The sequence below is a fragment of the Pedobacter polysacchareus genome (assembly GCF_019802255.1).
GTDB classification, from domain to species: Bacteria; Bacteroidota; Bacteroidia; order Sphingobacteriales; family Sphingobacteriaceae; genus Pedobacter; species Pedobacter polysacchareus.
Map to the genome: position 1 here is coordinate 519045 of NZ_JAHYSS010000005.1, position 57671 is coordinate 576715.

General features: G+C 40.4%; 50 protein-coding genes and 1 tRNA gene (1 of these 51 only partly in view). 32 read left to right on the forward strand and 19 right to left on the reverse strand.

Annotation, left to right across the window (positions count from 1 at the left end; translation table 11 throughout):
• The 11 genes from K7X70_RS16800 to K7X70_RS16850 form a co-directional block, all read left to right on the forward strand.
• On the forward strand, positions 1 to 3144 hold the 3' portion of the coding sequence (locus tag K7X70_RS16800; RefSeq protein WP_255607332.1) for a TonB-dependent receptor. 162 nt of this gene lie to the left of the window's left edge; the window shows 3144 of its 3306 coding nt (coding positions 163-3306); its start codon lies off the left edge, out of view; the stop codon is at positions 3142 to 3144.
• 21 nt (positions 3145 to 3165) lie between these two features.
• Positions 3166 to 4794, forward strand: a complete 1629-nt coding sequence (locus tag K7X70_RS16805) for a RagB/SusD family nutrient uptake outer membrane protein (RefSeq protein ID WP_222538138.1) — start codon at positions 3166 to 3168, stop codon at positions 4792 to 4794.
• Positions 4795 to 4812: 18 nt separating this feature from the next.
• Entirely contained in the window at positions 4813 to 5925 is a 1113-nt protein-coding gene (locus tag K7X70_RS16810; protein WP_222538139.1) for a SusE domain-containing protein, read from the forward strand.
• Between the two features lie 16 nt (positions 5926 to 5941).
• Positions 5942 to 7093 carry a glycoside hydrolase family 76 protein gene (locus K7X70_RS16815; RefSeq protein WP_222538140.1) on the forward strand — a complete coding sequence of 384 codons (1152 nt, stop codon included), beginning with the start codon at positions 5942 to 5944 and terminating at the stop codon, positions 7091 to 7093.
• Entirely contained in the window at positions 7086 to 8579 is a 1494-nt protein-coding gene (locus K7X70_RS16820; protein WP_222538141.1) for an alpha-L-fucosidase, read from the forward strand. Before K7X70_RS16815 ends, K7X70_RS16820 begins: the two co-directional genes overlap by 8 nt.
• Positions 8580 to 8737: 158 nt before the next feature.
• Complete coding sequence (locus tag K7X70_RS16825) at positions 8738 to 9640, forward strand: DUF5996 family protein (RefSeq protein WP_222538142.1); 903 nt, start codon at positions 8738 to 8740, stop codon at positions 9638 to 9640.
• Between the two features lie 240 nt (positions 9641 to 9880).
• Positions 9881 to 11419 carry an alpha/beta hydrolase-fold protein gene (locus tag K7X70_RS16830; RefSeq protein WP_222538143.1) on the forward strand — a complete coding sequence of 513 codons (1539 nt, stop codon included), beginning with the start codon at positions 9881 to 9883 and terminating at the stop codon, positions 11417 to 11419.
• Positions 11420 to 11540: 121 nt separating this feature from the next.
• On the forward strand, positions 11541 to 12176 hold the full coding sequence (locus tag K7X70_RS16835; RefSeq protein ID WP_222538144.1) for a DUF5710 domain-containing protein: 636 nt from the start codon (positions 11541 to 11543) through the stop codon (positions 12174 to 12176).
• A gap of 139 nt (positions 12177 to 12315) precedes the next feature.
• The gene (locus K7X70_RS16840) at positions 12316 to 12990 is read left to right on the forward strand and encodes a competence protein CoiA family protein (RefSeq protein ID WP_255607333.1); all 675 of its coding nucleotides are present in this window, start codon (positions 12316 to 12318) and stop codon (positions 12988 to 12990) included.
• A gap of 73 nt (positions 12991 to 13063) precedes the next feature.
• Positions 13064 to 13519, forward strand: coding sequence for a ferritin-like domain-containing protein (locus K7X70_RS16845; protein WP_222538145.1), 456 nt, complete (start codon positions 13064 to 13066; stop codon positions 13517 to 13519).
• Positions 13520 to 13570: 51 nt separating this feature from the next.
• The gene (locus tag K7X70_RS16850) at positions 13571 to 14266 is read left to right on the forward strand and encodes a type 1 glutamine amidotransferase domain-containing protein (protein ID WP_255607334.1); all 696 of its coding nucleotides are present in this window, start codon (positions 13571 to 13573) and stop codon (positions 14264 to 14266) included.
• Positions 14267 to 14354: 88 nt separating this feature from the next.
• Here K7X70_RS16850 and K7X70_RS16855 read toward each other — a convergent pair whose 3' ends face one another.
• Complete coding sequence (locus tag K7X70_RS16855; protein WP_222538146.1) at positions 14355 to 15656, reverse strand: paraquat-inducible protein A; 1302 nt, start codon at positions 15654 to 15656, stop codon at positions 14355 to 14357.
• Positions 15643 to 16962, reverse strand: coding sequence for a paraquat-inducible protein A (locus K7X70_RS16860; RefSeq protein ID WP_222538147.1), 1320 nt, complete (start codon positions 16960 to 16962; stop codon positions 15643 to 15645). Before K7X70_RS16860 ends, K7X70_RS16855 begins: the two co-directional genes overlap by 14 nt.
• A gap of 274 nt (positions 16963 to 17236) precedes the next feature.
• Here K7X70_RS16860 and K7X70_RS16865 point away from each other — a divergent pair, with 274 nt between their 5' ends.
• The 3 genes from K7X70_RS16865 (at position 17237) to K7X70_RS16875 (ending at position 19899) form a co-directional block, all read left to right on the forward strand.
• Positions 17237 to 18229: a 2-hydroxyacid dehydrogenase gene (locus K7X70_RS16865; RefSeq protein ID WP_222538148.1), complete on the forward strand. Its 993-nt coding sequence runs from the start codon at positions 17237 to 17239 to the stop codon at positions 18227 to 18229.
• Between the two features lie 150 nt (positions 18230 to 18379).
• Complete coding sequence (locus K7X70_RS16870) at positions 18380 to 19072, forward strand: helix-turn-helix transcriptional regulator (protein ID WP_222538149.1); 693 nt, start codon at positions 18380 to 18382, stop codon at positions 19070 to 19072.
• Between the two features lie 284 nt (positions 19073 to 19356).
• Positions 19357 to 19899 carry a YdeI/OmpD-associated family protein gene (locus tag K7X70_RS16875; protein ID WP_255607335.1) on the forward strand — a complete coding sequence of 181 codons (543 nt, stop codon included), beginning with the start codon at positions 19357 to 19359 and terminating at the stop codon, positions 19897 to 19899.
• Between the two features lie 46 nt (positions 19900 to 19945).
• On the opposite strand, the gene K7X70_RS16880 is transcribed toward K7X70_RS16875, so the two are convergent.
• The gene (locus tag K7X70_RS16880) at positions 19946 to 21229 is read right to left on the reverse strand and encodes a M20 metallopeptidase family protein (protein WP_222538151.1); all 1284 of its coding nucleotides are present in this window, start codon (positions 21227 to 21229) and stop codon (positions 19946 to 19948) included.
• Positions 21230 to 21779: 550 nt separating this feature from the next.
• On the opposite strand from K7X70_RS16880, the gene K7X70_RS16885 reads away from it, so the two are divergent.
• On the forward strand, positions 21780 to 21989 hold the full coding sequence (locus K7X70_RS16885) for a hypothetical protein (protein WP_222538152.1): 210 nt from the start codon (positions 21780 to 21782) through the stop codon (positions 21987 to 21989).
• A gap of 46 nt (positions 21990 to 22035) precedes the next feature.
• Here K7X70_RS16885 and K7X70_RS16890 read toward each other — a convergent pair whose 3' ends face one another.
• On the reverse strand, positions 22036 to 22566 hold the full coding sequence (locus K7X70_RS16890; RefSeq protein ID WP_222538153.1) for a helix-turn-helix domain-containing protein: 531 nt from the start codon (positions 22564 to 22566) through the stop codon (positions 22036 to 22038).
• A gap of 504 nt (positions 22567 to 23070) precedes the next feature.
• Here K7X70_RS16890 and K7X70_RS16895 point away from each other — a divergent pair.
• Positions 23071 to 23457: a hypothetical protein gene (locus tag K7X70_RS16895; protein WP_222538154.1), complete on the forward strand. Its 387-nt coding sequence runs from the start codon at positions 23071 to 23073 to the stop codon at positions 23455 to 23457.
• 34 nt (positions 23458 to 23491) lie between these two features.
• Here K7X70_RS16895 and K7X70_RS16900 read toward each other — a convergent pair whose 3' ends face one another.
• The 6 genes from K7X70_RS16900 to K7X70_RS16925 all read right to left on the reverse strand — a co-directional run bounded on the left by K7X70_RS16900 (position 23492) and on the right by K7X70_RS16925 (position 29072).
• Positions 23492 to 24478, reverse strand: a complete 987-nt coding sequence (locus tag K7X70_RS16900; RefSeq protein WP_222538155.1) for a DUF4407 domain-containing protein — start codon at positions 24476 to 24478, stop codon at positions 23492 to 23494.
• Positions 24479 to 25051 carry a hypothetical protein gene (locus tag K7X70_RS16905; protein ID WP_255607338.1) on the reverse strand — a complete coding sequence of 191 codons (573 nt, stop codon included), beginning with the start codon at positions 25049 to 25051 and terminating at the stop codon, positions 24479 to 24481. It lies immediately after the preceding gene.
• Between the two features lie 675 nt (positions 25052 to 25726).
• A complete protein-coding gene (locus tag K7X70_RS16910; RefSeq protein ID WP_222538156.1) occupies positions 25727 to 26569 on the reverse strand; it encodes an NAD-dependent epimerase/dehydratase family protein in 843 nt (280 codons plus the stop codon).
• Positions 26570 to 26860: 291 nt separating this feature from the next.
• A tRNA-Lys gene (locus K7X70_RS16915) sits at positions 26861 to 26933 on the reverse strand.
• Between the two features lie 527 nt (positions 26934 to 27460).
• The gene (bioB, locus tag K7X70_RS16920; protein WP_222538157.1) at positions 27461 to 28456 is read right to left on the reverse strand and encodes a biotin synthase BioB; all 996 of its coding nucleotides are present in this window, start codon (positions 28454 to 28456) and stop codon (positions 27461 to 27463) included.
• Positions 28449 to 29072, reverse strand: a complete 624-nt coding sequence (locus K7X70_RS16925; protein WP_222538158.1) for a hypothetical protein — start codon at positions 29070 to 29072, stop codon at positions 28449 to 28451. Before K7X70_RS16925 ends, bioB begins: the two co-directional genes overlap by 8 nt.
• Before the next feature lie 13 nt (positions 29073 to 29085).
• Between K7X70_RS16925 and K7X70_RS16930 the strand changes: the two genes are divergently transcribed.
• Complete coding sequence (locus tag K7X70_RS16930) at positions 29086 to 30624, forward strand: aminotransferase-like domain-containing protein (RefSeq protein WP_255607339.1); 1539 nt, start codon at positions 29086 to 29088, stop codon at positions 30622 to 30624.
• A 26-nt stretch (positions 30625 to 30650) separates the two neighbouring features.
• Here K7X70_RS16930 and K7X70_RS16935 read toward each other — a convergent pair whose 3' ends face one another.
• Complete coding sequence (locus K7X70_RS16935; RefSeq protein ID WP_222538159.1) at positions 30651 to 31361, reverse strand: DUF8737 domain-containing protein; 711 nt, start codon at positions 31359 to 31361, stop codon at positions 30651 to 30653.
• Between the two features lie 166 nt (positions 31362 to 31527).
• On the opposite strand from K7X70_RS16935, the gene K7X70_RS16940 reads away from it, so the two are divergent.
• Positions 31528 to 32247 carry a DNA alkylation repair protein gene (locus K7X70_RS16940; protein WP_222538160.1) on the forward strand — a complete coding sequence of 240 codons (720 nt, stop codon included), beginning with the start codon at positions 31528 to 31530 and terminating at the stop codon, positions 32245 to 32247.
• A 34-nt stretch (positions 32248 to 32281) separates the two neighbouring features.
• Here the strand turns inward: K7X70_RS16940 and K7X70_RS16945 are convergent, their stop codons facing one another.
• Positions 32282 to 34423 (reverse strand): outer membrane beta-barrel family protein, encoded by a 2142-nt coding sequence (locus K7X70_RS16945; RefSeq protein ID WP_222538161.1) that lies wholly within the window; start codon positions 34421 to 34423, stop codon positions 32282 to 32284.
• A gap of 126 nt (positions 34424 to 34549) precedes the next feature.
• Between K7X70_RS16945 and K7X70_RS16950 the strand changes: the two genes are divergently transcribed.
• Both K7X70_RS16950 and K7X70_RS16955 read left to right on the forward strand, forming a co-directional pair.
• Positions 34550 to 36220 (forward strand): histidine kinase, encoded by a 1671-nt coding sequence (locus tag K7X70_RS16950; RefSeq protein WP_222538162.1) that lies wholly within the window; start codon positions 34550 to 34552, stop codon positions 36218 to 36220.
• Between the two features lie 17 nt (positions 36221 to 36237).
• Complete coding sequence (locus K7X70_RS16955; RefSeq protein WP_222538163.1) at positions 36238 to 36939, forward strand: LytR/AlgR family response regulator transcription factor; 702 nt, start codon at positions 36238 to 36240, stop codon at positions 36937 to 36939.
• A 75-nt stretch (positions 36940 to 37014) separates the two neighbouring features.
• Here the strand turns inward: K7X70_RS16955 and K7X70_RS16960 are convergent, their stop codons facing one another.
• Both K7X70_RS16960 and K7X70_RS16965 read right to left on the reverse strand, forming a co-directional pair.
• A complete protein-coding gene (locus tag K7X70_RS16960) occupies positions 37015 to 38406 on the reverse strand; it encodes a DUF3943 domain-containing protein (RefSeq protein ID WP_222538164.1) in 1392 nt (463 codons plus the stop codon).
• Positions 38407 to 38560: 154 nt separating this feature from the next.
• The gene (locus K7X70_RS16965) at positions 38561 to 39313 is read right to left on the reverse strand and encodes a thioredoxin domain-containing protein (protein WP_222538165.1); all 753 of its coding nucleotides are present in this window, start codon (positions 39311 to 39313) and stop codon (positions 38561 to 38563) included.
• 235 nt (positions 39314 to 39548) lie between these two features.
• Here K7X70_RS16965 and K7X70_RS16970 point away from each other — a divergent pair, with 235 nt between their 5' ends.
• From K7X70_RS16970 to K7X70_RS16990, 5 genes are all read left to right on the forward strand, one after another.
• A complete protein-coding gene (locus K7X70_RS16970; protein WP_255607340.1) occupies positions 39549 to 40247 on the forward strand; it encodes a sterol desaturase family protein in 699 nt (232 codons plus the stop codon).
• A 1-nt stretch (position 40248) separates the two neighbouring features.
• On the forward strand, positions 40249 to 41331 hold the full coding sequence (locus K7X70_RS16975) for a universal stress protein (protein WP_222538166.1): 1083 nt from the start codon (positions 40249 to 40251) through the stop codon (positions 41329 to 41331).
• Between the two features lie 283 nt (positions 41332 to 41614).
• Positions 41615 to 42955: an NADP-specific glutamate dehydrogenase gene (gdhA, locus tag K7X70_RS16980; RefSeq protein ID WP_222538167.1), complete on the forward strand. Its 1341-nt coding sequence runs from the start codon at positions 41615 to 41617 to the stop codon at positions 42953 to 42955.
• A gap of 200 nt (positions 42956 to 43155) precedes the next feature.
• On the forward strand, positions 43156 to 44646 hold the full coding sequence (locus tag K7X70_RS16985; protein ID WP_222538168.1) for a sensor histidine kinase: 1491 nt from the start codon (positions 43156 to 43158) through the stop codon (positions 44644 to 44646).
• Positions 44643 to 45392: a LytR/AlgR family response regulator transcription factor gene (locus K7X70_RS16990; RefSeq protein WP_255607341.1), complete on the forward strand. Its 750-nt coding sequence runs from the start codon at positions 44643 to 44645 to the stop codon at positions 45390 to 45392. Before K7X70_RS16985 ends, K7X70_RS16990 begins: the two co-directional genes overlap by 4 nt.
• 345 nt (positions 45393 to 45737) lie before the next feature.
• Here K7X70_RS16990 and K7X70_RS16995 read toward each other — a convergent pair whose 3' ends face one another.
• On the reverse strand, positions 45738 to 46619 hold the full coding sequence (locus K7X70_RS16995; protein WP_222538169.1) for a universal stress protein: 882 nt from the start codon (positions 46617 to 46619) through the stop codon (positions 45738 to 45740).
• Between the two features lie 21 nt (positions 46620 to 46640).
• Positions 46641 to 48224 (reverse strand): BCCT family transporter, encoded by a 1584-nt coding sequence (locus K7X70_RS17000; RefSeq protein WP_222538170.1) that lies wholly within the window; start codon positions 48222 to 48224, stop codon positions 46641 to 46643.
• 161 nt (positions 48225 to 48385) lie between these two features.
• Here K7X70_RS17000 and K7X70_RS17005 point away from each other — a divergent pair, with 161 nt between their 5' ends.
• The 3 genes from K7X70_RS17005 to K7X70_RS17015 all read left to right on the forward strand — a co-directional run bounded on the left by K7X70_RS17005 (position 48386) and on the right by K7X70_RS17015 (position 51198).
• Complete coding sequence (locus tag K7X70_RS17005; RefSeq protein ID WP_222538171.1) at positions 48386 to 48880, forward strand: DinB family protein; 495 nt, start codon at positions 48386 to 48388, stop codon at positions 48878 to 48880.
• A gap of 177 nt (positions 48881 to 49057) precedes the next feature.
• Positions 49058 to 49780 carry a GNAT family N-acetyltransferase gene (locus K7X70_RS17010; protein WP_222538172.1) on the forward strand — a complete coding sequence of 241 codons (723 nt, stop codon included), beginning with the start codon at positions 49058 to 49060 and terminating at the stop codon, positions 49778 to 49780.
• A gap of 80 nt (positions 49781 to 49860) precedes the next feature.
• The gene (locus tag K7X70_RS17015; RefSeq protein WP_222538173.1) at positions 49861 to 51198 is read left to right on the forward strand and encodes an alpha-L-fucosidase; all 1338 of its coding nucleotides are present in this window, start codon (positions 49861 to 49863) and stop codon (positions 51196 to 51198) included.
• Between the two features lie 83 nt (positions 51199 to 51281).
• Here the strand turns inward: K7X70_RS17015 and K7X70_RS17020 are convergent, their stop codons facing one another.
• Both K7X70_RS17020 and K7X70_RS17025 read right to left on the reverse strand, forming a co-directional pair.
• Entirely contained in the window at positions 51282 to 51473 is a 192-nt protein-coding gene (locus K7X70_RS17020; RefSeq protein WP_062548246.1) for a cold-shock protein, read from the reverse strand.
• Positions 51474 to 51961: 488 nt separating this feature from the next.
• The gene (locus tag K7X70_RS17025) at positions 51962 to 52402 is read right to left on the reverse strand and encodes an SRPBCC family protein (RefSeq protein ID WP_222538174.1); all 441 of its coding nucleotides are present in this window, start codon (positions 52400 to 52402) and stop codon (positions 51962 to 51964) included.
• A gap of 307 nt (positions 52403 to 52709) precedes the next feature.
• On the opposite strand from K7X70_RS17025, the gene K7X70_RS17030 reads away from it, so the two are divergent.
• Positions 52710 to 53543 (forward strand): 3-keto-disaccharide hydrolase, encoded by an 834-nt coding sequence (locus K7X70_RS17030; protein WP_222538175.1) that lies wholly within the window; start codon positions 52710 to 52712, stop codon positions 53541 to 53543.
• Between the two features lie 90 nt (positions 53544 to 53633).
• On the opposite strand, the gene K7X70_RS17035 is transcribed toward K7X70_RS17030, so the two are convergent.
• Entirely contained in the window at positions 53634 to 54407 is a 774-nt protein-coding gene (locus tag K7X70_RS17035; RefSeq protein ID WP_222538176.1) for a glucose 1-dehydrogenase, read from the reverse strand.
• A 267-nt stretch (positions 54408 to 54674) separates the two neighbouring features.
• Here K7X70_RS17035 and K7X70_RS17040 point away from each other — a divergent pair, with 267 nt between their 5' ends.
• The 3 genes from K7X70_RS17040 to K7X70_RS17050 all read left to right on the forward strand — a co-directional run bounded on the left by K7X70_RS17040 (position 54675) and on the right by K7X70_RS17050 (position 57418).
• Complete coding sequence (locus K7X70_RS17040; protein WP_222538177.1) at positions 54675 to 55514, forward strand: hypothetical protein; 840 nt, start codon at positions 54675 to 54677, stop codon at positions 55512 to 55514.
• 194 nt (positions 55515 to 55708) lie between these two features.
• Complete coding sequence (locus K7X70_RS17045; RefSeq protein ID WP_222538178.1) at positions 55709 to 56308, forward strand: RNA polymerase sigma factor; 600 nt, start codon at positions 55709 to 55711, stop codon at positions 56306 to 56308.
• A gap of 72 nt (positions 56309 to 56380) precedes the next feature.
• Complete coding sequence (locus K7X70_RS17050; protein WP_222538179.1) at positions 56381 to 57418, forward strand: FecR family protein; 1038 nt, start codon at positions 56381 to 56383, stop codon at positions 57416 to 57418.
• The last annotated feature ends 253 nt before the right edge of the window (positions 57419 to 57671 follow it).

The window sequence follows — 57671 nt, forward strand, 5'->3', positions numbered from 1 at the left end:
CAGGTATCATTTAAGGACCTGCCCTTAGAACAGGCGTTGAAGGTTATATTTGACCATCAGCCCCTGACATTTCTGATCAATAAAAACAATGTAATTGTGAAAAGAAAACCCGAACAGCTGCTGCTGGTTCAGGAATTGATTACGGTTGAAGGAAAAGTTGTGGACGAAAATAAACAGCCATTACCTGGTGTGACCATAAAATTAAAGGGTACTAAAACTGGGGCAATGACCAGTCCTGATGGCAGTTATTCTCTGAAAATACCAAAAGATGGCACATTGGTCTTTAGCTATATGGGCTATGCTGTTCAGGAAGTAAAAGTGAATGGAAGAACCCGCATCGACCTCACTATGACTGCTGATCATCGGGATTTAGACCAGGTGGTGGTAGTGGGTTATGGAACTCAAAAACGTTCAAGTGTAACCGGAGCTATTGACCAGGTGAAAGCCAGTCAGATTGAAGACCGGCCAGTTGGTAACCTTACACAGGCCCTTCAGGGAACATCTCCAAGTCTTGTGATCCAGCAGCGAAGCATGAATCCCAACGACAATGCGATGAATATCAACCTGAGAGGGGTGAGTACAATGGGCAACAACTCGCCGCTTTTGGTCATTGATGGAATGGTGAGCGAAGATATCAGTAACCTGAATGACCTGAATCCAGATGATGTGGAGAGCATTTCCATCTTAAAAGATGCAGGAAGTTCGGCCATTTATGGATCGCGTTCCGCTAATGGAGTGATTCTGGTGACCACAAAACAAGGTAAATTAGGCATGAAACCACTCCTGAAATTTAGTACCATCATCGGATCTCAGAATCCTGAGGTATTGATTACCCCATTAAAAGGATATCAGAATGCCTTACTCCGGAATGACTCTTACATAAATGTAGGTCAGAATCCGGTCTATTCTTCAGCCGAAATTACAGCACTCGCCACAGGAGACAGCGAATATGGTTTAAATGCGATCTTAAAAAATGGGCTTCAGCAAAATCATAATTTAAGTCTGCAGGGTGGATCTACCAATACGGCGTACATGATCTCCCTGGGATATTATGATCAGGAAAGTAATTTTAAAGGTCCGGACTTTGGGCTAAAACGTTATAACCTTCGCTCTAACATTACTACAGAAATTGGAAGGCTAAAATTGACCACCATCATGTGGTACGATAGAACTGAGGGTAAAGCCTTTCAAGGTAGTACAGGCTTCCTGATTGCCGATGCTTCACGTATTCCGGTTTACAATACCTATAAACTAAAAGACGAAAACGGAAGGTATTATAACAATGACAAAATGAATGGAAATCCATTGGCTTCATTAGAGCATGGAGGTTATACAAATTCCTATAACGACCATTTTCAAGGGAGTTTAAATGGCGAACTCCAAATTATTGATGGCCTGAAAGCAAAAGGATTGATCGGGCTTGATCTTCGTCCGGAATCACGTTTAATCAGACGCTTTTACTGGCCAATTTATAACTATCTGGGAGGCGATACCCCGGTAAACGAGAATAGTTCAAAAGACTACAGCATTGAAGATTATAGCGCTAAGTCAACTTTGTTTAATACCCAGGCAATGCTGGATTATACGAAAACATTTGGAAAATTACACCACGTTTCGCTGCTGGCCGGTTATTCCAATGAATCTTACAGACAGGTGCGTCAGGAACTAAAAAGAACTTTTGTGGATCCGGTACTTGGCATCCCCATCGAGGGAACAAAGATTGATGAAGCAGGGAGTTACAATACACCTGGTGGCACCGTTGAAAGAAGCATTTACTCTTATTTTGGCCGCGCCAGCTATAATTTTGCAGACAAATATTATGCGGAAGGAAATTTCCGATATGATGGTTCTTCGAAGTTTTTAAAAGAAAACCGCTGGGGATTTTTTCCATCCCTGTCACTGGGATGGCGCATCACTGAAGAGCATTTCTTTGACTTCTGGAAAAATAAAGTAGGTGACTTGAAGATCCGGGGTTCTTATGGATCACTTGGGAATCAAAATGTAGATGATTATCAGACTTTTACTACCTATGATATTTATCAGAATCAATATGGATTTAATAACGTAGCAGTACCAGGAACAGGCTATACCTTCGGCAATCCAGATTTGAAATGGGAAACTACTACTTCATTTAACATCGGAGCAGATGCTTCGTTCTTAAAAGGAAGCCTGACCGCCAGTTTTGACTATTTTCATAAAACCACCAAAGATATCTTGCTGAAGCCTCAAACTCCACTCACCTTAGGTGGTGCTGTACCAAAGGCGAATTTGGGTGAAATGGCCAATCAAGGTTGGGAACTGACCATCAATTATAATTTAAACCATAACGGCTTCCATCATTCATTTGGATTTAATGTTGGAGATTCCTGGAATAAAGTGATCAAATTTGAAGGATTCGAGCAAATTGATAAATCAGATGAAATTGAACGCATCATTCGGGTAGGTTTACCATTGTATAGTTATTATGGCTATAAAACTGATGGTCTCTTCCAAAATCAGGAGGATGTTAAAAACTCTGCGCTTCCTATTGGCATCTTACCACAGCCTGGAGATATCAAATACAAGGATAGAAATGGAGATGGGATTATTGACGATAACGATCGTTATGTCCTGGGCCATGCTTTTCCACGTTTAACTTTCGGGTTTAATTATGGATTGCAGTGGGCTCGATTCGATTTAAATATGTTATGGCAAGGTGTCGGAAAACGCGATATGGCATTAAGAGGAGAAACCATTGAGCCATTTCACAGCAACTATTCCACTGTGATGTTTGAACATCAGCTGGATTATTGGACCCCTGCAAATCCTGATGCCAAATGGCCGAGACTGACACCACAAAACAATTCCTCTACCACGAATAATTATGGCAAAGGTTCTGATTTTCACATATTCGACGGCTCTTATCTGCGTTTGAAAAACATTCAGATCGGTTATACCCTCCCTAAAACTTTAACCTCTAGAATTGGCATGAGCAAGCTGCGCGTTTTTCTGAACGGACAGAACCTGCTTACTTTCAGTAAAAATGGATTTGTGGATCCGGAATCCAGCGAATTTGGCGGAAATATGAATGCGAACGGTGCAAACAGCGCAAGGAACTACCCCTTGCTGAAATATATAGGCGGTGGCTTTAATGTTGAATTTTAATGGACAATCTATAAAGGAATCATGACAAAGAAATTTATAATATATGGCCATCTTACAATGTTGGTGGTGGGCTTGTTTATTTCTGGCTGTGTTAAGCTAGATGTAAAGCCAACAAATAAGTTTACCGATGAAACGTATTGGACCTCGGAAGACAAAGCCAATTCGGCTTTAAATATGGCATACCGACAAATGTTTAGCAGTGATTATTTCATTTCTAATGAAGTATTGAGTGATAACGTTTATTACGGATATGGTTCATCCAATGAAAAATTAATCGCTACCGGACTTGCTGATGCCTCAAATGGGCGTTTTGAAAGCGAATGGGGCGCTGCTTATGGCGGCATTAAAACCTGTCATACTTTTTTAGCAAATGTGGATCGGGTAACCACGATGACGGATGCCATCAAACAAAAAAGAAAGGCAGAAATTCGTTTCATTCGCGCCTCTCTTTTTCTGGAATTAACCACCTGGTACGGCGATGTCCCTCATTTTACGGTCGACATTACCGCTGAGCAGGCTAAAACTATCAAACGGAAGCCTCAGGCGGAAATCATGGCCTGGATCCATCAGGAGCTGGAGGAAGTCGCTGCAATTTTACCAAGTAATACCGAATATGCCGCAGCAGATAATGGACGAATTACCAGAGGTGCTGCTGTGGCTTTGAATGCCCGTGCTTACTTGTATGAGAACAATTGGGCTAAAGTGGCAGAGTATAGCGAAAAGTTAATCAGTAGTACCGCAAATGGTGTTTATAGTTTGTTCCCAAATTATGAAGAGCAGTTCTGGGTAAAGAATGAATACAATTCCGAGCAAATTCTGAGCCTTCAATATGTTCCGGATCTCAGAACCTGGGGAAATCTGGTAGACTATGTCCCGATGTCGGCGAGTGCCAGACTCAATGCTGCGGCACCCACTCAAGGGCTAGTGGATAGCTACCTGATGAAAAATGGTAAAAAATGGACCAAAAATGATCCGGATTATGCAAACCGGGATCCGCGCATGGGAGCCACCATTGTTTACGATGGTTCCATCTGGAAAGACAGGTCTGGTAATAATTATAGTATTGTGATCCATCCTGATGGTACCGTACCTGCAGGTAAAATATCTGACCAGTACAAAGAAGGTTCCATCAGCAGTGCTACCGGTTATTATTACCGCAAGTTTGCTGATCCAAATGCGTCATCCTATGTGAGCGGAAGCTGGAATTCCAGTTTAAACCTTCCTCTGATTCGTTTTGCAGATGTGCTGCTCATGTATGCAGAAGCGACAAATGAACTGGGGAAAATGAACAGTACAGTTTGGAGCCAAACCATTAGGCCAATCAGACAAAGAGCTGGTTTTGACAATACTGCTGAAGCACTCGATATTCCCAGTACTGATCAAAATGTGCTGCGTGAGGTAATCAGAAACGAACGCCGCTGTGAATTGGCTCTGGAAGGTCTTCGGGCCTTTGACATTCGTCGCTGGAAAACAGCAGAAATAGTACTGGCTCAACCTGCGCGCGGTGCCAAGTTTGATAAATCCAGCGGTCAGTACGATTACATCAAGCTCCCTGCAGGAAACTTTAGCCGCAACCGTGATTATTTGTGGGCAGTGCCAAGAAAAGAGCTGCTGCTCAATCCAAACTTATTACAGAACCCAGGATATTAACCCTTAACAAGAAACAAAATGAAAATAAATATATTATCAACGGCCTGCTGTTTAATTGTACTGCTCTCCATTTTTGGTTGCAAAAAAGATAAAGAATTTAAGGATGTTCAAATCACCGAAGTGAGTACACTTTACTCACCGGATGATGGCAAGAAGATGTCATTGTCTAGTTCTGGGAGTTTATATTTTGAATGGGAGAAAGCAACCGCACTAGACAATGGTGTGGTTTATTATGACGTGATCTTTGATAAGGAAAATGGAGATTTCTCTAAACCCATTTATTCCATTCCTTCAGACAACCTCGGAATAGCTACAGGTTTAGCCGTCTCGCATAAAGTGATGAATACAATAGGGCGATTGGCTGGAATTGAGTCCTCGGAACAAGGAACAATTAAATGGACCGTGGTGTCTTCCAGAGGAATTTCGAAAGTAACCTCCAAGCAAATCCGAAAATTAACCTTCACCAGATTCGGTGGTATTGACGCGCCAGATGCTTTATATCTGACAGGAGAGGGTACGGAAGGCGGAACAGACCTAGCGCTGGCATTGGCTGTAAAAGCACTGCCTGGTGGCGATGAATTTGAAGTGTACACTAAATTGCTGGCAGGAAAAAAATACAAGTTTGTGGATTCCAGGACAAATGTGACCCGAACTTTCTCTGTCGATAAGACTGCACTTAAAGAAATCGCAGAAGGCGCAACCGTGGCGAAGGACGGAATCTACAAGATTACCCTCAACTTTGCAGTAGGAAATGTGTCGTTTCAGGAAATCAGTAACCTGGATTTCTATATGTGCACGCCGAAGAAAAGAACCAATTTAACCTATCAGGGCAAAGGCGTATGGAAGGCCGCGAATTTGGTGCCTGATTTCATTTCAGGAGGTTTTGGTGATGACAGGTACTTCTTCTTCATGACAATTAATGGGGTAGAAAGGAAAATAGGAAGTCGAAATGAAGACAATATACCGCCAACAGTGAAAACAGGTTCGTATTTCAATACCTATTTCTATCCCGATGATAACAATCAATGGAGGTATTCTTTCAAGTTCCCTAACCGATCAGTAACAAAATGTAATGTAGTACTTTCTCTAAGCGCTGATTTAGCTGATTATTCACATGAAATTGTCTATTAATAAAATGGAAAGAAATATGAAAAAGATTTTGTTGGCTCCTTTTATAGTACTGATATTAAGTGCTTGCGGGAAAATAAATGATGAATATATAGATCGGAATGCAAAAAAAGCAGTGAACTGGACTACTGCTGCAGATAGCAGCAGCCTCACCCTCGCTACCATTTACTGGAACGCCAGTAACCATCATTTTAACAATGATAACCTGGGCAATTTTCATCGCAATGATTACTGGCCGGAAGCACATGGACTGGATGTGTTTGTAGAGGCTTATAAAAGGACGAATAATACGCTGTATAAGCAGCGCATCTATGATTTCTATGAAGGCGTGAAAGCTAAAAACTATGGATCATTCTATAACAATTATTATGATGATATGGGCTGGCATGGAATGGCGCATATGCGTGCATTAGCGGCAACCGGCGACCTTCGTTATGAGCAATCTTCCAAAGACCTTTGGAAGTGGATTACCGATGGCTGGGATGATGCAGATGGGGGAGGTATTCCATGGAATCATGAAAGCAGAAACGGTAAGGGATTACCTTCAAACGGGCCGGCTGCAATTATTGCGGCACTGAGATGGCAGAAATATGGGGAAGCTGAAGTGGTGAATGGACACAATAACCTGGTTTGGCTGACCAAGATTTACACTTTCATAAAGGACAATTGTGTGGTGCAGCAATCAGGAAGGGTGTATGAAAAGTTTGATGATTTTAAAGGCGATTTTACTTACGATGCTGCAACCTATATCGGTGCCGCCGTAGAGTTTTATAAAATCACCGGAAACAAGGTTTACCTGAACGATGCGATTAAGAGTGCAGACTGGGCGACCAGCACACTTGTGAACTCCAATAATAAAGTGCTCAGTGATTGGGCAGAACAGGAAGACCATGATGTGAACCTGTTTAAGGGGATTTTTATCCGCTATTTTACAGAACTGATCCGCACAAAAGATCTACCTGAAATGACCCGTAAGCGGTACATCAATTTCCTCAAGAATAGTGGGCAGGTTTTATGGAATGAGGGAACAGCAAAAACTCCTGTGGTGTTATTTGGATATAAATGGTGGCAGGCCCCAATCGCAGGAAAGGCCGGTTTAAGAGCTCAGTTGAGCGGTTCCATGTTGATGGAGTCCTTGGCATTGCTTAAAAAGGAGGGATATCTTGACTAGAAAATTAAAACAAATGAACAACTCCTCACTTATAAAATTAAGCAGCTTGATGATTGCCTGCTCCTTATTCATGACTTCATCTACTGCAATCGGGCAGTCCGCAAAATATGAGGCCAACTGGGCCTCATTAGATAGCAGACCGCTTCCTGCCTGGTTTGAAGATGCCAAATTTGGCATCTTCATCCATTGGGGACCTTATTCTGTGCCTGCATGGGCCCCAAAAGGCATGTATTCAGAATGGTACCAATACTGGCTTAATAATAATGACAAGGCAGTAAATGAACACCACAATACGGTTTACGGCAAAGATTTTTCCTATTATAACTTTGGTGATCTGTTCAAAGCGGAAGGATATCATCCTGAAGATTGGGCAAAACTGATCGCAGCAGCAGGTGCGAAATATGTAGTGCTGACTTCCAAACACCATGATGGCTTTCCTTTATGGCCAAATAAAGAAGCTTCCAAAGCTTTTTCCAGGCCATGGAACAGTATAGAGACAGGACCAAAAAAAGACCTGGCAGGAGCCTTTGCGGCGGCGATAAGAAAAACCGATATGAAAATGGGTTTCTACTATTCTTTATTTGAATGGTACAATCCACTCTGGCTAAAAGATAAAAAACGCTTTGTTGATGAACATCTTTTTCCTCAGGTCAAAGATTTGGTAACGAAGTATAAACCTGATATTTTATGGGCCGATGGAGAGTGGGAAATGTCGGATAAGGATTGGAAATCGGAAGAATTACTCGCCTGGCTTTATAACGAATCTCCAGTTAAAGATCAGGTGATCGTAAACGACAGATGGGGCAAAGATACACGCAAAAAACATGGCGGTTATTATACCACTGAATATGCTGCGGACTTTGAAGCCGACAAGCCCTGGGAGGAATGCCGTGGCATGGGCTTTTCTTTTGGTTTCAATAAAAATGAGGACCTCCAGGACTACAATTCTGCACAGACTTTAATCCTGATGCTGGTTAATATTGTGAGCAGCGGAGGGAACCTGCTGTTGGATATCGGACCAGATGCAAATGGTAAAATTCCAGCAATTATGCAGGAACGGCTGCTCCAGATCGGTGCCTGGATGAAGCTGAATGGGGAAGCCATTTATGGGACAAGGAAATGGAAAAATACTTTCCAGTGGTCTGCAGGAAAAACAGATTGGAAACCCAAAAAAGAAGGGACGGAAAGTGGTACCTATATCCTTAAACAAACGGTAGATCCAGATCCTGGTTATGCCGTTAAGGAAGCTTTTTTTACAAGTAAAGGGAATGACCTTTATGCCATCCTTCCAAAACTGCCTGTAGGTAGATTTTTATTAAAAGGCCTGAATGCGAAGGGCAATACAAAGGTTCAATTGCTTGGGTCTGATAAAGTGATGAAATGGCGTAATGTATCTGCCGGACTGGAGTTAACCATACCTGCATTTTATACCACTGAACTTGCCGAACAACCCGCTTATACCATTCGTATCAGCAATGTCAATTAAAAATAATCTTTGACCTGTATACGAAATAAAAAAGAGGATGTACCATTTTTTAATGGTACATCCTTAAACCTTTTTATGTTCGAAATTGTTATGGATTCATGGCTTCTGCCAGCTCAGGAGATGAGTTTGAATTTCTGTTTCACTAACTCTTTCGTATTATGGAACATCAATGGCCAATGCTTTCTTATGAAAAGGGAAAATCTACCTATGAAACACTGCAACTATGGTCGCAGATTGTGGGTAAGATAAAACTTGCAGTCCTGCCTTGGGTAAACCATTCCTGGCACATTACTTTACACATTACTGTTACCGGCTTAACCACCCAATCCATGAGGTTTGATGATCGGGATTTTCAGATAGATTTTGATTTTATAGCACACCTGTTAAAAATCACGACCAGCAAAGGAGAATACAGGCAATTTGACCTGCATGGGATCTCTGTCGCTGACTTTTACAATAAAATATTTGCCTTATTAAATGAGCTGAAAATCAACGTAGTGATTAATTCTATGCCTGTAGAACTTGCTCATCCCATTCCTTTTGAATTAGATACAATACATGCCAGCTATAAGGACGAAGAGGTGACTGCTTTTCATCAGGCTTTACTAAATATACAAAGTGTTTTTATGAAGTTTAGAGCTGAATTTAAAGGAAAATGCAGCCCAATTCATTTCTTTTGGGGGAGTTTTGATTTAGCACTATCGCTTTTTTCTGGTGCCGAAGCGCCAAAACACCCCGGAGGAGTACCTGGTATGCCCAATTGGGTAGCAGAGGATGCCTATTGCAAAGAGGTAAGTAGCTTTGGCTTTTGGACTGGTGGAGAAGACTTGAAGGAAGCCGTATTTTATTGTTATTTATACCCCGAACCAGAAGGATATAAAAGCGGAAAAATTAAACCCAGTGAAGCCTATTACCACCATAAATTAGGTGAATTTATTTTGCCTTATTCAGCTGTACAGCAGGCTGTAAATCCTGGTGATAAATTGCTCGAATTTTTAAGGAGTGCTTACAGTATTGGTGCTGATTTAGCCAAATGGGATAGAAGTAAACTGGAGTATTAATACTCGGTGAAAACTTCATCACCGGATGGTCAGTACTGTAAAAGTTACCCCGTCGTTTTCCATAACATGTGCCATCATCAGGCCTATTTCCCCGCTGCCTCAACCCCAGGGTTTTACAACTCATCTGGTAAGCATAGCAAAATTACCAAGCCGGATATTGAAGAGCCAAATTATTAATGCTAAAGGCGTAACAATCGATAAGATAGCTCATCAAATCGTCACCTTTAAATCAATTATTTCATGATGAAACATAAGCTTTTTATTCCATTATTCCTTGTCGCAGCATTTATCTCTCAGGGCAAATCCGCACAGGCTCAGGACACCGTAAGGAGAACAGTAGAAATAGGTAAACTGGACTCTTTGAATTCCACCATATTAAAAGAAAAAAGACGGATAGAGGTGTTTGTTCCTAAAAACGATCAGCCAGGGAGCAATACTAAGTATGATGTACTTTATGTGCTGGATGGTGGCAATTGGAATACGGGCTTAATCAGCAAGATTCAGGGATTTCTGGAAGGGGAGAAATATATGCCGCCGACTATTATAGTCAGCATATTAGGTATTGATCGGAACAAGGACCTGACGCCAACCCACATCGATGGCTGGAAGACATCAGGTGGGGCCACGCAATTCCTTGGCTTTATTAAAGATGAACTGATTCCTTACATCAATCAAAAATATCCTGCTAATGGTGACAATGCAATATGGGGACATTCATTAGGTGGGCTGTTTGTGGTCAATGCCCTGCTGGTAGAACCAAAAACTTTCAAGTCTTATATTGCCGTCGACCCGAGTTTATGGTGGGATAATAATTATATACAAAAAATCGCCTCTCTTAAATTAGCAGCGTTGCAGGATCCTGCTGTTACCTTGTTTATGAGCGGAAGGGAAGGAAAGGAAGGGGAGACGATGAAGATTGATGCGATGGATTCCTTGCTTAAAAAGTGGGCTCCTGCTGGTTTAACCTGGAAAAGTATTCGATATCCTGAGGAAACACACAGCTCCGTAAGGTTTAAAAGTACCTATGATGGCTTAAAGTTTTCTTATGGATGGCAAGACAATGAGATCAATTTTCATCCGATGAATGGCATCGTGCTGAAAAACAAACCAGTTGCCGTTTGGTATTTTGGAGATACCACAAGAGTTAGATACACTACAGATGGAACCAACCCTACATTGGGGTCTGCAAAAATACAGTCTGACATCATTATCAACGATGGTGCTAAAATTACCGTTAAGCAGTTTACCAATCGGGCACGTTATGATCAGGTTAAAACGGGTAATTTTACAAAAGGAAAAATATTAACCCCTATATCAAAACCAAAGAACTTACAGCCAGGTGGCTTTCATTATGATTATTATGAAGGGGATTTTAATAAAGCTGAGGACCTTAAAAATAAAAGCCCGCAAAAATCAGGGCTAACAAATGCTGATTTTGAAGTGGAGAAATTACCACGTAAAAATAACTTTGCCCTAATAATTGAGGGAGTAATGGAAACAAAAGAAGAAGGTTATTATGGATTTGTTCTTGAAGCCGACAAAGGTTCAAAATTATACCTTAACGATCAGCTGTTGATCCAATGGGAAGACCATACCAAACGGAACTCCCCATACTCTTATATATTGCCATTAACCAAAGGGTTTTATAAGCTTCGATTAGAATATCTACATCAGAATAAAGATGCTAAATTAAAGCTAAACTATCTTCCTCCAAGTCTTATGTCTACTAAAAAAGCCCTTCCAATTCCTTTCGATCTACAATTTGGAACCCTTAAATAGGCAAGCCAGCTAATTTACTGGTCATCTAAGTGTTGGGCTGGTTTGAACCTGATTTATTAAGTTGTTTTGCTAGAACTCTTTGCTAAATTTTAATTAATTTAGTGAGCAAGCCAAATTAATTATGCCTTACATTCTTAATGTTCCTTACGAGGATAAAGACGAAGCCAAAGAGCTCGGTGCTTTTTGGGCTGCAGCAATAAAAAAATGGGTAATTCCAGATCATATTAAAGACCTCAACCGCTTTCAGAAATGGATTTCGGCAGAGCCTTATAGCTGTATCGTTAGGAAGCCCTATTTGCTGGCTTTGTCTACCAGGGAATGCTGGAAATGCGCTAAAGAAATTCCAGTAGTTGCACCGGGAGCAGTAAATTACTACTACCTGAACTATGCGGACGAAAATAATCCTGATGACAATGATTTAATCTGGGTAAAAGGGGATGCACCTACTTTGTTTTCAGATGTGGAGCATCTGGATCAATCCGTGCTGGTGTATTTAAATGAACATTACCCTTTTTATAAATATACATACTCCAAGTTTATTAGTTCTTCTTACTGGGCTAACAACTGTAAATATTGTGGGGTATTGCAGGGCGATAATTTCCTGCATGAGGAACCAGGAGGTTCTTTTTGTCCAACAATATACGATCCTGTGGACCTGAAGATTATTTCATTTGATCTGGAGTATGATCACATTATCCGTGGTTCTTATGGTGGTTCACAGACGGAGGATATGGATTTTTCAGCTTTTCTAAAGTAACAGGGGGAAATTTTAAAGATAAATGCTAGTGGATGATCCATCCGGATCGTTAATCCATATCAAATTAAAGAGATAAAGCTGGATTTGTTTACTAAAATTTTTAGTTTAAATTTGTGATTCTGAAGTCTAAGCTATTTCTATGAGTTTTAATCCATTACAATGTTCTGAAAAAAGCATGCTCCATCCTGTAGATGTTCAAAATGAGCTTCAGCCAATCAGGTGTTATGGAGAAACGCCCTGGCACAAGAACTGGAAAAAGGCTTTTCCATCTTCCTTTCAGGAAGTCTGCTTTTGGGATGAAACGACCAGGCAGCACCATCGGGCTGATGTATACACCGCTTGTGGTACTGCAATAGAATTTCAAAATTCACCCATCGACTTAGAAGAGCTGGAAAGCAGAGAATCTTTTTACCCTAAATTAGTATGGGTTTTGAATGGAAAAAAATTCAAAGGCTTCCGTATTTTGAAGCACTTGCCAGATGTCGATGATCCCAACCTTGCTGCTTTTGAATTTTGCCACAGTGACCATCTTTCAATGATCAGGAAATCTGAGATTTTTAATGGGATAGTAAAACCTAAAATATTAAATTTCCACCATCCTGAACTGAAAAAGATCCCACTCACCAGTCACTATTACTCTTTTTGCTGGAAGCACCCGCATCGGGTATGGTACCAGGCAAAATGTTCAATTATAGTCGACCTGGGCGGACATTTTCTATATCAGCTTAAACAACGAACACAATTGTCCGGAAATTATCCCTATCTCCACATGATTCCAAGAAAAGATTTTATCTCCAAATTCTGGCAGGCCTAAGCGCTTTAAATCGCTGGTTACTCAAACTTTACCTGGTACGGCTTGTTGTTGAAAGACAAAAAGCGATATACCTATGGAAACAAATAAAGAGATCATTAGCGACCTGAAAGGATTGGTCAACATTGTAAACGACGGAAAAGAAGGTTATGAATCTGCAAGTGAGGCTACCGACAGCAAAGAGTTAAAAGCCGTATTTTTAAAATATGCTGCACAGCGGGCTGCTTATGCTGTTGAGCTCAAGAATCACATCTCCCAACATGGAGGAAGTTCTGATAATGAAGAAGGTGGGATTTTAGGAGCTTTGCACCGTACCTGGATTGATATCAAACAAGCACTCAGCAGCAGAGAAGATGCCGCTATTCTTGAAGCAATTGAGACTGGAGAGAACGCTGCACTTGAAAAGTATGATGAAGTGCTGGAAGATGATGCTGCTCATGCAGACCATATAGTGCTATTGCAAAGACAGAGAACCGGGATCCTGGAAGCTTTAAAAGAGATCGAGACCTACCACCAGCGTTTACTAAGATAAGGTCATTTAATCTTATGCGGCACTAATTTTTCAACGTCCTAACTTATTTTTATGAAACGAATACTGATGATCTTGACTTCCCATCAACAGATGGAAAATACCGATAGTAAAACAGGCGTATGGCTTGGAGAATTTACTGATCCTTATTATGAGTTTATTGACCAGGGGTACCAGATTACGCTAGCCAGTCCTTTAGGTGGGAAACCTCCTGTAGATGGCATGAGTGAGTTAACAGAAAACATTACAGCTGCTAACCGTAGGTTTTTGGATGATCAATCGGCACAGGAGGCATTTGAGCATACCCATAAGCTGATAGGATTGGCTGCGGCTGATTTTGATGCAGTGTTTTTTCCAGGCGGTCATGGTCCGTTATGGGATCTCGCCACTAATGAACTTAGCGGAAAGCTCATTCTGGAGTTTTTTCAAGCAAACAAGCCTGTGGCTGCGGTATGTCATGGTCCGGCAGCTTTGATTAAAGCAGCCGAGTTGGTGCCAGGCTTGTTATCAGGTAAGAGACTTACTGGTTTTACCAACGCCGAAGAAACATTGGTAGGCCGGTTAGACCATATTCCCTATAAGCTGCAGGATAAATTGATTGCCCTTGGTGCTGAATTTAAATCTGCATTGGTTCCGTTCTTTTCCCATGTGGAAACTGATGGCCTCCTGATTACTGGGCAGAATCCTTTATCAGCAGGGCCGACAGCAAAGGCTTTAATTGAGTTTTTGCAACAGGATATCAAGAACTAATCAACAGCGTTAATACTTTATAAAAAGCCAGGCTTAGCATTGCAATCTAAGCCTGGCTTTTTTGTAAGTAAATATTTTGATCCGGGGATTATTTTTCAATCGGTTTAATGCGCTTTAAAATCAATGATAGCACGGATACATATACCACATAGGCGACAAATATATAATAGCCTGGCTGCAAAGAGGTGTTGTTTTGCGTGACCGTAGAAAGTAATTCTTCCTGTATATTTAAACTCGAGAGCTGACTTTGCAAGATGCCGTTTAAGCCAATATAGGTCATCGCAATGCCCACCACCATGACATCGGCCATATCCCATTTGCCTAAATCTAATGCTAAGAACCTAACCAGTTTATGGTCAGCGTATTTTTCCCTTCCCCAGATCAGGATGCCTTTACCCACCATCCGCAATACCGGTAGAATGATCACGAAGAGCATGATGAGGATGCCAACCAGCACGGAATCAGGTTTAGGCTGCTGAACTAAGGACTCAATTACTCCAGTGATACTTTTGCTTTGGAAAAATAATACTTGATTATTAAAAGCTAGTTTTTCATTAAGTAGCGTAAAATTCAGAGATTGAATGCGTGCATCAACTTCTATGATGGAAGCTGTGATACCGACCAATAAGAGCACAAATGCAAACAACAGCGAGAGAATATAAAGTGTAGTATGCAGGCGTACCTGCTTTTTGAGGAATAACCATAGACTGAGCGCTAACAATAAACAGCCAATCATTGCGTAGGTGTACTGGTACAGCAACGTTTGAATCGTACTCAGTTTTGAATTGATGGTTTTCTCAAAGGCTGGGGTATTATTGACATGGTACTTTTTATAAATATGCCTCTTCACGGTAACGCTGGCAGGCTCCGTATTGTCGAAAGTTTCCTTTTCCAACTGGTCTACTTTACTGCTGATGATGCTTTTTATCCTTTTCTTACTCGCAGGTTTATTGATTCTCTCTACTATCGTAGCAGCGAATGTAGGTACTTCAGCCTTGATTTCTTCCGGGTCAACGATCGCATTGAAGGCCAGTTTTTTGAGTTTGCCACCAATGCTCTTCTGCGGTTTGTTGACCTCAGCCACCGCCTGATCTACCAGACCGTTTAATTGTTTGGCCACCTTTTTCTGAAGCTCTTTTTTCTGCAGGGAGGTCATGTTAAACTCGTTGACTTTTTCATCCACCACAGCGGCCATTTTCTCTCGCCACTGGTCTACAGATAAGATACCAAAGGTGATGTTGTTGGCCACACTGTAATCCGTTTTTATTTCCTGCTGCTGACTAGAAAGTGCAGATACGCGGTAACCAAACCAAGCTTCTGCGCAAAGCAGCAGAGTCAAGCCAGCAATAAGCAATGATTTGGATAGGACTGTTTTTCTAGTGACTTTCATGCGGAGAAATGAATTTTAGTATGGTCGATAAAACAAGACCGTATAACACAAAACTGATAAATATGATAAATCCAGGCTGGAGCGCAGTATTGTTCGTGGTAATGACATTTAAGTCGTCACTCTTAATATTCAGGCTTTTTAATTGGCTGTCTAACAAGCCATTTAAACCGATGTAAACCATCAAAATTGCGATCACGATCACATCTGCCATGCTCCATTTACCTGATTGAAAAGCGAAATACCTGATGATTTTGTTCTTGGCGATTTTCTTTTTACTGAGGAGGTGAATGCCGGTTGCACTCAGTTTCATGATAGGGAAGAGGATACTGAAAATTAAGATTAAAACCCCAACCAATATCGCATCAGTAGCTGGCTGTGACATCAATACGCGCACCACATCTAAAATACTCTTGCTCTGAAAAAACAAGACCTGATTTTCAAAGATGACATGTTCCCCAAGTACCACAAAGTCTACTGCTTTGATTCGTGCATCTACCTCAATCATAGAAGCGGTTAATCCTATAAATAATAGAATAAATGCGAATAGCAATGACATGATGAAAAGGGTGGCATATAGATCAGCCCGTTTTCTTAAAATCCACCATAAGGATAAAACAATGGCAATGCAGCCCAGCATCGCAAAGGAGTAATTGTAAGTGGCAGTCCTGATCTGCGAAAGTGTGGTAATTAGTTTATTATTTAATTCTTCATTAGAAGAGGCCTTGTATTTTTTATAGATTTTTTCAGTGGCAGCCTTTGTCGCAGCTACGGTACTGTCCAGAAATTCCGCTCTTTCCAACGCGTCAAACTTGGACATCGCGACTTTGCTGAGCTGTTTTTTATTTTTAGGGTTATAAACTTTGGCAATGATTTCTTTTGACAAAGAAGGCGCCTTTTTCCTGAAGTTATCTGTGTTTACAAAACTCTTCACTAAAAACTTCTTAATCTTTCCATCAATGGTTTTTTTCGGCTTATTAATCAGCGCTTCAGCCTTATCAATAAGTGCAATGATGATTTGCTCGACTTCCTTCTGCAGGTCTTTCTTTTGTTTTGGACTGAGGGTAAAATCACGGATCTGGTGACTAACAATCCCTGCTACCTTATCCCGCCATTGCTCTACAGAAAACAATCCTGAGCTAATGTTATTGATATTGGAGTAGTCTTCCTTAATTTGTTCCTGCTGCGCTGAAAGCTGGTGTAATTGGTAACCAAAATATCCTTCAGCACCTAATAGAATTGCAAGGCCGAAAATCAGCAAAAGCTTAGAAAAGGAGGGCTTCTTTTTGAGAATAGGAGGTTCATGCATCGGCTTCGAAATGGGCTTGTTTTAATACTAATTTAGAGATGATATCTCTTCGCGCTGGCTTGGTTTTGAAATCTACCATGCAGCAGCTATTTTATTTCTTCTGATGAACAAAGCCAGATTAGCATTTGTTTTAAATCCATTTAAATGAATTGAAATAATAATAAGGAATTGAGCAAATATAAAAGGGTTAATAAATAGTGAAATATATAAATATGCCTATCTTCCCAGATGGCATTATAAATGCTGAAAATATTATCTATAACACATTATATTTATGAAAATTGCAGTTTTTAGCACGAACCAATATGACGAAGATTTTTTAAGCCAGTACAATACCGGCCATCAAATCACTTTTTTTAAAGTATCCCTTTCTGAAGAATCTGCAGTCTTAGCGGCTGGATTTGAAGCCATTTGTATTTTCGTTAATGATGTTTTAAACAAACAGGTCCTTGATAAATTACAGCAATCCGGTTTAAAATTAGTGGTATTGCGCTGTGCAGGATTCAACAATGTTGATGTTCAGTATGCAGAACAATTGCAGATTCCGGTTTTGCGTGTTCCGGCTTATTCTCCGGAAGCAGTTGCTGAGCATGCCATGGCCCTGATTTTAACACTCAACCGCAAAACTCATAAAGCCTACAATCGGGTTAGAGAAGGCAATTTCTCCCTGGAAAAGCTAATGGGTATCAACTTGAACCAACGTAAAGTAGCCGTTATTGGAACAGGTAATATCGGACAAGCCTTTTGTCGGATATTGAAAGGCTTTGGCTGTGAGATTAAAGCTCATGATCCTTTCCCATCCCAGGAGATGCAGGAGTTGGGAGTAAAATATGGTACTCTGGATGAAACATTGAAAGATGTGGATATCATCACATTGCATTGTCCGCTGACGGCTGATACGCAATATTTAATCAATGAGCAGCGTCTCAAATTGATTAAACCTGGAGCAATGCTGATCAATACCAGTAGAGGTGGATTGATTGATACCAAAGCCGTTATTTTAGCCTTAAAGTCGGGGGCTATAGGTGCGCTGGGTCTGGATGTTTATGAACAGGAATCGGATTTCTTTTTTCATGATTTTTCTGAATCGATCATTCAAGATGAACAACTGAGTCAATTGATTTCTTTTCCCAATGTATTGATCACAGGGCATCAGGGATTTTTGACACAGGAAGCCCTGACAGAAATTGCCAAAGTTACTTTTGGTAATATTGATGCTTTTCAAACCGGATCTCCACTGGTAAATCGTATTGAAATGCTTCGGTAAATAAGCAGGAGAATAAAGCTGATGTCAGGAGTTATATTTTAACCTTGCTGCTGAAATTGTAAAGGAAGGATGTGGATCCTATAATTGCAGCTCTTAATTAAAGGTGCCAAACTACTGAAAAACTGATGGTCGATTTGAATAAACGAAATAATGATTGATAACGATACGAAAAGACTCTCCCGTCTAACCGCAATTTTGACTCAATTACAAACACGGCGTACGCTGACGGCAACTGAACTGGCCAAAAAGTTTTCAGTCAGTACCAGAACCATATATAGAGATATAAGAGCGCTGGAGCAGGCTGGGGTTCCTGTTTTAACGGAAGAAGGCAAAGGCTATAGATTGATGGAAGGCTATCGGGTTCCGCCAGTCATGTTTACCGAAAAGCAGGCCAATGCTTTAATTCTTGCCGAACAATTGGTGCTTAAAAACAAAGACACCTCCTTTGTAAATGATTATATCGAGGCGGTAGAGAAAGTCAAAGCAGTATTGGGCTATAATGTTAAAGATAAAGCGATGTTACTTGCAGAGCGAACGCGTTTTGAACTAAATGTACAAAGCGCGAAAAGCAGTAATAACCTGTCCGATCTTCAACTCGCCCTAACAAACTTTCTGGTCATTAAAATTGAATATATAAATGAAGCTGGAAGCATCTCTGATCGATGTATAGAACCCTTTGCTTTAGTCAGCACTACAGAAAATTGGTTGTTGATCGCATGGTGTCGCTTGCGAGCTGAATTTAGGTACTTTCGAATAGACCGAATCCGAAAGCTGGACATCCTTGATGAGAAATTCGATCCACATCCGATGACTCTGCAGCAGTATTTCGATAAATATTATTAATTAGTTTGAACCCCTGACACAGGATTGTCATCCGCCCCGCTGATTTTTGTGGTGTTAATACTTAAATATTACCTAAACAAAAACGAATTAAAATGCAAAAGCGAACAATCGATGCATGGAAATGAGCGGAAGGCACCAACTCAGTACAAGCCGTAGAAATTAAACAATGTGAAGGCACTCTTTATTGCTCTGGTCAGGTAGCTATAGATGCAAATGGAATACCCAGCAGTGGTGATATGAGAGAACAATTTAGTTGTAATGAAATATTATATTTTATGCAAAATATGGAGATAGCGCGTATTTGTCCGAAGAGCCGAACTGCCTGGAGAGAATGGTTAGCCGAAAACTCAACCGATAAACAAGCCGTATGGCTTGTTTATTACAAAAAGAAATCTGAATCAACTACACTCACCTGGACTGATGCTGTGGAAGAAGCCCTCTGTTTTGGCTGGATAGATGGTGTCAGGAAAACGATCGACGTGGATAGCTTCATGCAATATTTCTGCAAAAGGAAGGCTAAAAGTACCTGGTCAAAGATCAATAAGTTAAAAGTCCAATCCCTGATTGAACAGGGGATGTTTACTGCTGCAGGTCATAAAAGTATTGAAATAGCCAAAAGTAATGGATCCTGGTCGATCCTGGATGATGTGGAAGAATTAATCATTCCTCTGGATTTGGAAAGAGGATTTGAATCTAAACCAGGGTCAAAGGAGTTCTTTTTGAGTCTTTCTAAATCTAAAAAGAAGGAACTTTTGCAATCGTTGGTATTGGCAGGGAAAGCAGAGACGAGGCAAGCCAGAATTATTAAAATTGTTGAACTGGCCTAATCCAGAGAATCCTCATGTACTTATTTGATCCAGTATCATTAGTTATTTATTTCCCATTCAATCTTTCCATAATGAGAGAGGAAAAGCTTTTCACGCCAATCTTTATGCTTTCTTCATCAACCATAAAATTAGCTGCGTGATTCATTGCAACCGATCCTTTTTCTAAATTTGATCCACCTAGAAAAAAATATACACCCGGTACTTTTTGTTGAAAATAAGCAAAATCATCATTGAAGAACGGGACCTGTCCATAACTGCGGACAATTGAATGTTCGCCATATATTCCTTGTAAGATCTTCATTGATTTTTTTGTTAGGTTTTCATCGTTGTATATTGTCGGGTTGCCCTGAATAAACGAAACTGAAACTAATTGCGCTGTGTGATTTTCTTTTTTGACGACTTGCTCAATCGCAGGTATTATTTTTTCAAGCTGCGCTTGATTCGTTTCGTATAAATAAGTGTCTAAAAATAGTTGCTCATTTTTTGAATAAACCCTGAAGTTTTTATCCATAATGAGGTAGTCACTAAAGATCGTATTTGGCTGCATTAATCCATCTCTAGGATCACTCATATTTTGCACTTCCCAAGGCTTACTATTGTTTGTTGCGCGCGACAAAGATTCATATATTTTGCCAGCAAGTGCTTTGGCTTCTTCATTCGTTACGCTATTCTTAAGTTTAATTCTGAGGAGCTTTTGATAGGCAAACATTTCATGGGGTTTAACCATGATTTGTCCTACCGGTAAGGCAGTGACGTGCATTGCGTAAATTTCAGAAGGCGCAAATTTAGACAGTAATCCATTGCTGATCATATTTTTTGCCCCAACAAAGGTCTCTTCTTCAGGCTGAAATATGAGATATGCCGTTCCGGTTAGTGATTTTTTATGTTTTGCAAGGATTTCGGCTATTCCCAGTCCAATAGCTAAATGCACATCATGGCCGCAACCATGCTGCACACCTGGTACTTTAGATTTGAAACTTAACTGTTCAGGAAAGTCACTTGGCAAGGCATCCATATCAGCCCGCCATGCAATTTTTTTTGTCCCTTTTCTGCCTCCTTGTATGATCCCTACAATACTGTGCGCATAAATAGTAGTATCAACCTCAATTCCTAAATTCAGTAAATAGTCTTTTATGACTTGCTGACTACGTTTTTCTTTGCCTGCTAGTTCAGGGTTGGTATGAAAATCCCTTCTGATCTTTACCAATTTATCATAAATTTTGTCGGTTTCGATGCCAATCAATTTGTGATCTATGGCATTGAGCTTATTGTTCTGTCCGAAGCTCAATAGAGCGAGCATGGTGCAAATGATGGATAGGGTAATTTTCATGTGTTATTTTATACTATGTAGGACGACACCGAATATTTTAATGTTACACTAAGCCCTAAAGAAAAATAAATATTCTTCTCCTCTTATCCCAACGATTAAAGTTCGAAACATCACTTACTGGTATCCTGAATATTATAATTTCAATCGAAAAAGAGCAGATAGCTTAATTCGGCAAATCATAAATCTTGAAAAGATATGGGAGCTGAAACCCATAGATATCACCTATTACTTTGCCAATACATTTGAAGAGATACAAAACTTAAGAGGTTTTTATTTTAGCATTGGCCTTGGAAACCTGGATAAGCCCTCAGGGATTTCTAACGACGTAGATCGGATTATTTACTGCGCAGGAATTGGAGAAAACTATTTTCATGAGGAAGTCCATATTTATCTGAATAAATACTTCCCTAAATCACCACTTCTTGAAGGTTTAGCAGTGTTCTACGTACGATCGTTGGGGCAAGATCTCGTATGGCACTTAAAAAGATTAAACACTTATCTGATTGAACATCCCGAAATAGATCTTAATAGATTAGAAGATTTTTGGAGAATGGATAATTACACGGATCCCAGCGCTGCAATAGGAGGGATGTTATGTGATAGGGCTTTTAAAAAAGGTGGCCTTAATGGTCTGAAAAAACTCATGTCCCATCACACTATGGACGAAGTTTTTAAAGAGGAGTTCGATCTGAACGGAGATGAATTAAATATCTGGCTCAGGAAAACTATTGCAGAGCAATCTACAAGTACAAATTTTTAGGGCTAAATCAAAAAAAGCGTAAAAGTTTGATGTTATAATATAGAACCTATTTTAAGTATGATTTCTGATACTCTGCGGGCGTCATACCTGTTATTTTTTTGAATTCAGTAAAGAAGGTCGATTTTGAGCTAAAGCCACTATCGTATCCTAAACTCTCGATCGTATAGTTTTTTTCTGTTTCCAATAACTTCTTTGCTTTTTCAACTCTATATGCGCTAATGAGATTGGAGAAAGATTTACCTAGTATTTCATTTAGATACTGAGACAATAGATGCTTTGATACTTTCAGCTCTTTTGCGGCTTCTTCTAATGTGAAATTTGGATGGAGAAATAGTTCTTTTTCAACGATGATGGATAGTTTTTGACCAATGAGTTCCAGCGTTTTTTCGTCAATCTCTTTCTTTTTGTATTTCTCTTTTTCTTGAAAGAAATTGATTCCATTGCTAGTCCTGAAAATTAAAAGTAACACATTTACATACAAGATAAATGTAAATGACAGCGCTCCAGCGATGTAAGAGGTGTAAGCAGAGGTCATGTAGGCCAGCCAAATCAGAGTAACACCCAGATATATGCTCAATACCCATATATCTATTTTACGCAAGTTTTCTTTGCCCTTGATTTTTTGAATAACGGACTGGATACTTTTGAAGGATAGAATAATGTAAATCAGCCGTTAAATAATAAGTCCATGGCTTAAATGGATTAATGTTCTTGATCCACCTTTCCTGCATTTCAATTGGGGCAATCTATTGGTAGGTTTTTATCTTTGAAAATCTGTACTGTTGTCGTAATCCAGTGATCTAAATATTTTAGAATGCATTATGTTTCTAAATGGTTTTTGAGCCAGGAAGATAATTTTATTAAAATTATTGATGACATTGATCATGTACACCTGGGAAATTACGATGACTGCAACTACAGCTTTTAGATTTGCAGCTTTTGGCTTAACTACATTGAATTTATTTGGTGGAACAAAGTGAAGAAACAGCAATTAGAAGAGATCAACGTACTGATATCAGGTTTAGAGGATATTAAAGGTGGCCTAGAGAAGGCATAGATGAATTACTAAATTAAGCTTTATATGAATACAAAATTGATCATGACATTGACAGCTATTCTTTTAGCTATTATAGGAATAGTCCTGAGTTTTGCGCCAGATTTGGTGATGAAATCATTAGATCTAAATAACTCAGCAATTATAACGCTGATCTTGCAATTATTAGGTGGTGCATATTGTGCTTTTGCACTTCTAAACTGGATGGCCAAAGGCGCATTAATTGGCGGTATTTATAACAAGCCAATTGCAATGGGAAATTTCACACACTTCGTTATAGTAGGACTGGCATTAACGAAAGCGGTATTGCATAACCAGCAGTTGCCTATAGTTTTCTCTATTATGGCAGGATGTTTTGTCATATTAGCCTGTGTTTTTTGGGTGATTATCTCACGCCATCCAATTAAGAAGTAGCATCCTTTTGGTAGTATTGATGATCCCTTTATACCTATAACAATTCTATTTTTCTAAGGTGCAAATCCATTTGTTTCTGAATGGTTTTATCATAATCAGAGTCGGTATCATTCGACTTACTGATTACGATCAACAGTTCCAGAATAAGCAGGAATAACAACCAAATGATGTAGACTGCACATGCAATGGAAGACTGTTTAAGGATGTTAAACATGACAGTTAATTCTTCAAGGAAGCCTATTTTTTCATTTACCTCTTTTTCTAATACTGCCTTAAGACTAAGTAGGGTAGTTTCCTTATTTGTTTTTTCGGTATTTAATTCTGCGATTTGTCTGTCGATTGGCGGAAGTTGCTGTATTTTTGGATTTGGAATGGCTCTTATTGTTTTAGAAACAGAGTTTTTAAGCGTTGTATTTACAATTGATGTTTTTGAGCTGTCTGTTGTTGTATTGGTGACTGGAATCTGATTTGATACGGTCTCTACCGTTTGTGTAGTAGGATTTTTGCTGATATCATCCATAATACTTTTTCTTTCGCTTTCTCTCGTTGCCAGCACGATGTTTAATTGATTAATCTGTTCCGTTATTTCCTTCGTTCTGCCAGGCATCAGTGAATTAACCTGTTTCTGATTTTCTGCGATTTTGTTTTTGTCGATGTCGTCCTTAAAGATAATCTGGTCAATAATCAGTGAACCCACTATGGACATTAATATGGCGAGTCCGAAACGGGTCCATTTGAGGGAATTATTTGTTTTTCCTGCAAGTAGTATTTGCCTTTCAATCTGAACAATGATGATCACAGAAATCGCTGCGCCTAAAAGACTCCCCAAAACACCGAGCTTGATATACCTGTCGCAAAAACAATAACCTACAAATGCCCATACCGTTGTTACAATCAGCAATGCTGAGGTATACTTTTTAACTTTTCGGGTGGAAACCTCGCTACAGTTGCTGAGGATGTAAAAGTTGTAGCCAGTTAAGAAGCAACAAAATTTAAGCCACCAATTTTGAAATTTTCTCATTTAAAATCGCCTTAAAATCGTGTGATGTGAGATTGCAGAAAGCCCATTCATAAAGCCACGGGTATAACTGATGATCATTCCCTGGCTATCCCCTGTATTGCTTTTAGCCTCATCTTCGATATCTAGGACTTTTTGAACATGACTTTCAGCGATACTTTTTTTCATTTTGAGTTCATCTACCACATCGACCATTCCACTTCTTGACCTGCTATCGATGTGAAAGTCAATTTCTTTTATAAAATCTTCGTAGAAAGTTTTGACTCTTCTTATCGTTCTTTCCAATTGGTTTTTTAACGCCTGGACATTCTGTTCCATATGATTCACATCGGGATTCATGAGCGCATCATCATACCCTTTGTTTTCGTGGTTTTTGTCCAGAAAATCAAATAATAATTCAATGTTGTTTTCTGATTTTAATGGATTGTCATTTTTCGGAATTAATTCCTGCTCGTTATCAATGAAAACATGTTCAGGAATATCGATACCTGAAAGGAATTTGTTTGTAGGTTCCATTTGTGCGGTTGGATCTGGAGGCAATATTGTAGCCTTCGTTTTTCTTAAGAAGTCAAACATATTTTATATTTTGATGATGGGTACCTTGAATTTTGAATGCCCGCGCTGATGGCAGGTGCTGCATAGCGTGATCAACATTTTGTCTGAGTAATCCCAGGGAGGCTTAAATTGCTTTAATTCTGTAAAGTAGTGATACTGTCGGTGGTGAACCTGAAGATTGTCAGCAAGTCCACAGATGACACATTTATCAAGGTCTCTTGATAAAATTGCAGATCTCCTATCTTTCCATCTTTTATCAAGTAGCAAGGCTCCATAGGATCCATGGCTGGGGGGAGCTTTTACAAATGATGTAGATTTAATTGCCTTGTTGATGTATCTTCTGTAAAGTTTCATGAAGCCTGTATGTTATTCATTTTAAGTGGTGTATCTATTCTTTACACTTCAAAAGTATACAGGGTCAGTGCGTTTTTCTTACGGGAAACCGTAATACCTCAGATTATTTCCAAATGTTTCGGCTATTCATCTTTTCTGTCATTAAAAGAGCTGTTTTTTGATAAATTTCAATTTGATTTTAATACGGAAACTATTAAAATGATTTTTTATTCTAAACTTGTTCATTAACAATCACCAACGTGTCTACAGAATCGTTCAAATGCAAAGTTGAAAGCATTCAGGCGATCTAAAATCCATGATTAAAGCTTTTCCAAAGAATTCCCATTTAAAAGCTATTTCATCTTATATATGCAAAAGAAAATCAAAGGTATATTTAGGCGTATAGCCAAAAATAGCTCTAGCTTTATCAGAGTTATATACTCTATCTATGGTATTAGGAAATGTCCAGCCCCTTTTCTTGTATATATCTTCTGCTTCAGGATAGTATTTCATAATAACCTCTAAAGGAGAAAATTTTAACATAACCAGATCTTCTTTGCTAAACGGAGAACCACTTGAAATATTAAACACATCAAACTTTTTAAAACTATGTATCAAAGCTAATCTAATCGCTTCTGCACCGTCTCTTTCATCAAGACCACGATATAACCTATGATTTATTGTCAAGTTTTTAGTTTCAGATAGAAACCGGGCAACCCTGAGAACAATTACTTCTAATTCTTCCTTATAAAAAAAATCTTTACACAATTGTTCGCAGCATTGTTTAGTGATATCATAAATATCTCTAGGTTCTTCAACTAAAGTCTCATCAACCCAAACGGCCTGTGTTTCATTATTCATCGCTGTACCATAGATGGAGGTTGTACTCGTATATATAAATTTCTTCACCCCATTTTTAACAGCAGCATTTAATAGATTAAGGGTTCCTTTTATATTTACATCTATAAAAGCTTCCCGAGAATAATTTAGGTCAGAGTGTTTTCCATGAAGCGCTGCTGTATGTACGATAGCATCTACGCCTTTTGAGATACGTTCTATGGCTACTAAATCTAAAATATCAATCAATTCATCTGTTGAAGAATGTTCAATTAAATCTATGCCTGTAACTTTATATCCAAGGCTTCTTAAATGATCTACTGTAACTGATCCCAAACGACCCGATGCACCTGTAACTAAAATCTTCATGCTTTTTACAAAAGTAGAATTTAAGAAAAGGTAATACAAGTATTTAAAAGCAAATGAAAAAACTTAATCAACACAGAAGACCATTAAGTTAAGCCAAATGTAGCCATGGAGTTAATGGACGTTAAGTCGTTTTATGAAAAAAAGACGCTATGAGAATGTTAATACGTTTATTTGATTAACAGAGCTTTGTGTATCGTCATTAGTAGGATTATGGTGAATTTTAATATTAGTGTAGAGATTATGAGATTTTATTTAAAACAACAAAGGCTTAGATTTCTCTAAGCCTTTCAGTGATCCCGCTGGGATTCGAACCCAGGACCACTACATTAAAAGTGTAATGCTCTACCAGCTGAGCTACGGAATCATTTATGTTCCCTTGTTTCGGGAGTGCAAATATAGAAATATTTATTTAAAAACAATTATCTAAATACAAAATCATCTAAAAAAACAGCTTTATCAGCCCTTAAACTTCGTTTGTGGATATTATCTAATTGATCGTCAGCTATTTGAAATTATTAAAAAAAATCAAGTATTTTATTCTAATTCACGAATAGGATTGGTACTTTTAGAAACTGTTGATGAAAACCAGACAAATTTTCCAAATTTTAAGAATTTTTGTCAATAAATTACTTTCTACACTAGTTATGAATAGATCACCTCTTCTCAGGTAGTAGCAGGGGTGTGGTAGGGCTCTGGTAGGGCCTTGGTATAGGGTTCTTCCTTTCTAGCAGTTTATAAAAACTGAAGTAGGGCAGGAATGATGCCGAACTTAATCAGGTGACATCATTACTTCATCCTTAAAAACTTCCATACTAAAAGATATAAAAAAAAGGAGAGAAGGATAAGCCCTCATCTCCTTTATGTCATCAACTGACATTCCCCCTAAAAAGATTATGTATTCACCGTTGAAGCGGAATTTCTATCTTTTTGCATCGGTTTCAATCCTAACAATTCAAACATCCGACGGTCATCATCTAATTTTGGATTAGGCGTCACCAGCATTTCTTCACTTTCACTCGTGAAAATGGAATTGGCACCTGCCATGAAACACCAGCTTTGTTCTTCTGTAGTCATTTCTGCCCTTCCGGCGCTCAGTCTAACCATCGCTTTTGGCATCAGGATTCTTGCGGTGGCAATCATCCTTACCATTTCCCAGGTATCCACTTTTGGCAAGTCAGCAAGAGGCGTTCCTTTTACTCTCGCTAATGCGTTTACCGGTACTGACTCAGGATGCTGTTCTAAATTTGATAAGGTATGGAGCATACGGATTCTGTCTTCATGCGTTTCTCCAAGCCCGATAATACCCCCTGAACATACTGAAATGCCTGCTTTTCGAACATTATTCAAAGTCGTTAGGCGGTCGTCATAAGTTCTCGTGCTGATGATTTCCTGATAATATTCTTTAGACGAATCAAGATTATGGTTGTAGGCGTACAATCCGGCTTCCTGTAATCTTTCCGCTTGTGCTTCATTGATCATTCCTAAAGTACAGCAAACCTCAAGTCCGATTTCATTGACACCTTTTACCATCTCAATAATTTTATCAAAATCCCTGTTGTCGCGTACTTCCCGCCATGCTGCAGCCATGCAGAAACGCGAAGAACCTGCATCTTTAGCCCTTTGGGCAATGGCAACGACATCATCTTTGTCCATCAATGCTTTTACGGTGATACCCGTATGGTATCTTGCCGCCTGACCGCAATAAGAACAATCTTCCGGACATCCTCCCGTTTTCACGGAAAGCAACGTGCATACCTGAACTTCACTGGCTTTATGCCATACCCGGTGTACCGTTGCAGCCTGGTAAACAAGTTCCAATAGCGGCTGGTGGTAAATGTTTTCTATTTCCTGGATAGACCAGTCATTACGTAGGGTAGTATTACTCATTTGATATTAAGTTTATGGTTTTTGATAAGTCACTGATCCAATTGTGGTACAATTGACTTTCTATTTTAAGAATATGTTCCGCGTGGAATTCCCAATCCGCGGAAAAGCTTTTCAATTGAACAATCATTTCTTCCAAATGACCCTGTTCTTCTAAAATGATAGATCGCACACTTACTTTACTCTTGTTTTTACTCAAAACATCCTGGTAAATTGGATAAATCAGGTCTGCACGTACTTCAATGGCGTAGGTAACCAGTAAATAAGCGGCAAATTTTAGCGGTGTACCCTGCAGATCCAGTGTGTTTTTCAAATAGCGACTGGTCATCAGATCCAATTTGTTCAGGTAGTATTTACTGCTATAAGGTGCCAATAGGTAGTCCGGTTCATAAGTAGGACAAGCTGCTGCATTTAACCGGGCAATTTGCTTTTTCAAGTAGAAGGCATGACGGTGTTCTTCGGCCGCATGTTTTAAGACCATATAGGTCGATGTTTCAGGCTGTTCGTTAGCAGAGATCTTTCTGGCCCCGATATTCTCTTGTAAAGAGAGGGTATTGAGAAAACGCGCATGCACCTCATCATGGTTTACTATATGCTGTAACAGTTCTTCTAATTCCATTGATTTCATTTGTTTGTGTCAAAAGTATTACCTTGCCGGACAGTTAACAGGTACCAGTTTTAAGTTTATGAGTAGTCCGGTTCAAATTCCTTTTCAAAGCGTGATCCGTATCGACCGGTCTTTAGACCGCCCGGTATACCTTCAGATCGCGCATCAAATGATCAATGCCATACAGCGGGGAGTGCTTTTAGCAGGGATCCAGCTTCCGGGTACCAGAAGCCTGGCCATAGATCTGGAAGTACACAGAAAAACCATTATTGCTGCTTATGATGAGCTGGATGCCCAAGGATGGACGGAAATTAGGCCCAATAAAGGCACTTTTGTCAGAAATAAAGGCCCACAGGAAAATATCGCCCTGCAGTCTTATGATGAAAAGATTCTGACCAGCTACCCGGCTGAAACCGGTTACCGCTTTAAACAAAGTATTCTATTGGATGTACTCAGTGTAAGCACGTCCAGCAAATTGGAATTCAATGATGGCTTGCCTGATATCAGACTGCTGCCCCTAGAACGATTGTCGAAAGTTTACGGTGGAATTCTGAAAAGTAAAACCAATTACAAGCATTTCGGCTATTCTCATGTAGAAGGAAATGAATATTTCAGAGAAACGCTCGCGCAATACCTGAACAACACCAGAGGTTTACATATCAATAAAAATAATATTCTGACTACCAGAGGGATTCACATGAGCATTTACATGGCTTCCAGTATGTTAATCGAGCCCGGCGACCTGGTGATTGTTGGCGATCTGAGTTATTATCTCGCCAATATGTGTTTTCAGCAATGCGGAGGCAAGATCATTGCTGTGCCCGTAGATGCAGATGGGATTTCCGTGGAGGCCATCAAAGAACTTTGCAAGACGAAGAAAATCAGGATGCTGTACCTGACGCCACATCACCATTATCCGACTACCGTGACACTGAGTGCGGAAAGAAGAGTAGAATTATTACAATTGGCACAAACATATGGTTTTATCATCCTTGAAGATGATTACGACTATGATTTTCACTATAACGGTAATTCTGTACTGCCCCTGGCAAGCGCTGATACCAATGGTATGGTAGTCTATATTGGCTCTTTTTGCAAGTCGCTGGCACCAGGTTTCAGATCTGGTTATTTAATTGCTCCGGAAAATCTGATCCAGGAAATGGCGAAATTCCGCAGATTGGTAGATCGGCAGGGCGATATGCTCATGGAGCAAGCACTCGCAGAACTGCTAGACGAAAAAGAAATTCAGCGTCACCTTAAAAAAGCCGTGAAAATTTACCAGGAAAGGAGGGATGTATTTACAGAACTCCTGCAAAATGAGCTCGGAGAAGAGCTGAGCTTTGCTTCGCCGCCTGGCGGATTATCGGTATGGACAAAATGGAATCCACAGCTCAACCTGATGCGTATCAGTAAAAACTGCCTGAAAAGAAACCTGCACCTCCCTCAGGAATTGCTGTATCAAACGGATAGTTTCACCGCAATGCGCCTGGGATTCGGAAATTTGAGCACCCCTGAACTCGAAGAAGCTGTTCATATTTTATCCCTTGCCGTCAAAGAATCTTAAGTGATCTATTGAAAAGCTTGATGCTGCTAAATCTTACGGAGTAATTGCCGGATGGAAACCAGGTGGCCAAAAAATACGATCGGTACAATTAGGGTCGGCAGCCATACAAAAGGGAAATTAGTTAAGGCGATATTGGGTTGGTCAAATGCAAACTTTTGAAGTGGCGATGGAGCAGATAATAATGCGGTAAACACAATATTAATTAATAGCGCCAAACAAATGACATTCCATAACAAGATCAGCTTAGGGCTTCTTTTCCCTCTTCTGATGCCATACCAGGCTATAAATGGTGCAGTAATCCCCGCTAGAATGTCAAAATTCCTACCCTCAAATGTCATGATCTCAGGAACAACTTTGTTTAAACACAGCAGGTAAAGTCCGATTTCAACAGGAATTCTGATCAGATTTAAATAAGTCAGCCTTTCTAAAGGCAAACTATCCATGAATGTTCTACCCTTTACACTCACAAACAACGAGACAATAGCGATAACCATAGGTAAAATGCCAAATAGAATGATTTTCGGCGGCAGCGCATCGGTATCTGTATTGTAAGTGTTTTTCAAGGCTAAAATAGCCTGTATGATCAGCCATGCGCTCAATACAATCGCCGTAATGCCCGCTTTCTTTTTGGTGAAACGGGAATCAGAGCCCAGAATGGTCCATTGCAGCAGGATTAATGAAGCAATAGCGATCAGACAAAACAGTACGGAAAGGTAGACTGGTAAATGTTCAAGCATAATCAGCTTTTTATCGTGATACTAATATACTGATTTTTGATAGAGTTGTGCTGCCGCTTTTTCCTGAAAAACCAGTCGGTATTAATGAAGAATTAGCTTAAATTCGTCTTGGATAGTTCCAGTCTATTGGAATTTCAGGGCATGAATGACCTCCAATCAAAAAAATATGACGGTAAAAGAAATTATGGATGAGCTACAGGCCAAAGGCAGCGGGCAAATCAAGAATATTCTATTGAAACACGGGGTCAAAGAGCCGTTTTTTGGTGTAAAAGTGGGGGATATGAAACCCATTCAGAAAAAGATAAAAATGGACTACCAGCTGGCAAAAGACTTGTATGCTACTGGCAACGCCGATGCGATGTACCTTGCCGGGCTAATTGCCGACGATAAAAGGATGACGAAAGCTGATCTGCAGAATTGGGTTGAACAGGCCCTATCTAACAATATTTCGGAGTGGACGGTTCCCTGGGTAGCTGCTGGCAGTAATTATGGCAGTAATTATGGCTGGGAATTGGCACTGGAATGGATCGATCATCAGCAAGAATACATTGCAGCCGCAGGCTGGGCCACACTCAGTAATCTAGTGGCACTCAAAAAAGATGAAGAATTAGACCTTCCTGCGCTCAAAGGATTATTGGAAAGAGTAGAGCGGGAAATTTCCAATGCGGATAATAGGGTTCGCTATCAAATGAATAGTTTTATCATAGCAGTAGGGGCTCATGTAGCCGCTTTAACTGTTGCTGCAATTGAAGCGGCTAAAAAATTAGGTGTCATTACTATAAATAGCAATGGCACTGCTTGTAAAATCCCCAATGCGCTTGATTATATTTTGAAGATAAAAGATAAAGGCGCGATTGGGAAAAAGAAGAAAACGGTAAAGTGTTAGCTATTAACAGCAATTAATCCTAAAATATTAAGTTTTAATTCCTGTTTCCCGACTTTGCCTGGCGTACCGTTTGGCCCTCCTTATTGTTAAATTTATACACGAAACTGAGTCGATAGCGGTCGGCATTTGGACTGTTTACCTGGTTAAGCACATAATTGCGTCCAATGGTCCTGGTCTTGAAATTGCGGGAATCTAAAATATTAGTGCCATCCAGAACCAGGCTCGCCTTGTCTTTAAATAGATTTTTACTGATTCCCAGGTCTAAAGAATGGACCGCCGCTGTTCTACTTTGCGCATTTCTTTCTGCACTGCTATAATTATAGCGTCCCTGGAAACTGAATCGCAGCGGTAATTTCAGTTGTGTAGAAAAACGAGCTGTCAGCGTTTCGCCAGAAAAATTGAAGTCTTGATCCTGATAAAATCCCCGCTGTTTGAAAGCATAATAGTTAAACTCAGCATTGACTTGCAATGGTTTTACAGGCTGATAAATTATGGAAAGTTCCATTCCCCGACGCTGTTCCTGATCGATGTTAATGGGGGTGCTAAGGAAAATATTTCCTTGCTGTACATAGGTGTAGTCTTGTATTGGATGCACAAGGTATTGATAGTACAGCGAAGGGTTCAAGGTGATTTTTCCCCAGTTCTGTAAAAATCCCAATTCAAAAATGTCTGCATAAGAGGGATTTAGTGCGGGATTTCCCCGGTATTGTGCATTGAAATCAGTGATTTCATTAAATGGATATAAAAGGTATAAAGATGGGCGGTTGATGCGTTTGCTGTAACTCAATTGCAAACTCGTACTTTCTTTCAGTTGATAGCCCAAATGTACAGTTGGAAACAATCGGGTATAATCTTTCCGACTATCATAACTCTGCTCTGCATCCGATATGCGAACCTTGGTAAACTCCGTACGTAAACCCAATAAGTAAGAGAATTGTTTCCATTTATTGCTGAATTGTACGTATCCACTGCCAATCAATTCTTTGTAATCTAGCTTGTTGTTGATCTGGTCAAGGATTTCCCAACCATTTCCTGCTTGCTGCTCCGCTTTGTAATCACTGCTGACTTCCCTATTTTCTAGTTTTAATCCAAATTCAAAAGTCGCATTCGGATGAACAGGCTGCACAAAATCCGTCTGTAAAAGGAAATCTTTGCTGGCACCTGCCGAAGATGTTCTGATGCCCGGCAGTAAAGCAGCTGTCGGCGCCGTCCTGCTGGTATTCAGGTTCCAATCCTTCTCGCTGTTCCAGAAATCATACTGCAAGTCTACACTGAACTTTTTCTTTGGAGCTTTAAAAGTTCTTGTGTAATTGAATTCAAATTGGTTATATGCTCTTTTCTCCCAGGATTCTCCCTGCCGAATTAAATTGCTGTCTAGGGAATAATTATAGTTTAAAGCGGTCTTATCATGGTCTTTAGTGGCATTTTTGAAGAAAGCAGCTGTGATGGTGTTTTGATCATTGATCAAATAGTCAGCACCTAGGTAGAGGAGTTTCCCGTCATCGTGCCGGTTTTCTTTTTTGAATTGCCGGTAGCTTGCCTGACTCATCTCCTGGCGATCAAGCAATTGCTCGGATTGGTATTTGCCAACATAATTAGTACTGCGGATGCCAAAAGTCGAAAATAAGTTGATTTTATCGGATTTGTAGTTCAGACTAGGGTTTAGCCTGGTGTCATTAGGAAGGCCGCCAACCAATTTCAGCTGGCCTGTAAATCCCGCTTTATTGTTTTTCTTCAGGATGATATTGATGATGCCGGCAGCACCAGCAGCATCGTAGCGGGCAGAAGGATTGCTAATGACTTCTACCCGGTCAATCTGCCCGGCAGGAATCTGGTCCAACGCATTGCTTTGAGTTAATCCTGTTTTACGGCCATTTAAGAGAATGAGTACATTACTGTTCCCCCTTAAACTAACCGAGCCTGTAGGGCTAACGGCAACAGAAGGAAGGTTGTTCAGCAGGTCGTTGGCAGAACCATTTTGTGATAAAATGTCTTTCCCGACTACAAATATCTTTTTGTCTAATTTCAAGCTGAGGCCTGGTTTATCGGCCGTTATAGCCACTTCATTCAGGATTTTAGCGGTACTATCTGTTCGCTGTTTTTCAGTGCTGCGCTCCTGTGCACCTGCACTTAAGGAACAGCTCAGAGATAAAAGGAGAAATAACGGTAGTTTCATGTTCGGTTTATTTATTGACCACAAGATTAGGAAGCCGGATAATTTATTTCCAGGTAAAACGTGTCAACTGCTCTATATCCTTTTGAATGACATTTTTCTCCCTTATATTCCACCTAACTTTACTTTATGAATCGGCTCGTATTATTAATATTTCTGTTACTCTCTTTTTCTTCCTGTAAAACAGCAGAGGAAGCACGCATTACCGATCCGGTTTATCAGGTTGGTGACGACCAGCAATGGGCTTTTCCAACTCATGACGACCGCAAGTGGCCAAAAGACAGAACCGCTGTTCAGGACCGTATTTATTGGGTTCGTGCCCACGTCGAATTGCTTAAAGGTGTAGGGACTGATGGACATTTGGGTTTGAAAATCAATGCTTTTGGCGCATTTGAAGTGTATTGGGATGGACAGCGGATCGGTCAAAATGGGGTACTGCAGCAATTGGGGCAAAAAGAAGTTCCTGGGACAGAAACTAACTGTTACATGATCCCTGATGCGCTCGCAGGAAAGGGGAAGCATTTACTGGCCATCAGGGCCTCACAAGCTTATTTAAGCGACGATTTGCGGGACGTCATTCTCTCAGTAGGGAACTACGATCAGCTGATTAAAAGACCAATCATGATCGCTTCTTTTATGAATATCACTGCCGGCGTATTTCTGATTGCTGCAGTATATTACTTCTTTATCTTCATCAACAGCAGAAAAAAAGACAAGGCAGTACTTATATTTTGTATCACTTGTTTTCTTTTCTTTATCCTCCAGGTTACGGAATACATTAAAGTTTACATCACCATTCCTTACGACCATTTTTACCTGCGCCTTAAGATGATTGGCTTGCTTACTTTCGTAATCGCCTTGCTGATTCCGCTATACTTTAGCATCCAGTTTCAGTTCAAAAGAAAAAGTTTGGTTCTTGGGATATTGGGCCTTTCACTACTGCTGATCTTGAACCATAATTATGGCCACTACGATCTGACATCCTGGTATTTTGGCTGTGCCATGTGGTTTGCAGCCCTGCTTATTGTAGGAAATGCAATGCTGCAAAGAGAAAAAGGAGCAGGTATTGTGATGACCGGGCTGTTGGCTTCAGCCTTGATTGATTATTTCCTATACTATGATTTTAGTTTATACATCAGCTTCAATATTATTATTTTGTGCATGTTATACCTGCATACCATTAGATCCAGGGATGCAGAACTCGAATACCAATCCGCTTTGTTGCTTTCCTCCAGACTGCAAACCGAGTTGCTGAAGAAAAATATCCAGCCTCATTTTATTAAAAACACGCTGACTTCCCTAATCGATTGGATAGAGGAATCGCCAAAACAAGGTGTAGTTTTTATCCAGGCACTTTCAGCAGAATTTGACCTGCTGAATGAAATGGCTGAAGAGACTTTAATCCCTATTGAAAAAGAAATAGAACTCTGTAAAGTCCACTTGAAAGTGATGCAATTTCGAAAAGAATTGAAGTATCATTGGAGCGACTCAGGTATCGAGGCCTCGGAGCTGATTCCGCCAGCCATCTTACATACCCTATTGGAGAATGGGATTACACACAGCAAACCTTTAGCCGATGGAAGTATCCATTTTCATTTGAGCTTCATCAGTCATCCTGAATTTAAACAATACACCCTGTTAACCATGGCCGAAAATCGGGAAATGAAACAGAGTAAGGAAGCAGGAACTGGTTTTAAATATATTAAAGCTAGACTGAGGGAGAGTTACGGGGAGAACTGGACTTTTACTTCTGAGGCCAGTCAGGAAGGTTGGCTGACCACTATTAAAATTAACAAATGAACGCCCTAAGCTAAATAATGAGAATACTAATTATAGAAGATGAAACCAGAATCGCTGGTAGAATTGAACGGATGACCCGCAGTTTCTTTGCGCAAAAACTGACGCGTCTCGATCGTTTTGAATCTGTTGCTGAAGGCTTGTCCTTTTTAGCAGATCATGAGATTGATGTTTTACTGCTAGACCTTAATTTAAATGGAGAAGATGGTTTTTTACTCTTGAAATCATTGCTGTGTAGGTCTTTTCATACGATTGTGATTTCTGCCTATACCGAAAAAGCGATTACTGCATTTGAGTATGGTGTGCTTGATTTTGTAGCTAAACCATTTGATGAAAACAGGTTGATCCAGGCTTTTTTACGGATTTCGAGTCCTGAGCATCAGATAGGGAAGGGGTTAAGGTTTCTGGCGGTAAAAAAAGGAGGGCTGATCTCCATGGTGGAAGTTCAGGACCTGATTTATATCAAGGGGGCTGGGATTTATGCTGAACTTCATTTGAGAAATGGCAAGCTGGAACTTCATGATAAGTCCTTAGAAAAGTTAGAACAGCTGCTTCCAGGGACATTCGAACGAGTGCATAAATCATATATCGTAGCGATCGATCAATGTGAAAAGATCAGGGTCAATTCAGGAAGTAAATATGAACTGCTACTGAAAAACGGAGAGTTGATCCCTATCGGTAGAACCCGCTATGCGCAATTGAAAGCAAGACTGTTTGAGTAAACCCTTCATTTGTTATCCAAATGAAGGAATCCTAAGTCAAAACGGTTTGCCGGAAATGACACCTAATGCTTGTGCCTAATCGTAAGCCAGCCTATATTTAAAGCCAACTTTTAAACCTGGAATGGTCTTATGTACATCTTCGGAATTCTTGTAGTTTTCCTGCACAAGAAACAAGCTTGGGGCAGTCGAGAAAGAGATTTCTTTGCTCAGTGCATACTCCAGTTCCGTGGAAATCGCCTGTGAAAAATAACTGGAAGTATTGCCGTTCAGTGTACCTAACCAGCGTCCATTGTAATGAACTTCAAACATGAATTTATCGGACACGTTGATTTCTGCATTGGCATTGTAGCCGCCGCCAGCACCGTAATCGTAAAATCTATTGTTGTAAATTCCCTTTTCTCCAAAAGCGCCTACTAATATTGGTCCCATGCCAATTGACGTCTTTATCTTGGTGTTATTGCTCAGTCCAAACTCCGAAAATAGATTAAGATTGATACTTTGTCCAGCAAACATAAAGCTTTGATTGTTGAGGTAATCATAGTTGGAAGTGATGGACATCAAATGTCTGTTCCGACTATTTGCACTTAAAAGCCAGCCATTCACCGCGCCCACAATGTTTACGGAATTTACAAAAGAACTGTCGTCCTGTCCAACTTCTGCATTGAAAGTGAAGCTGCCAAATGGAGTCTTATAATTTTCAAAAGGGTTTCCATAAATCAGTTTTAAACGTCCATATACGCCAAAATTGGCCTGATGATCTCTCATATTCATCTTTCTGATCCCACTTTCTGCCTCCAGCAGCAGTACCGTGGGGTCTAATTTCTCCGATAGGCCAGGAACCTTTCCCCATTCTCCATCTGCAATTCTCCTGAAGCCATTGGTCGGATTGATCACCAGACTAATAGTTTCATTAATATATCTTCTGAAACCTCTTCTTCGGGTCTGGAGTATTTTTTTCGTTAATCGATGAACAGATTCACCAATAGTAATCCCGCCGAAAGTAGTATTGATGATGTCATTCTTCGAAGGAGCTTGATTTTCCCCAGCAGTCTCCCAAATGTAACTGCCCACTAATGCTGCCGGTACGGATTGCCAGAATGTAAAACCGTTGCTGCGGAAGGAGTTATAGAACACACTGCCATGATAGGGGTGGTCGACCTGATTGGTAGGAAAAGCATCGTCATCCCAAGCCCAGCTGGACAGCTTTAAATTGTGTCCAATAGTTTTCAAACTAATATTCGAAAACTCTGCATGTGTAATGAATTTGCTATAAGACCAGGGAATAAGTTCTGCGAGCACCAATGATGATGTAGCTCTTACAAAGCGTTTCTTTACCGGGATTTCGACGATCGGACTGGCCAGACTATCCGTTTCAATGGACTGAGACGGAGTTTGCGCATAAACTGGGATGGTAATACTTAGAAAAAGGAGGGGCAGTGTCGTTCTGAAGCCGGAAATTATACTCATATATTTTGTTACCTTCAAGTAAAAACACCTCTATCTACCCCTGATGACAGATAAAGACGTCTTAAATGGGTAACACCAAAACTTCTGTAATGTTTCTCAGATAAAGCGTTTTTTTGTAGCGCTAACTTAAATAAAAAGTTTCCTTGAAAAGTTTTTATTTAAGTTCCTGCAGTAGATTTAATAAATCCTGTTCAGATTGAAATCCGGTAACGCGTTTGATTTCAATACCATTGCGATAGATGGCGACTACCGGGAGTCCTACAATATTGATAGATTTCGTTAAAGATTTTGCTTCATCAACGTTTACTCTTTCTATCGCTACTTTGCCTTTGAATTGATTTTTTAGTTTTGCTAAGATGGGCTCCATTTCTTTGCAGGGAATACACCACTCCGCGTAAAAGTCGACCAATACATTTTTATTTGCTTTCAGCATTTTATCAAAATCATTGCTGGTAAACAGGTCTGTTTTTGGCTTTTCTGCACCTTGCAAAGGTAATCCACCTTGTTCCCAGGCCATAATTCCGCCTTTTAACTCATAAACCGTGTTAAAGCCAAGTTCCTGCATCTTTTTAACCGCATTTGCACTTCTTCCGCCACCTTTACAGTAAACATACACCGCTTGTTTCTTGTCCATTTTGGAAATTTGATCCTGGAAAGACGGATCATAGATGTCCAGGTTTTTTGCCTGGTTCAGGTGTCCGGATTTAAACTCTTCCGGAGTTCTTACATCAAGGATCACCGCTTTAGGGCTAGTTTTCAATTGGTTTTGAAATTCTACTGCCGTGATGGTCTTGCTAACCGTTTGTGCGGTTGCTGATAAGCTAGCGCTGAAAAGGAAAAAACTGATCATGACGGCCAGGAGGTATAAAGAGGAATTGCTGCTATATTGATGCTGATATATTTTCATCTGCTTTTTTAAAAATGTTAATATTCAAAATTAGGAAATACTATTGGATCTATGAGCCCCGATTGTCACGAGGAAATAAGGTTTTAGTAGTTTTATGGGCAATAGGGCGAATAGATGATTGTTCAAATAAAAAACAAGAAGCTGCTGAAACCACAATCTCTGCGGTTTGTTATTCATTATAACCAATCTTTTGTAGTGTCCGCTACTGTATTTTGATTTTCCGTGTTAATTCTTGATGACTTTAACGAAAGGAGATGTGATGAATAGTCTGAATATTAATAATAAAGGACAAGCCCTCATTTTTAGAAACAGGTATCTGGAAATGCTGACCAAAACCCAGCCATGGGTAATCTATAGCATTTACATTCCACTAGTCATTTTCTTAGTCTATTATGCCTGGTCAAGCTACCATTATTCCATAATGCTGATATTTTGGCTTTTATTGATCTCTATGCTGACCTGGACTTTTTTCGAATATCTGGTGCATCGATTTTTATTCCATTTTCAGGCCAGCAGCACATTTGGAAAACGGATGGTGTATATTTTTCATGAAAATCACCATGAGTTTCCTAGAGATAAAACCAGGCTTTTTATGCCTCCGGTACCGAGTCTTATCATGGCTTTTACCGTCTTAATGTTGTTTTACGGGGTTTCAATATTGCTTTTCAGTTCGGGTGGCTATGCCCTTGTCTTTTTCTCAGGCTTCATTTCCGGATACCTCATTTATGTTTCTATTCACTATGCAATACACGCTTTTCAACCCCCAAAATACCTGAAAGTATTGTGGAGAAATCATCACCTGCATCATTATAAGCATCCCGATAAAGCATTTGGCGTCAGTTCAATGCTCTGGGATACCTTATTTGGTACTTTACCAGATCTGCCGGAAAAGAAAGCAGCCCAAAGTGGTTTTAAAATTAAAAGGAGGAAATGAGATGGAAACATTTTTTGTTAAATTCAATGCCGGGAGCCTGGAGTTGAGCGCCCTGGTCACCACTGCCAATCAATACAGGGTGTTTAAAGTGGAACTTGTCACGAATGAAAAGGATCCTATTGTGATGAACCGATCTTTAAAAGGAGATTGGAGCGTAATCGAACGTGGAGAAAGAACCCTTTCAGATAAAGATTTTCAGGAACTGGAAAGAGCAATAGACGATTTTTTGTGTAAATTTTACGGTGCCAAACACATCATGGTGCTGACTGATTTTTCGTCGGCTGCGGAAAATGCAGCAGAGTATGCCGCTTTACTCAGTCGGCAGCTACGCAGTACGAAATTGGTATTGTACCATTCTTACGAATCCATTTTAATGCCGGTATCTACCGGTTTTGCACCTGTCGGCCCTGGTTTTACAGAATCTGCTGAGCTGAGTCATGAAAAAATGAAAAGCTTACAGGAAATGTTAGCACAACAGGTTTTGCCTATTACTAAAATTGAAACCAGAGCAGATGATAGGACGCTTGTTTCGGCAGTAAATATACTGGTACAACAATTGAGAACAGGGCTTGTAGTGCTGGGGATGACCGGTAAAAGCAAGCTGGAGCAGGTCATCATAGGTAGTAATGCCCTGGATTTGGCAAAAAACTGCCTGGCTCCCATATTGATGGTGCCTGCCGGTGTTGCTTTTCAGAAAATAGAACGGGTAGTTTTTGCCTGTGATTTGAAAGAGGTGCTGAAGTTAACCCCTGTCCATGCGATTAGAACCTTTGTAAATGCGCTAGACGCTTCACTGCTGATTTTAAATGTAGACGATCGGAGAGGAGATTTTAAACCAGAGGAAATGGAACAATTGAAAGCCTTACACGAACTTTGGGACGATCAGAAGCCAGAATACCACTATATCACTCATGAGGATGTGGCGGAAGGAATTATTGAGTTCGCAGATAAGCAAGCAGCCCAATTGGTGATTACTATTCCAAGAGTATACGGCTTCCTGGAAGGATTTTTTCATCAGCGCCTTACTAATCGTCTGGCCAATCGTCTTCATCTGCCGTTGATGCTATTTCGGGCTGAATTATAGGGTTTAAAATAAAATTATTTGCTGTTTTTCAGAAAGGACCGTCGTTTATATACAGGCTTCAGTTTAATATCCTTTGTTATTAATTTTATTATTTAGTTTTTTTTGTAAAAAATTAGGTTATTTTTGTTTTCGGAGCCAAATGAAGCATTTGCTGGTGTTTCATGTCCTGAAAATTCAAATACTAACTCTTTTCCTGATAAAAACTGATTAACACCAAGAATAAGGTCTGCATAGGAATTTCTATGCCCTTTTTTTTGCCAATTTTATAACCTAATACACACAAATGAGCCAAACGATCAATGAATTTATGGGTAAAGTAGCGTCTCGCAATACTCATGAACCAGAATTTTTACAAGCAGTCTATGAAGTAGCAGAATCTATTATCCCTTTTACAGAAGAAAACCTGAAATATAAGGTAAATAAGGTTTTAGAGCGTATTGTTGAACCTGAACGTGTGATCATTTTTAGAGTACCCTGGTTAAATGACAAAGGAGAAGTAGAAGTAAACCGTGGTTTTAGAGTGCAGATGAACAGCGCAATTGGCCCATATAAAGGTGGTTTGCGTTTCCACCCCTCAGTGACACTAAGCGTGCTAAAATTCCTTGCTTTTGAACAGGTGTTCAAAAATAGCTTAACCGGCCTGCCGATGGGTGGGGGAAAAGGCGGCGCAGATTTCGACCCTAAAGGGAAATCTGATGCAGAAGTCATGAAATTCTGCCAGAGCTTCATGACGGAATTGTACCGCCATGTGGGGGCTGATATTGATGTGCCTGCCGGCGATATTGGTGTAGGTGCCAGAGAAATCGGTTACCTGTTTGGCCAATATAAACGTATAAAAGGAGAGTTTACAGGTGTGTTAACCGGTAAAGGCTTTGAATGGGGTGGCAGTTTGATCCGTCAGGAAGCCACCGGTTATGGCGTGGTTTATTTCGTAGAAGAAATGCTGAATGTCAAAAATGATTCCTTAAAAGGGAAAGATGTAGTGATTTCAGGTTCTGGAAATGTAGCGCAGTTTACGGTAGAAAAATGTATTCAGGTAGGGGCAAAGGTATTGACGATGTCTGATTCAGAAGGTTTCGTCTATGACCCTCAGGGCATTGATGCCGAAAAGCTAAAGTTCATTATGGAACTTAAAAATGTGCGTAGAGGTAGGATTAAGGAATATGCAGATCAATATAACTGTCAGTATTTTCCAAATGAAAAGCCTTGGCGCATTAAATGTGACATTGCTTTCCCAAACGCAACACAGAATGAACTGGACGAAAGTGACGCAGAATTATTAGTGAGCAATGGCTGTATCTGCGTGGCAGAAGGCGCTAATATGCCAACTACACCTAAAGCTATCCACGTTTTTGAACGCGCTAAAATCTTATATGCGCCAGGTAAAGCGGCAAATGCAGGTGGAGTAGCCGTTTCCGGCCTGGAAATGTCTCAGAACTCTCAGCGTTATTCATGGGACAGAGAAGAAATTGATGGTAAATTGAAAGTGATCATCTCACAGATCCATAAAACCTGTATGAAATATGGCCAGGAGTCCGATGGCTATATCAATTATGGTAAAGGCGCAAATATCGCAGGATTTGTGAAAGTGGCTGATGCCATGATTGCACAAGGAATCGTTTAAATGTAAAATATAGCCCGGCTACAGGCTAAAAAGCTGAACACTGATCTGTTAATAGGGAGGTGTTCAGCTTTTTTTGTTGATTTTTAAATCATATTTTAGCTTTTCGTACCACATATAAGGTATCGATCCCATATTTTGTAAGCAATTACCGCCTTTTGTATTCTTGTATCAGATTATAACTGATAATTGATGCTGAACCTATGAAAAATAAACTGCTTACCCACGAAATTCTTATCGTTGTATTGTTTTCCGCAATACTGGTCATTAAAGCGCTTTTTCCAGACGGATTTTTGAACGGCCTGTCTGGGCTTCCTATTTTACTTCCGCGTATGGGCGTGATCCTGCTGTTTTTAATGGTGTATTTATGGATCAATCTGTTCAGTATCCCATCTTTCTTAAAGTGGAAAAGCAACCATTTTTTCGCCTGGATTTTGCTGCTGGTTCAATTGCTGGGTTTGAGTTTTCTGCTTGCCCTGGGAGTGAATGCAGCCAGTTACTATGCAAATCCAGCCCAGTATAATTATGGTGGGTATCCGCTTTTTGCCTGGCTGGGCTATAATGATGCTCCTTTAAAATCACTCTCGACAGGCTGGGATAGGGCCTTCATCATCCTTTCGGTGTATGGTATTTACGCTGCTTTTAGGACTTATGTGATCTGCAAAATTGACAACTCAGGCCCAAAAAGGCGCTACTATACCTTGATCGTAAATCAGGTTTCCGGCTTTTTAGTGTTCTATTTACTCTGCCCCGCATTCCTTTTTAATTTTAATCTCATCAGTAATGAGGGCTTTTATGCTGCCTATTTTATAGTGGCTACAACTATGGTATTGGTTTATGTGAGTAATACTTGCTGGTTGTTTCCCAGGTATTTAAAAGGTGGTAAGGTTAGTGCTGGCTTTCTGCTGAGGCTGGTTTGCTCTACTTGCTTATACTCTTTTCCATTGTTCTTATTTTTTAGTCATTGGGGGGAGCTTCCCCTTTTGTGGATGGAGAACTGGGCTGTTCAATTGTTCTTTACGGTACCTTTCAGCTGGTGGATTTACCGCCAGGGAAATCATCAGGTATTGGAATTGAGAAATGCAGTGATGGAATTGACACGTTCAAAGGCAGACCTGCAGTTTTTAAGGAGTCAGATTAATCCTCACTTCCTGTTTAATGCACTGAACACCTTGTATGGGGCGGCTTTGATGGATGGCTCAAAAAGAACCGCCAATGGGATCCAAATGCTGGGGGATATGATGCGCTTCATGTTAGAGGACAACCACCAGGACTATATTCCGATGCAGGATGAGGTCGCTTACCTGGAAAATTATATCGCCCTGCAGAAACTGCGCATCCTGCCTTCAGATCAAATTAAAGTAGCAGCTGATCTGGAACTTTCACAATGCCACCATTTAATCGTACCGATGTTGCTGATTCCTTTCGTAGAAAATGCGTTTAAGTACGGAATAGATCCAGATGAAAAGTCCTGGATTAATATTGAATTATCATGTACAGCAGATAGCATTCGTTTTAAGGTGCGAAACAGCCTTCCTAAGGCCATATACACTGATCCCGAAAGAAAGTCGCCAGGAATAGGTTTGAATAATGTCAGAGAAAGGCTAATGCTGTTTTATGAAGGAAGACATCAATTGAAATACGGCCCTGTTGAAAATGAATTTATTGCGGAATTAAACCTTAAAATCTCATGACCAGCACCAAAAATCCATCTGTTTTGAGCGCAATAGCGATCGATGATGAACCCATTGCGCTGGAAGTGATTAAAAATCTTTCTTCGGAAGTGGCATGTATCCAGCTTGTTGCCTGTTTTACCAGGACTAAAGAAGCCCTGGTTTACCTTCAGCAGGAGGGGGCAGACCTGATTTTTCTGGACATTAAGATGCCCGGACTTTCCGGAATCGACTTTCTGAAGTCTCTTTCTAAACCCCCAATGGTGATTTTTACTACCGCTTACTCGGAACATGCGGTCCAGAGTTTTGAATTGGATGCGATAGACTATCTTTTGAAACCATTCTCATTTCCAAGATTTCTGAAAGCATGTAATAAGGCTTTTGAACATCATCAGCTCCGTCAGCAGCAGCCGGCTGCAATGCTAAATCCCTCCAATGTGATTTTCATTAAAAGCGGGTATGAGCTGATCAAGGTTGCGCTGGAAGATTTGCTGTATGCCGAAAGTGTAGGCAACTATGTCCAGTTCGTTTCAACAGCCGGATTGGTCCGGTCCCGATTAACAATGGTAGAAGCAGAGGCCTTGTTGTCCGCCCCGGCATTCGTTCGGGTACACCGTTCTTTCCTCGTTTCCAGTGCAAGAATTAGCAAGCTCGACAAGCGAAATGTATGGCTCGGAGACCAGCCTGTTCCTGTCGGATCTATGTACCGATCCATGCTTGAACAGTCGATTTTAACGAACCCAATTACCAGTCATCTCCTTAAATAAATAGCCATGTTTTTCAAATATTTAATGACAATTTTATTGTCAGCAGGATTTTTATTGCCCGGATTTTCTCAGTATTCAGCTAAAGTAATTGTGTCGATTGATTTTAATAACTCATTGATTATAAGCTATAATTTCGTTATAAGAAAACGGTGATTAGCTCAAGATTGGACTAAAGTAGCTGCTAACGGCCGCTTTGAATTAAGGAGCTTAACTGCGGGCCGGTTTCCGTTATTACGGTCGGACGATCGACAAAGTATTGGTGGATGTCAGTGTAGTTTTACGGTCATTAAGCGGTATTTTATGCTTGGGCTTACTTACGACCTGAATAAAAATTATTGAGGTGTTTTAGCCTTCAATACTATGTTTTACAAACAATAAACAGGCATCGCTTTCCAGGTAGAGCACTTCATTTGCTACACTGCCCATAAACAGTGTCGTCACAGAAGTAACTCCCTGAACACCCATAATCAATACATCAGCCCGTTCTTTTTTAACATGATACATTAATGCGGAGGCGATATTTTTATCTTCTGCGGGGATCACCTTTAAGGGCGTAGCAGTTGGATAAAGCTTCGCCCATTTTTCCGATTTCAGCTTCACATCTTCCTGGGTATTCTTCTTGATTTCTGCATTGGAAAGCCCGGGAAAGAACTTCCAGGACAATTTAGAGATGTTGACCGGCTGAAAAGTCAGCTCCGGTAATTGGCTGTGTTTTTTAATAAGACCGCCCCATTGCATCACTTTAGTCGTATATTTTGAAAAATCTATGGCCTCAATCAGCTTCCTTGGTTTGGGGTTATAGGTTTCCGGAACGAGTAAGGTTTCAAAAGGAAGCATGCGGATCAGCTTATGAGCGAGCCCGCCATTGCCCTCCAGGTGCTGTTTATTGCCCAATACGGCCAGGTTGCTTTGCTTTTTCCTGGCCATCTTTTGAAAGGCCAGTTCTGTATAATCCTCGAAGCTGACCTCAACATCGTAAGGCAATTGGTCGCCAAGCAGGGCAGGAATAGTAGTAGAAAGTTTCTTTTTAAGGGTATTGGCAATGGTGTTGAGCTGATCCAGGCTTTTAAAGGATTCAGGAAGCTCAGATTGTTTGATGTTATGAAAAAAAGTCACCTTGTTTAAGGGCAGCAATTCGGTCAATAACTGGAGGTATTGAATGAGCGACTGGTCCATTTCAGAAAGATCCAGACCTGCAATTACATTTATTTTCGGGGTGAATGCCATTTTGTTTTCTTTGTTAAGGGTTTACTTTTGTTCAGACATCAGGTCTGAAATGGTGTCTCTATAACTTTTCTCCTGCTTAGAACGCAGCTTCTTTTTATTTTTGTTCAGCTCTTCCTGTAGTCCTTTTTTCAGGCTGTAACACATGAGTAAAATGATGACGGCGAAAGGCAGTCCGGCAATAATCACGGCAGTCTGCAAGGCATCTAATCCACCTCCCCAGAGTAAAACAATCGCGACTATCGCCTGTAGGAAAGCCCAGAAAACACGCTGTAATGGTGGGGTATAGGGGGCGTTACCTGAAGTGATATTGTCGATCACCAGGGATCCTGAATCAGAAGAGGTGATGAAGAAAAAAGCGACCAGCAGTATGGCTAATCCTGATAAGATGGGGGTAAAAGGGATTTTCTGAAGGAATACAAAAAGGGCCGTGGAGATGTCGGAATTTACGGCAGCGATCAGGCTATGGTCTCCTTCCAGAATAAAATGAAGGGCAGTTCCACCAAATACATTCATCCATAATAAAGTGATAATTGCGGGGACAATCAGAACGCCAAGGATAAATTCCTTCACGGTTCTTCCTTTAGAAATCCGCGCAATAAAGCTACCTACAAAAGGAGACCAGGCGATCCACCAGGCCCAATAGAATACGGTCCAGGAATTTTGCCATCCCGATTGCCGGTAGCTGTCATTCCAGGTGCTGATTTCAATGAAGTCTGCCAGATAAGATCCTGTATTTTGTATGAAGCTTTTTAGTAGATAAATGGTCGGGCCAAGCGCAAATACCAGCAGCATCAGTGCAAAAGCCATAATCATGTTTCCCTGGCTCAGGAGTTTAACGCCCTTGTCTAAGCCAGAAACCACTGAAATGGTGGCGATAGAAGTGACAATGATGATGATAAAAGATTGCAGGGTGGTAGACATATCCCATCCGAAAAGGAAGTTTAAACCTGCATTCATTTGCTGTACCCCTAATCCCAGGGAAGTGGAAAGGCCAAATAAGGTGGCGATTACGGAAAGAATATCGATCGAATGTCCCCACCAGCCATGGATACGCTCTCCTAAAAAGGGATAAAATAGCGAGCGGAAGGTAAGCGGGAGTTTCTTGTTGAAAGAAAAGAAAGCGAGTGCAAGTCCGACTACCGCATAAATTGCCCAGGCATGGAGTCCCCAGTGTAAGGCCGTAAATTCCATCGCTTGTATGGCCAGTTCTGGTTCGGAACCCGCCGGGCGAGGAGGGTGACTGAAATGGGAAACAGGTTCAGCAATGCTGAAAAACATAATTCCTATGCCCATTCCTGCACTGAACAGCATGGCAAACCAGGAGATGTTGCTGAACTCCGGTTCCGCATCCTCTCCTCCAAGTCGGATTCTGCCAAATTTCCCGAAGGCCAGATACAAGCAGAAACCAAGGATAAAGTTGACGGTCAGGATTAAAAACCAACCCAGGTTTTGTGTAATCAATAGCTTTGTGTTATCGAACCAGGCATCTAAGGATTTCTGAAAGAGCAGGCACAGGGCCAGGCTACATACAATTAGTAATATCGAGGTGTAAAATACCGGTTTATTGATGACGAATTTAGAATTTCGCTGTTGATTCTTGAGCATATCCCTGGTTTATGGAAACATAACACAGTTTTTGCCATTAAGTTTCTGTTTTTGGCGCATTTACCCCTTAATATTGACGTTTTACTCCCCTTTAATTCTAATAATAGCTTTTTAACTTTAATCACAGTTATTGATCGGATTAAAAATTAAATCATAAAACTATGGAAAAGAACACCGTTAGTACCAGAACGCAGGGGCTGTTGTCTTTATTTGATATACAAACCGGCTTTCTGGCGAAGGCAATTACAGGAATTTCGGAAGAAGACATGTACAACCGTCTAAATACGGAGGCAAACCATCTGGCCTGGCTGACAGGCTCCTTGGTTGGACAGCGGTTTTGGATGACTGCCGAAACTAATCCGGGGCTTAAACAAACCGGATATGAGCTCTTTGCTGACCATAAAGGGATACAAGAAGGGGCAAAGTACCCTACAAAAGAAGAATATTTGAAAGATTGGGAAATGATCAGTCCGATTGCCCGGGAAGCATTGCGGACAATCGATGATCAAAAGTTAGACAGTGAAATAGATATGGGTTTCATGAAAATGACTTATTATGAGATGATTACTTTTACTATTTATCGAGAAGCCAGTATCATTGGTCAGCTGGCATTATGGAGAAGGTTGTTGGGTTATCCAGCACTGAAATACGATTAGCCTTCGTTTTTAAGAAGATCATTCTATTGATGATGGTGTTAATGATGCCGTTAATGTGCTGCTTAAAAAAGCAATCTGAAGCTCATTAACGGTATTTTTACTTTAATTGCTGGGCTTTGAATCCTATATTTATCGGCCAGCGCTTGTAAAAAAACACACACCGGCTGCTCGAAACCTATGATCAAAGACGAAAATAAACTAGACAACCCTGTTTGGTTTTCATTAACGGAAAGCCATGCCAAATTCTCAGTCGGCCGTGCTGACGTCAACAACCATGCTCAAGTCAACAACCCTGCTGAGGTCAAATTCTACCATCCTGACTATTGCCCTTTTGGTGGTTTTATCAATTTAAATTCCACGGAAAAACACTTAAAAGACTATTCAGATTTGGCTGCTTCCTTTTATGTGGTAGGCGAACAGCCCAATTACCCGGCTTCCTTAACCTTAAACAAAGACCTGGTATGCCTTCAAATGGTGCTTTCTGCCAAAATAGAGGTAGATATAATAGAAGATGTCATTCTTTTAAAAGCGGTACAGAAAGCAGATCTCCTTAGTTTGGTGAACCTGGTACAACCTGGATACTTCAAAGATAAAACACCTGAATTGGGTAATTATTACGGGATTTATAAAGACAACCAACTGGTAGCGGTTACGGGAGAAAGGATGAAAATGGATGCTTATACAGAAGTAAGTGCCGTAGTGACACATCCGGCGCACACAGGAAAGGGCTACGCCAAACAGCTGGTAGCCCATACTTCAAAACAGATCCTTTTAGAAAATAAAACACCCTACCTGCATGTTGCCGAAAGCAATATTGGGGCCATAAAACTCTATGAAAAGCTGGGCTTTGTAACCAGAAGAAAAATCAGCTTCTGGAATTTCATAAAAAGCCAAAGCTAAAATCGTTTAATGCTTTGGCATTATCGCAGAATTGCAGTAGCGCTTAATTCCGTTATTTGTACTAACCAAATGATAAAACTATGAAAAAGAGCTGTTTGCTGTTTGCCGGCCTGGCCTTGTCCTGTTCGGTGTTTGCCCAAAAGAACTATTTAGAAGAATCGAAAGCCGCTAAAACAGAGCGCATGCAATGGTGGCATGATGATACTTTCGGAATGTTCATCCATTGGGGATTATATGCGGTTCCTGCCGGTACTTACAATGGAAAGGATGGTGGCGCAGAATGGATTATGGAAACGCATCACATTCCAACCGCGGAATATGAGAAATATGCGGCACAATTTAACCCTGAGCAGTTTGATGCAAAAAAATGGGTCAGCATTGCGAAAGCGGCAGGTGCCAAATACATTGTGATCACTTCGAAACACCATGACGGCTTCAGCATGTGGGATAGTAAGGTGACAAATTACGACATCATAGATGCGACGCCATTTAAAAGAGATGTGATTAAAGAGCTGGCGGATGCCTGCAAAAGTGCGGGCATCAAATTCGGTTTGTACCATTCCATCATGGACTGGCACCATCCAAACGCGAACCCGAAACAAAAACCGGAGCAGAAACCCGATTTCGCAAAGTATAGAGAGGAATATTTAAAGCCGCAATTGGCAGAACTGATCAAGAAATATGACCCCGCCATATTGTGGTTTGATGGAGAATGGATCTCTGAATGGACAGAAGACCAGGGAAAAGATCTATATAACTATTTACGTAGTCTAAAACCATCTTTAGTGATCAATAACCGCATCAGTAAAGCCCGTGGAGGCATGGAAGGGATGAATAAATATGAAAATGCAGCTGGAGATTTCGGGACGCCGGAACAGGAAATCCTAAAAACCAATTCTCAGGACTATTGGGAAAGCTGTATGACCATCAATAACAACTGGGGATTTGTGAAAAATGACCAGAATTGGAAATCAGCAGAAATACTGATCAATAATCTTATTGATGTAGCTGCAAAAGGAGGAAATTACCTGTTAAATGTAGGCCCAAATGCCGCAGGTGAAATCCCTGCTCCAAGTGTAGAACGACTGGGAGAAATGGGAGTGTGGCTGAAACAGAATAAAGAAGCCATCTATTCGACAAATAGCCTGGAAAACTATAAAGAAGGAGATCATATACGCTTTACGCAGAGTAAGGATGGTAAAACTACCTATGCTATTTTTAATAAACAGGAGAACAATGAAATCTCAATTGCGGCTATTCAGCCAAAGAAAGGATCTAAAATCTATCTGCTAGGCTTGAATCAACCATTAAACTGGACCAGCAGTAACGGGAAGGTATTGGTTAAACTGCCAGCAGAATTGCCTGGTAAATATGCCTGGGTTCTAAAAATCCAGGATGCTTCCAGCAAAGCGAAATAAGACCTAAAAATCCGCCAACCAATGCCTTTTAGAAACAAAAAAAGCATCTCTTTTGGAGATGCTTTGATTAAATCATCGATCAATTAGATGGCTTTAACATTCGTTGCATTCAGGCCTTTTTTGCCGTTTTCAACTTCATAAGTAACTTTGTCGTTCTCCCTTACTGGGCCTGCTAATCCTGTTACATGTACAAAGATCTCTGCATCTCCGTTTTCAGGTACGATAAAGCCAAATCCCTTTGACTCATTAAAAAATTTTACTGTTCCTTCTGGCATTGTATTTTATTTAGTTATTAATTATAAGTGTTATCGCTTCCAATTAAGTAGTTGCTCAACGATAGTGAATAACAAGTGTAAAATAGGGATTGTTTAAAAGAAATCTAAGTTTTTTTGATAAAATATTTTACAATAGTTCTTTTTCCCCTCTTAATGAGGTTTTAGCGTGGTTTTTGGAGATTCAGTAGGCTTCGATACTCCTGGTTTTTTTGACTAATGTGTTTTTGTAAAGCCGGAATTGCCGCTCGATCTTTCAGATAATGTCCCGAAATTAGATTTCGAGGGTATTTAAAACTATTTCTCCGCTCAGTCGTTTTAAATATAAAATCTAACATTATGTCTATATTTCTTGAATATCCATCCGCTGAAGATTATCCGGTTTATGAGCCTAAGCCTTTTGCTACAATGTGGGAATAGCCGAGAAAATCAAATAAAAAACAGGGAATTTCCTCAGGAAATTCCCTGTTTTTGTTATAAAACGCTGATGTCTAAAGGATTTTGTCCAATGCATCCAGCATCTTTGTCCAGGAATCCTTTGCACTTTCTACGAAATGAGCCCAATTCGCCGGCATTTTTTGAGTTAAGGTAAGTTCAGCACCAGTCGCATTCGGTATGATATCAATCACGATCTCAGAGTGATCGGGCGAATTCGAGCGTACTGCCCAGGTAAAAGACAGGTGCAGTGGCCTGTTGATCGCTATGTATTCACCGATATGGTCAACCTCATCCTCTTCCCGTTTCACAATATAGGAAAAGGACCCTCCAACCTTAGGATCGGATTTAAGACTGATAACCTTTTCATCCCTGACGTCGGGACCAAACATAAACCTTCCAATCATTGCAGTATTTAACCAGGCATCAAATACATCTTCCGCAGATACCGAAAAATGGCGGCTTACTGTAGCATGAGCAGGGAGTTGATCATTCATGGTTTCCATTTTTATTTAGTTTTGTTGAGCTGTTTTTTTCGTATAACTTTTATTAACGCCAGAATGTTTTAAATGCCATTAGAAATTTTCTAATCCTTCCTGGCTTCAGTGTTAAAGTTAATCATTATATGAACAATTGGTAGTCAATCTGAGCAGGTAGGAATAGGCACCCTGTTGAACGCCGTTTTTCTTTCTCAGAATCAAGCCCTTCTTCTAATAAAGATTGATTTTTTAACGCATTAGCAGGATAATTATTGGCTGATCTGATTTTAATCCCTATTTTTAAAACGAACCATAAAATGAAATAATGAAACTAAAAATTAACTTATCCCTTTTTGCAGCGCTTAGCTTGTTATTCGTAAGCCAGGCTTCTGCCCAAAAAGGCTGGACCAATCTTTTTAACGGGAAAGACCTTAAAGACTGGAACATTAAAATCTCCAAGCATGACTATAACGACAATTATGCGAATACTTTTCGTGTAGAAGGTGGTCTGATCAAAGTAAACTACGACGGATACGAGAATTTTGATCAGCAATATGGACATATTTTTTACAAAAAACCTTTTTCCTACTACCTGCTAAGAGTGACTTATCGTTTTGTTGGCGATCAGGCTAAAGGAGGAGAAGGATGGGCGATAAGAAATAGCGGAGCGATGCTGCATTGTCAGGCGCCGGAAACAATGCTTAAAAACCAGGATTTCCCAATATCTGTAGAAGGACAAATTTTAGGTGGCGATGGCGAACATGTACGTCATACCAGTAATGTATGTACGCCGGGTACACAAATCGTATATGAAGGGAAACTATTTACCCCGCATTGCCTGGATTCTAAATCGAAAACTTATCATGGCGATCAATGGGTAACTGCTGATTTTCTGGTTTTAGGAGATTCAGTGATCAAACACATTATTGATAAAGAAGTAGTATTGGAATATACTAAACCGCAAATTGGTGGGGGTAATGTTGCTAACTACGATCCGAAAATGAAGCAGGATGGTAAACCGCTGACTGGTGGTTATATTTCTCTGCAGAGCGAAAGTCATCCTATAGAGTTTAAAACAGTAAAGCTTTTTAACCTGGCACCTTATGCAAAAGATAAAGCAAAGTTGGATAAAATGATTGCCAAAGTGTTAAACGATTAACAAGAAACAGGCCTCATGGATAGCTTAAAAAACTATAAATGAGGCCTTTTTTCATGTCCTGATGGGCTGAGATTTAATCAAGATGAACCCTTAATCAAGGGTTTGAACCCCACCGCCATTCACAAATAGGGTTTGTCCGCTTACCCATTCCGAAATAGGAGCCGCAAAATACAATACCGCTCCAGAAATATCTGATGGCTCCCCTAATCTCTTAATTGGCGTATTTGCCAGCATTCTTTCTTCAATTTCTGGTGTCAGTACAGTCGCTAAGGCTGCAGTTTTGGTCGCTCCGGGGCCAACAGCATTGATGCGAACTTCCGGCCCGAAATCCATGGCCAGGTTGCTGGTCATGTGGTTTATGGCGGCTTTAGAAGAGGCATAAGCACTGATATTCGGACTTTTATTGATGCTGCTCATCGATGTGATATTGATAATGCTTCCGTAACCATCTTTTTTCATTAAAGGGACGCATAGCTGACAAAGTCGCCAGGCACTGAAAACATTCAATTTGAATACGCGGGCAAAGTCATCTACCGTGATTTTAAATGGGTTTTCGCGACCAGCACCACCTCCGCCCGCATTATTGACCAAAATATGAACACCACCCAATTCCTGATCAGCACGTTCCACAAGCCGAACCAGGTCATCATCATTGGTCACATTACATTCAATCGCAATGGCTTTGCCACCTTTGGCAATGATTTCTGCAGCTACTGCTTCTGCATCTTTTAATTTCAAATCGGCAACAGCAATAGCAGCGCCAGCTTCCGCAAGCGTCTCACAGCAAGCCTTTCCAATCCCATTACCACCTCCGGTTACAATGGCAACTTTCCCTTGCAGGTTAAAAAGTTCGTTTATCAGCATATCCTATATATTTAATTTAAAAGGCCGAAATCCAGTTTTTGACCTGATTTAGACATAAAAACAACAACAGGATCTGGTAAATGTTTGGTTTAACAGCAGCGTCATTAGAAGAACTGTCAATTTTATATGGGGATGGCGTTTTAATGCAGGTATTCTATTTTAAAATTAAGATATTGGAAGCTCGCTGAATAAATCAGGTTGATCATAAAATGAATACATCCGTTTGATTATAAAATATAAAGCCTAGCCTGTAAAACCTGAGCATACATGAAAATTTGCAAAAGAACCGAATTGAATACACTAAAGATCGTGCTGTCCCTCTTTTTGATGGTCTCATTTTCTTCCTGCGTTTCCAGGTTGTCCAGACCGGCCATATCAGGTGTAATCGTAGATTACGATAAAAAACCAGTAGCAGATTGCCAGGTTGGGGAAACACGAACAGATAAAAACGGAATATTTCACCTCACAGAAAGAAGATATAACAAGTTTTTGCTTTCAGAAATGATGATTATGGAAGCACCTCCGCTAAATGTGATGGAACCAATTACGAAAGCAGGCTTTGAAAGTGACGCCATTTCGTGGTTTAACCCACGTGGCGGCGGACAGGCGAAAGGAGCGAAGTACCAAATAGATACGATTTTTCTAAAGAAAACCAATCAGCAATTCGACATCAATAGTATGCTGGCCAACAATACCTGGAATTTAAGCTATACTAAAAATGCGGATACCATATATATGCTGAGCCCCAAATTTGAGGATTGGTGCAAAACGGAGAACTGTCGTGCATTTTATAATAATTATGAGGCTTTAACTGATAATTATTACCATTCTAATCGCAAAAACCTGAAGGATGGTGTAATTAAACGGTTTATTGAGGTCCGGTTTAACGGCGATCATTCTGGGCAATTACAGCAGATACAACATTACAACCATACTTATGAAGGGCCAAATAAACCAAGTGATACCCTCCACACCAATATTAACTGGTCATTCACAAAGCCAGATGTCATCAAGTTTGTGATGCCAAAGCAGGCGGAACTTAGTCAGCCTTATAAAATAGTGATGGTGGATTTGTATCAAATGATGCTGATCAAAAGCAAAGAATAATTTAGAAGAAAGAGTCACTAAAAGCCAAAAACTACTAATCTGGAAGACCTGGTTACTGATTTTGGCTAGACTGCTTGACCTTAGGTTCCTGGAATGGCTGCTTTTTTTTTACCCCTTAACAATCACATAACCCCACATTAACTATAAGCTTATTTCTTCCTGCTAGGTTTGCCACCGTTAGATTCAGGAAGATTATGAAAGAATTAAGTGAATTATCAGACCATCAGTTGTTGAAATCTTGTCGCAATGGAAATGATAAAGCATTTGATCTCCTCTTTCAGCGATATTTCAAACCACTCTACGCGCTCTCTTTAAAATATGTGCGTGATCCGGAAGTGGCCGAAGAATTGACAATGGACCTGATGCTATGGGTATGGGAAAAAAGAAACCTCGACTTTTGTCCCGACGGAAACCTGAAAGCTTATTTATTTAGGGCGATACGCAACAGCGTGATCAGCTTCTTCCGCAAAAAGACTTTAGCCACTCAGCCACTGGAAGAGTATCATGAAGAAACCATGCCGGATTCCAGACATGCGGATCACAACCAGATCTATACAGAAATTGAAGCCTGCTTCCAGGAAAAACTGAATGAGCTGAGTCCACAGCGTCGCAAAGTCTATGAAATGAGCAGGGAGGAAGAGCTGACCTACCCGCAGATCGCAAATCAATTGAACCTTTCTGCAAACACAGTGAAAAGTCACATGAGCTATTCTTTGAATCACCTGCGTAAAAGTTTACATGAATACCTGGATGTCAGCTCTGTAATTGCGCTTTTCTGCTGGTTCATAAAATAATTCAATTATTTTTTCAAACCCATTCACCCTACCATTAATTTTCTGCGCTATACCTATTGAAGGAGATAGGATATGCAACACCCCATAGATAAAGAACTACTAAAAAAATACCTGAAGGATACTTGTACACCCAGCGAGCTGGAAATTGTACGCGGGTATTTAGGCAGACCAGGTACTGAGGCGATTTTACAGGAACTGATCGCTGAGGAATCAGCCACAGAATGGGAGCGCGCCACGAATGCGCCTGTTCAACTTGATGAACAGCTCATCAGATGGCAGTCGAAATTTGAACAGCGTAAAGCCGGATCATCAGCCCATAGCCCAAAAATCATTAAAGGCTTTTTCCGCAGGAACAACTTTCTAAAATATGCTGCGGTATTGAGCACGGTCATTTTAGGAATAGGTATCTATACCTTAAACAGCTCCCAGGAAAAAGAACTTCCTAAAGCAGCGATTCAACTGTCCATGAAAACTTTTACTACGGTAAAGGGGCAGCGCGCAAAGATCACCTTAACCGATGGAACCATCGTTTACATGGGAGCGGGCAGCACTCTGGAATATCCTGAGCAATTTAAAGATTCGATCAGAAGCGTATCCTTAAAAGGAGAAGCATTTTTCGAAGTGGCAAAGAATCCTGCACAGCCATTCATCATCCAGACAGCAAACATTCGCACCCAGGTATTGGGAACTTCCTTTAAAGTAAACGCCATCACAGGAAAACCCTTTCAAGTGCAGGTGGCTACTGGAAAAGTAAGAGTAGATCGTGTAAATGAAGGCCAAAGAGAGGAGCTCGCCATCTTGATCCCAGGACAGCAATTGAGTTTAAAAACCTTAAATGGTCGGGCGGTTTCCAGCGAAATTGCCGTTGCAGATATTCAAGGATGGAGAAATTCAAGACTGGTTTTCAAAGACCAGACCATTCAGGAAATCGCGGAACAGCTGGAGCGTTCCTACGATGTTCGCTTTACATTCAAATCTCCGCAAAAATCAGCAGCAGTGCTGACGGTCACCCTTCAGGACAACATCCCTTTAAATGAAACCCTGCGGGTTTTAAGCGCCGGCGCACATTTCAAATATCAGATACAAGGTAAAAACATCATTATTAAATAAGGAAAGGCGGTTATGACGGATTAGTTACTCAAAAAAAACGTTCCCAATGGCCCTGGCAGGCTAAAGGGAACGCTTCATTAAAATTCTTCCTGCCTTCCATGTTTTCGACGACACCTAGGCAGGTTGAAATGGCAGCCGGAAAACCGGCTCATACACCTATTATTCGCCCAAAGGGCATTTTAACACGTATAACATTCAAATATATGCAAAAAGGATCAATAGCTAATCCTTCACTTTTGGAGGAACCCGGTGG

Bases quoted from the DNA above. Each gene is read 5' to 3' on its own strand.
- K7X70_RS16805 (WP_222538138.1), top strand. From the start codon at position 3,166: ATGACAAAGAAATTTATAATATATGGCCATCTTACAATGTTGGTGGTG.
- K7X70_RS16810 (WP_222538139.1), top strand. From the start codon at position 4,813: ATGAAAATAAATATATTATCAACGGCCTGCTGTTTAATTGTACTGCTC.
- K7X70_RS16815 (WP_222538140.1), top strand. From the start codon at position 5,942: ATGAAAAAGATTTTGTTGGCTCCTTTTATAGTACTGATATTAAGTGCT.
- K7X70_RS16825 (WP_222538142.1), top strand. From the start codon at position 8,738: ATGGAACATCAATGGCCAATGCTTTCTTATGAAAAGGGAAAATCTACC.
- K7X70_RS16830 (WP_222538143.1), top strand. From the start codon at position 9,881: ATGATGAAACATAAGCTTTTTATTCCATTATTCCTTGTCGCAGCATTT.
- K7X70_RS16835 (WP_222538144.1), top strand. From the start codon at position 11,541: ATGCCTTACATTCTTAATGTTCCTTACGAGGATAAAGACGAAGCCAAA.
- K7X70_RS16840 (WP_255607333.1), top strand. From the start codon at position 12,316: ATGAGTTTTAATCCATTACAATGTTCTGAAAAAAGCATGCTCCATCCT.
- K7X70_RS16845 (WP_222538145.1), top strand. From the start codon at position 13,064: ATGGAAACAAATAAAGAGATCATTAGCGACCTGAAAGGATTGGTCAAC.
- K7X70_RS16850 (WP_255607334.1), top strand. From the start codon at position 13,571: ATGAAACGAATACTGATGATCTTGACTTCCCATCAACAGATGGAAAAT.
- K7X70_RS16855 (WP_222538146.1), bottom strand. From the start codon at position 15,656: ATGAAAGTCACTAGAAAAACAGTCCTATCCAAATCATTGCTTATTGCT.
- K7X70_RS16860 (WP_222538147.1), bottom strand. From the start codon at position 16,962: ATGCATGAACCTCCTATTCTCAAAAAGAAGCCCTCCTTTTCTAAGCTT.
- K7X70_RS16865 (WP_222538148.1), top strand. From the start codon at position 17,237: ATGAAAATTGCAGTTTTTAGCACGAACCAATATGACGAAGATTTTTTA.
- K7X70_RS16870 (WP_222538149.1), top strand. From the start codon at position 18,380: ATGATTGATAACGATACGAAAAGACTCTCCCGTCTAACCGCAATTTTG.
- K7X70_RS16875 (WP_255607335.1), top strand. From the start codon at position 19,357: ATGGAGATAGCGCGTATTTGTCCGAAGAGCCGAACTGCCTGGAGAGAA.
- K7X70_RS16880 (WP_222538151.1), bottom strand. From the start codon at position 21,229: ATGAAAATTACCCTATCCATCATTTGCACCATGCTCGCTCTATTGAGC.
- K7X70_RS16885 (WP_222538152.1), top strand. From the start codon at position 21,780: ATGGATAATTACACGGATCCCAGCGCTGCAATAGGAGGGATGTTATGT.
- K7X70_RS16895 (WP_222538154.1), top strand. From the start codon at position 23,071: ATGAATACAAAATTGATCATGACATTGACAGCTATTCTTTTAGCTATT.
- K7X70_RS16900 (WP_222538155.1), bottom strand. From the start codon at position 24,478: ATGAGAAAATTTCAAAATTGGTGGCTTAAATTTTGTTGCTTCTTAACT.
- K7X70_RS16905 (WP_255607338.1), bottom strand. From the start codon at position 25,051: ATGTTTGACTTCTTAAGAAAAACGAAGGCTACAATATTGCCTCCAGAT.
- K7X70_RS16910 (WP_222538156.1), bottom strand. From the start codon at position 26,569: ATGAAGATTTTAGTTACAGGTGCATCGGGTCGTTTGGGATCAGTTACA.
- bioB (WP_222538157.1), bottom strand. From the start codon at position 28,456: ATGAGTAATACTACCCTACGTAATGACTGGTCTATCCAGGAAATAGAA.
- K7X70_RS16925 (WP_222538158.1), bottom strand. From the start codon at position 29,072: ATGGAATTAGAAGAACTGTTACAGCATATAGTAAACCATGATGAGGTG.
- K7X70_RS16935 (WP_222538159.1), bottom strand. From the start codon at position 31,361: ATGCTTGAACATTTACCAGTCTACCTTTCCGTACTGTTTTGTCTGATC.
- K7X70_RS16940 (WP_222538160.1), top strand. From the start codon at position 31,528: ATGACGGTAAAAGAAATTATGGATGAGCTACAGGCCAAAGGCAGCGGG.
- K7X70_RS16945 (WP_222538161.1), bottom strand. From the start codon at position 34,423: ATGAAACTACCGTTATTTCTCCTTTTATCTCTGAGCTGTTCCTTAAGT.
- K7X70_RS16950 (WP_222538162.1), top strand. From the start codon at position 34,550: ATGAATCGGCTCGTATTATTAATATTTCTGTTACTCTCTTTTTCTTCC.
- K7X70_RS16955 (WP_222538163.1), top strand. From the start codon at position 36,238: ATGAGAATACTAATTATAGAAGATGAAACCAGAATCGCTGGTAGAATT.
- K7X70_RS16960 (WP_222538164.1), bottom strand. From the start codon at position 38,406: ATGAGTATAATTTCCGGCTTCAGAACGACACTGCCCCTCCTTTTTCTA.
- K7X70_RS16965 (WP_222538165.1), bottom strand. From the start codon at position 39,313: ATGAAAATATATCAGCATCAATATAGCAGCAATTCCTCTTTATACCTC.
- K7X70_RS16970 (WP_255607340.1), top strand. From the start codon at position 39,549: ATGACTTTAACGAAAGGAGATGTGATGAATAGTCTGAATATTAATAAT.
- K7X70_RS16975 (WP_222538166.1), top strand. From the start codon at position 40,249: ATGGAAACATTTTTTGTTAAATTCAATGCCGGGAGCCTGGAGTTGAGC.
- gdhA (WP_222538167.1), top strand. From the start codon at position 41,615: ATGAGCCAAACGATCAATGAATTTATGGGTAAAGTAGCGTCTCGCAAT.
- K7X70_RS16985 (WP_222538168.1), top strand. From the start codon at position 43,156: ATGAAAAATAAACTGCTTACCCACGAAATTCTTATCGTTGTATTGTTT.
- K7X70_RS16990 (WP_255607341.1), top strand. From the start codon at position 44,643: ATGACCAGCACCAAAAATCCATCTGTTTTGAGCGCAATAGCGATCGAT.
- K7X70_RS16995 (WP_222538169.1), bottom strand. From the start codon at position 46,619: ATGGCATTCACCCCGAAAATAAATGTAATTGCAGGTCTGGATCTTTCT.
- K7X70_RS17000 (WP_222538170.1), bottom strand. From the start codon at position 48,224: ATGCTCAAGAATCAACAGCGAAATTCTAAATTCGTCATCAATAAACCG.
- K7X70_RS17005 (WP_222538171.1), top strand. From the start codon at position 48,386: ATGGAAAAGAACACCGTTAGTACCAGAACGCAGGGGCTGTTGTCTTTA.
- K7X70_RS17010 (WP_222538172.1), top strand. From the start codon at position 49,058: ATGATCAAAGACGAAAATAAACTAGACAACCCTGTTTGGTTTTCATTA.
- K7X70_RS17015 (WP_222538173.1), top strand. From the start codon at position 49,861: ATGAAAAAGAGCTGTTTGCTGTTTGCCGGCCTGGCCTTGTCCTGTTCG.
- K7X70_RS17020 (WP_062548246.1), bottom strand. From the start codon at position 51,473: ATGCCAGAAGGAACAGTAAAATTTTTTAATGAGTCAAAGGGATTTGGC.
- K7X70_RS17025 (WP_222538174.1), bottom strand. From the start codon at position 52,402: ATGAATGATCAACTCCCTGCTCATGCTACAGTAAGCCGCCATTTTTCG.
- K7X70_RS17030 (WP_222538175.1), top strand. From the start codon at position 52,710: ATGAAACTAAAAATTAACTTATCCCTTTTTGCAGCGCTTAGCTTGTTA.
- K7X70_RS17035 (WP_222538176.1), bottom strand. From the start codon at position 54,407: ATGCTGATAAACGAACTTTTTAACCTGCAAGGGAAAGTTGCCATTGTA.
- K7X70_RS17040 (WP_222538177.1), top strand. From the start codon at position 54,675: ATGAAAATTTGCAAAAGAACCGAATTGAATACACTAAAGATCGTGCTG.
- K7X70_RS17045 (WP_222538178.1), top strand. From the start codon at position 55,709: ATGAAAGAATTAAGTGAATTATCAGACCATCAGTTGTTGAAATCTTGT.
- K7X70_RS17050 (WP_222538179.1), top strand. From the start codon at position 56,381: ATGCAACACCCCATAGATAAAGAACTACTAAAAAAATACCTGAAGGAT.